This window comes from Aminobacter anthyllidis (assembly GCF_018555685.1).
Taxonomy (GTDB): Bacteria; Pseudomonadota; Alphaproteobacteria; order Rhizobiales; family Rhizobiaceae; genus Aminobacter; species Aminobacter anthyllidis.
In genome coordinates this window covers 441688-499358 of the sequence record NZ_JAFLWW010000001.1, presented here as the reverse complement: position 1 = coordinate 499358, position 57671 = coordinate 441688, and the positions used below count along the sequence as shown (strand labels likewise).

The window sequence follows — 57671 nt, the reverse complement described above, 5'->3', positions numbered from 1 at the left end:
CGGAGGAATTCGCGCAGGACGCGCTCATTGCCGCCCTCAGGCACTGGCCTGACACAGGCGTTCCCGACAAGCCCGGCGCCTGGCTGATCGCCGCCGCCAAGCGGCGCGCTGTCGATCATTTTCGCCGTGCCAAGATGGCAGAGGGCAAGATCGCACTGCTTGGTGTCGAAGCGGAAAGCATGGTCGGGCTTCCGGACCTCGACGACGACATCGGCGACGAAATGCTCGACCTGATGTTCATCGCTTGTCATCCTGTGCTGCCGCCCGAGGCACGCGTGGCGCTGACGCTTCGACTGGTCGGCGGACTGACGACGGAAGAAATCGCACGCGCATTTCTCGTTTCCGAACAGGCCATGGCGCAGCGTATCGTCCGCGCCAAGCGCAGCCTTGCTGAGGCCCAGCTCGCTTTCGAGCGTCCACAAGGCACCGAGCGTACCGAACGCCTGTCGTCGGTGCTCGAAATTCTCTACCTCGTCTTCAACGAAGGCTATTCCGCCACCAAGGGCGAAGACTGGATGCGGCCCCAACTCTGCAATGAGGCGCTACGGCTGGGGCGTATCCTGGCAGGCCTTGCCCCGAGTGAGTCCGAGGTGCACGGCCTCGTTTCGTTGATGGAGCTGCAGGCGTCGCGCCTTGCCGCTCGCATCGACGCGGCCGGCATGCCGGTGCTGTTGCTCGACCAGAACCGCGCGCGCTGGGACCGGCTGCTCATCAAGCGTGGGCTTGCCGCTCTTGCCCGCGCCGAAAAGCTTTCGGCTAGAGCTGGGCCCTACACACTCCAGGCTACAATCGCTGCTTGCCACGCGCGTGCCCGAACCCCTGAAGAGACCGAATGGGTACGCATCGCAGCGCTTTATGCGGCACTGGCGGCGCGGATCCCCTCGCCGGTCGTCGAGCTCAACCGCGCTGTCGCGATTGCCATGGCCTTCGGTCCAGCGGCAGGGCTTGAGCTAGCCGACCAGCTGGCAAGCGATGTGGCGCTGCGCGGCTATCACTTGCTGCCCGCCGTGCGGGCTGACCTGCTGATGAAGCTTGGCCGCCTCATTGAAGCCGGCGCCGAATTCAAGCGCGCCGCGTCGCTCACCCAGAACGATCGCGAGCGGGCCCTTCTGCTCCAGCGGGCGCAATCGTGTGACGAACAGCGCCTGGCCTAGACAAGTTCGACCTCCACCACTCCCGGCACGGCGCGCATGGCCGAGGCGATCGACGGCGTGATGCGATAGCGATTGGGAAGCTCGATCTCGATCTCCCCTTGCGCCTCGCCCTTGAGAACGATGAAGCTGACCTCGCCCTCGCCGCGCACTGTCAGCTGGTTGGACAGCATGTTGAGCGGTGCCGCGTCGCGTACGAAGATGCGCAGCGTCTTTTGCACCCGGCTCGCTTCGTCCTCCAGCGACTGCACCGTCTGGATGCGCAGGTTGACGCCTTCCGGGCGGTCTTCCGCGGCAACGGTGACGACCACCGACTTGCCGGGCTCGCAGAGGTCGCGATACTGCGCCAGCGTTTCGGAGAACATCACCGCTTCATATTGGCCCGAGACATCCGAAAACTGAACAATGCCCATCTTGTTGCCGGTCTTGGTCTTGCGCTCCTGCTTGGTCGTCACGGTGCCCGCCAACCGGCCAGCGGTCGCGCCACGCTTCACGGCAGCGGCGAAATCGGCCCAGTTCTGGACGCGCATCTTTTCAAGCGCTGCCTTGTATTCATCGAGCGGATGCGCCGAGAGGTAGAAACCGACGACCTGGAACTCGCGATGCAGGCGATCCGCTGGAAGCCACGCATCGGCGACAGGCAAATGCAGCGACGGCGCCTGCCCCGAAGCCGCGCTGCCGAAGATGTCGGACTGGCCAAGGGTGGCGTTTTCGTGGGCGCGTGACGCAAGGCCCATCATGCGTTCCATTCCGGCCATCATCGCCGCACGCTCATGACCGAAACAATCGAGCGCGCCAGCCATGATCAGGCTTTCGAAGACACGCTTGCCGACCAGTTTCGGGTCGATGCGCTCGCAGAAGTCGGCAAGGCTGGCAAACGGCTTTTCGGCACGCTTGGCGACGATGTGCTGCACCGCCGCCTCACCCACGCCCTTGATGGCGGCGAGGGAGTAGAAGATCTTCTTTTCGCCAACCTCGAAGTCGCGGAAGCTTGTCATGACCGATGGCGGCACGACATCGATGCCGAGGCGCATGGCGTCCTGGCGGAAGTCGTTGAGCTTGTCGGTGTTGGACATATCGTAGGTCATCGAGGCGGCGAGGAACTCGACCGGGTAATGCGCCTTGAGATAGGCCGTCTGGTAGGAAACGATGGCGTAGGCTGCGGCGTGCGACTTGTTGAAGCCGTAGTCGGCGAACTTGGCCAGAAGGTCGAAGATGAAGTTGGCCTGCGGCTTGGCCACACCGCCATCCACGGCACCGGTGACGAAGCGCTCGCGCTGCTTGTCCATCTCGGCGCGGATCTTCTTGCCCATGGCGCGGCGCAGCAGATCGGCTTCGCCAAGCGAGTAGCCGGACAGCACCTGGGCGATCTGCATGACCTGTTCCTGGTAGACGATGACCCCTTGGGTCTCCTTCACCAGGTAGTCGATCTTGGGATGGATCGACTCGATCTCTTCTTCGCCATGCTTGCGGGCGTTGTAGGTCGGGATGTTCTCCATCGGGCCGGGACGATAGAGCGCCACCAGGGCGATGATGTCTTCGATGCGGTCGGGCTTCATGCCGATCAGCGCCTTGCGCATGCCGGCACTTTCAACCTGGAATATGCCGACGGTCTCGCCGCGCGACAGCATGGCGTAGGTCAGCGGATCATCGAGCGGAATCAGCGCGAGGTCGATGTCGACGCCACGGCGGCTGATGAACTCGAGCGCCTTTTGCAGCACCGTCAGCGTCTTGAGGCCAAGGAAGTCGAACTTCACCAGCCCGGCCTGCTCGACATACTTCATATTGAACTGGGTGACCGGCATGTCCGAGCGCGGGTCCCGGTACATTGGCACGAGTTCGGAAAGCGGACGGTCGCCGATGACGATGCCGGCGGCATGCGTCGAGGCGTGGCGATAAAGCCCTTCGAGCTTCTGCGCCATGTCGAGCAGCGTCTGCACGATCGGCTCGCGCTCGGCCTCTTCGGCAAAGCGCGGTTCGCCTTCGATCGCCTGGCCCAGCGTCACCGGATTGGCCGGGTTCTGCGGCACCATCTTGCACAGCTTGTCGACCTGGCCGTAAGGCATCTGCAAGACGCGGCCGACGTCGCGCAGCACGGCGCGCGCCTGCAGCGTTCCGAAGGTGATGATCTGGCCGACTTGGTCGCGGCCATACTTGCCCTGGACGTAGCGGATCACTTCTTCGCGCCGGTCCTGGCAGAAGTCGATGTCGAAGTCGGGCATCGAGACGCGGTCTGGATTGAGGAAGCGCTCGAACAGCAGCGAGAAGCGCAACGGGTCGACGTCGGTGATGGTCAGGGCATAAGCAACCAGTGAACCTGCACCCGAACCACGGCCAGGGCCAACCGGAATGCCCTGAACCTTCGCCCATTTGATGAAGTCCGCAACGATCAGGAAGTAGCCTGGGAACTTCATGCGCTCGATGATGCCGAGCTCGTACTCCAGCCGTTCCTTGTATTGTTCCGGCGTATAACCTTCAGACAGACCGCGCGATTCAAGCCGCATGGCAAGACCTTCATGGGCCTGGCGTGTCAGCTCCGCCGCTTCGGCTGCGACCGCCGCATCGGCATCGGCAATATCGCCACCGGTAAAGCGCGGCAGGATCGGATTGCGGTTCTTGGGATAGTAGGAACAGCGCCGAGCGATCTCGACCGTATTGTCAATCGCTTCAGGCAGGTCGGCAAAAAGCTCCGCCATCTCCTTCTGCGACTTGAGGAAATTGTCGGGTGTCAGCCTGCGACGATTGTCTTCGGCGACCACCGAGCCCTCGGCAATGGCGATGAGCGCATCATGTGCCTCGAAGTCGGCACGCGCGGCAAAGAACGCCTCGTTGGTGGCGACCAGAGGCAGATAGTGGCGGTAGGCCAGTTCGATCGTCGCGGCCTCGACAACCCGGTCGTAGCCGGCCAGCCGCTCGAGCTCGACGTAAAGCCGGTCGCCGAACAATTGCTTCAACGCCAGCAGGCGGCTTTCGGCAATTGCGTTATGATCACTCTTGATCGCAGCGCCAATCGGCCCGCGCGGACCGCCGGTCAGGCAGATGATGCCCTCGGCTGAAGCGGCAAGCCAATCGAGCGTCGCATGAACCGGGTCGCCGGGTGGCGTTTCCAGATAGAGACGGCTAACCAGGCGAACGAGGTTGGCGTAACCGGTTTCGGTCGCTGCGAGCAAAACAACCGGATAGAGGTCCAGCGCCTGCTTCCAGCCCTGGCCACGTTGTGCATTGTCTCCGCTGTCGGCGAAGTCGACATCGACCTGGCAGCCAATCAGGGGCTGCACGCCATCCTTTGTCGCCTTCTGGGCAAATTCGAGCGCGCCGAACAGGTTGTTGGTGTCGGCGACGGCGATGGCAGGCGCTGCATCCTTGGTGGCATGGCCGACAACCTTGTCGAGCTTCAAGGCACCTTCGAGCAGCGAATAGGGCGAGTGGACGCGCAGATGAATGAACATCCGATCGGAAGCCTCTGGCTTGTCTGCATTTTTCAACGCTTCGCGCTTGAGCGGATCGCGCGGGAGCCTGTCACTCGACATCGAATCGTTAGCCTTGCAAGGGAAAATTCCAAGGTCATGTTCGGTCACGCCCGCCGCCATGTCCATCCCGCAACGGGTCGCGCCAGCAACGGCTTGTGGAGTAGTATCGTGACCGCCGCTTTACGACCGCTGAGTGTCGCCTTCGCGGTTGATCGCCTTGGCAAAACCTGAAACCTTGCCGCCGACATTTGCCCCCGGATTTTGCTTGAAGGAACATTGCCATGAAAACCCGCGCCGCCGTCGCCGTTGGAGCTGGAAAGCCGCTCGAGATCATGGAGGTCGACCTCGAGGGGCCGCGCGAGGGCGAGGTGCTTGTCGAGATCAAGGCGACCGGCATCTGCCACACTGACGAGTTCACGCTGTCGGGTGCCGATCCCGAAGGCATCTTCCCGGCTATCCTCGGCCATGAGGGTGCCGGTGTCGTCGTCGATGTCGGCAAGGGTGTCACCTCGCTCAAGAAGGGCGACCACGTCATCCCGCTCTACACGCCGGAATGCCGCTCGTGCCCGTCCTGCCTCAGCCGCAAGACCAATCTGTGCACCGCGATCCGCGCGACGCAGGGGCAAGGCGTGATGCCTGACGGCTCCAGCCGGTTCTCGATCGGCAAGGACAAGATCTTCCACTACATGGGCTGCTCGACGTTTTCGAACTTCACCGTGCTGCCCGAGATCGCGCTCGCCAAGGTCAACCCGGACGCGCCCTTCGACAAGATCTGCTACATCGGCTGCGGCGTGACGACAGGCATCGGTGCGGTCATCAACACCGCCAAGGTCGAGATCGGTTCGACGGCGATCGTCTTCGGTCTCGGCGGCATCGGCCTCAACGTGCTGCAGGGCCTGCGCCTTGCCGGTGCAGACATGATCATCGGCGTCGACATCAACAATGACCGCAAGGCCTGGGGCGAGAAGTTCGGCATGACGCATTTCGTCAATCCGAAGGAGGTCGAGGGCGACATCGTGCCTTACCTCGTCAACATGACCAAGCGTGGTGCCGACCAGATTGGCGGTGCCGACTACACCTTCGACTGCACCGGCAATGTCAAGGTGATGCGCCAGGCGCTCGAAGCATCGCATCGCGGCTGGGGCGAGAGCATCGTCATCGGTGTCGCCGGTGCCGGCCAGGAGATCGCGACGCGGCCGTTCCAGCTGGTCACCGGCCGGACCTGGAAGGGCACCGCCTTTGGCGGCGCGCGCGGCCGCACCGACGTGCCGAAGATCGTCGACTGGTACATGGACGGCAAGATCCTGATCGACCCGATGATCACGCATACGCTCAAGCTCGAAGACATCAACAAGGGTTTTGACCTGATGCATTCGGGCGAAAGCATCAGAAGCGTCGTGGTGTACTGATGAACGAGGTCGCATATGAGGTCGACGTCAGGAGCCTGGACGATCTTTCTCCCCGCGACCTCTATGCGATGCTGAAAATGCGCATCGACGTCTTCGTCGTCGAGCAGAAATGCGCGTTCCCCGAAATGGACGGCAAGGATCCCGAGGCGTTGCACCTCAGGCTGCTTGCCGGCACGGAATTGCTGGCGAGCACGCGCATCATCGCCCCTTCCGGCACCGACGATCCGGCCTATATCGGCCGGGCCGTCGTGTCGCCAAACCATCGCGGCAAGCGGCTCGGCGACAAGCTGATGGCCGAATCCATCGCGGCATGCGAGCGGTTGTTTCCGGGTCGCCCGATCGCGCTGTCGGCGCAGAGCCATCTGCAAAAGTTCTATGCGTCCTTCGGCTTCGAGACCGTGTCGGAAGAATATCTGGAAGACGATATTCCTCACATCGACATGCTCAGAAAAAACGCCTCACCCTGAAATCCTTGGAGCAGATATTGGATCAGATCACGCCCGAAGAACTTGAACAACGCGGAAGGCATGTAGCCGAAAAATTCGGAGGCATCCTACCCGCTTTTGAAGCTTTCTATGTCGAATCAATATTGTACTCATCAAATATTGCGAATGATGCTTTTAACCGATACGAATATTCAGTCTCCAACTTAGATAACGAAGAAGTTATATTTTCCTATGCGCAAGAAGCGCTTACCCACGTCGGGTCGCTTTCACGCTTCTTCTGGCCCTCAAGGAAGAAAGGCGTTGCCCACGCGCGGGGAGAAAAACTGAGAACAGCTTTTGGTGTCTCCGAGGAATCCGTTCTCAAGACACGGGAGCTTAGAAATTCGCTAGAGCACTTCGACGAACGCTTAGACGAATTTCTGCTCCAGGACCCGACAGGAATGTTCTTCCCTGGGGCAACGGTAGGCGACCACAGCATCGCCGATCAGTCACCTGGCCAAATATTTCGCTTGATTGACCCCGTCGCTGAGGTGTTCGTTATTTTGGGCAAGAAGCATGACTTTGCTGGTGTTCGTAGCGAGGTTGCGCGGGTTCTTGAATTGGCCAAGGCCATGATTGCCAACGGATCGCGACTTAAGGCGCCCAGATGATCTTGGATGCAGATCGGGCTGTCTGCTCTGCGAATGAGACGACGTGGCCGGTCACTCCAGCCACGTCGTTTCAAAGGTTCCTGCAACATGCAGGTCGGTCGTCTCGAGGCGGCCGGGACCGAGATTGGTGAATTTGTGCGGCGTGTTCGCAGGCGCGACCAGGATCTGCCCGGCCTCCGCTTCGACCGTCTCGTCGCCAACGGTGAACAGCGCCCGGCCGACACGAACAATGAAGACTTCCGGATAGGGGTGCGTGTGCAGCTTGGGGCCGCCGCCGACCTTGTCACTGCTGAAGAACACGACAGAGACGTCCGCCCCGTAGGCAGCGCCCTGGAATTCACCGTGCCAGACATCGGGCTTTTCGGCCCATTGTTCGCGATTGATCAGATATGCCATGCTCGGCCTCCGTTCGACGCGCCAGACCATAGCCAAAGATATCCCTTCCCGGAACAGTGCCTGAAATGACCGAAAATGCCCCGATCATCTATGTCGACGCCGACGCCTGCCCGGTGAAGGACGAGGTGGTGAAGGTCGCCGAACGGCTGGACCTAATCGTGACCTTCGTGTCCAACGGCGGCCTGCGCCCGTCGCGCGACCCGATGATCCGCAACGTCGTCGTCTCCAAGGGTGCGGACGCCGCCGACGACTGGATCGTCGAGAATGCGCGCCCCAATGACATCGTTGTCACCGCCGACATTCCTCTGGCCGCCAGAACCGTGGCGCTCGGCGCGCATGTGCTCGGCCCCACAGGCAGGCCGTTCACGCCCGAAAGCATCGGCATGGCGGTGGCCATGCGCGACCTCAAGCAGCACCTCCGCGAGACCGGCGAGAGCAAGGGCTACAACGCGTCCTTCGCGCCCCAGGATCGCTCGCGTTTCCTCGGCGCGCTCGACCAGATCGCGCGCCGGGCCGTAAAGGCGGTACAAGCGTCATGAAGCCTTTTGGCCGCCACTTCATCTTCATCGCCAGCGCTGGTGTCGGGCTGCTAGCGCTGGCCGTGGCAATGCTGCTCCAGCATCCGCTCAGCTACAGCATCGCGGCCAATGCGTTCTTTGCATCCTACATCTTCCTGGTGCTGCGCGAGATGCCGAGACTGACCGCCGACTTCCTGAGCCGGCGCGCCCAGCAAGCGGACGAACCGGTCTGGATCATCTTCCTGGTAACGATCGGCATCGTCGCGGTGGCCGTCGGCTCGCTGTTCGTTCTGATGAACGCAAGGCAGGTCCCGCATCCCTACTGGCTGGCGTTTTCGCTAATATCGCTGCCGCTCGGCTGGCTGACCATTCACGCCATGGCCGCACTTCACTACGCCCGCCTTTACTGGAAAGGCGACAGCAAGTCGGAAACTGCTTCAGCACGCAGCCAAAAGCCGGTCGGCGGGTTGATCTTTCCCGGTATGGAACGTCCCTGCGGTTGGGATTTTCTCTACTTCGCCGTGGTCATCGGCATGACGGCCCAGACCGCCGATACCAACATCTCGTCTACGCATATGCGCAAGGCGGCGCTGGTCCATTCGATCCTGTCGTTCTTCTTCAACACCATCATCGTCGCTGCCGCCGTCAACCTGGTGGTCTCGCTGGCAAGCTGATCGGCTCACGCGAATATCATCGCGGCAGCGAAACAATTCCCTGCGCCCAAGCGTAATCCTTTGCGAAGGGGCGTAACATTGCGCCCCGCAACGGCTGATGCCATGGGAGATCAGGCGCGATGGAAAGCCAGGCACGCATGGTGCAGCAGGCCGATGAAGGGACTGCGCCGGTCACCTGCGGCGAACTCGTCTACCGCCAGACGCGCTGGACGCGTCTCACCCACTGGATCTGGGCACTGTCGCTGTTTTTCCTGCTGCTCACCGGCCTGCAGATATTCAACGCCCATCCGGCACTCTACATCGGCAAGCAGTCCGGCTTCGCTTTCAGCAATGACGTCCTGGTCATTGGTGCGGAAGATAGTGCAACAGGTCCAGTCGGTTACACGACAATTCTCGGACATCGATTCAACACGTCAGGGGTGCTCGGCCTCTCCGGCCCTGCCGCCAATCCAAGCGTCCGCGCTTTCCCGGCATGGGCGACGATCCCCTCCGGCCAGGACCTCGCCACGGGGCGCGTTGTGCACTTCTTCTTCGCCTGGCTTTTATCAGGCACGCTGCTCGTCTGGCTCGTCGCCAGCCTGCTCAACGGCCACCTGCGCCGCGACCTGGCACCCGGTGTCGATGATCTGCGCCGGCTGCCCAGGGACATTGCCGATCACGCCAAGCTAAGATTCCACCACAGCCGCGACTACAATACGCTGCAGAAGCTGGCCTATGGCGGGGTGCTGTTCGTGCTATTGCCACTGATGATCGTCACCGGCCTCGCCATGTCGCCGAGCATGAACGCCGCCGTGCCCTTCCTCGCCGATCTGCTCGGTGGGCGTCAGACCGCGCGCACCATCCATTTCGTCACCATGGTGCTGCTCGTCGGCTTCTTCATCGTCCACATGCTGATGATCCTTGCAGCAGGACCGATCAACGAACTGCGCTCGATCGTCACCGGCTGGTACCGCACCGATCCGCCGGCGGGTGACCGTCACGAAGGGAGCGTCTGAGATGCCCAAATTCCAGCTCAGCCGCCGCCGCTTCCTTACCGCCGCAACGCTTGGGGCATCGACGGTTGCTCTGTCCGGCTGCGACGCCTTCGACTTCCTTGCCGATCTCGATAACGGCGTGCGCAACGTCCTCGAAGGCGCCAACGACCTGACCTATCGCGTCCAGAGGCTGATCGCCGGACGCTCATCCCTCGCCCAGGAATTCACCGAGGCCGATATCCGTCAGCCACAGCGGCCGAACGGCATCACCGCGCCCAATGACAGTGTCTACAAGGGACTGCAGTCCGGCGACTTCGCCGACTGGCGGCTGGAGGTGACCGGGCTTGTCGAAAAGCCGCTGTCGCTGTCGCGGCAGCAGTTGATGGACATGCCCTCGCGCACCCAGATCACCCGCCACGACTGCGTCGAAGGCTGGAGCTGCATCGCCAAATGGACCGGTGTGCCGATGACGCTGGTGCTCGATCAGGCAGTGGTCAAGCCGCAGGCACGTTATGTGGTTTTCCACTGCCTCGACACGATCGAGCAAAGCCTGTCTGGCCAGGTCAAATATTACAGCTCGATCGACCTGATCGACGCGCGGCACCCCCAAACGATCCTTGCCTATGGCATGAATGGAATGCCGCTTCCCGTGGAGAACGGCGCACCGCTGCGCGTACGGGTCGAGCGTCAGCTCGGCTACAAGATGCCGAAATACATCCACAAGATCGAACTCGTCGACAGCTTTGGCGCCATGGGTTTTGGCAAGGGTGGCTATTGGGAAGACCGCGGCTACGACTGGTATGGCGGCATCTGACGGCGTTCACCCCGATGGCAGGGTCCGTGCGCTCACTACCCGGAAGTATTGGATGGGACTATCCTTGCGGTGAATAAGCACTGCGCGTCTAGGTGACAAAGCGTCGTGCGTGGGATATTGACGACTCGTCGAGGGCCTTAACCGGCTCTACCTGTTTGCGGGAGAGAGCAGCGAAAGCTGCCGCCGAAGGGGAAATCGCCCGAAATCTCTCAGGCAAAAGAACCGTAGACGGGAAAGACACTCTGGAAAGTCGGGACTTTGATCCCGCGCCGAAGGTGTAAGCGCTGCCGACAGAGTTCCGGAGCGCGAGTCTCTCAGGCTTCAGACAGAGGGGCACGGAATGGCCGCCGCAGCGGCTGGACACGTGCGACTCTGGAGAAGACATGACGGGCGACCATACAAACCAACTACCCCTTGCAGACCTGCATACAACAGCTGGTGCGCGCTTTGGCGCTTTCGCCGGCTGGAACATGCCGCTGACCTACCCCGCCGGCGTGATGAAGGAGCACCTTCACACCCGCGAGCATGTCGGGCTGTTCGACATCTCCCACATGAAGCTGTTCCTGGTCACGGGATCGGGTGCCGCCGACCTGATCAACCGCGCCTGCCCGCTCGATGCGCGCGCGCTCGATATCAGGCAGTCGAAGTACACCTTCTTGCTGACCGAAACCGCCGGCATCATCGACGACCTGATCATCACCCGCCTCGGCGACCAACGCTTCATGGTGGTAGCCAACGCCGGCAATGCCGCGACCGACGAGGCGCATCTGCGCGCGCTTGCCAAGGATTTCGACGCGACGATCGAGCCGCTCGACCGCGTCTTCATCGCGATCCAGGGTCCGGAAGCTCCGGCGGTACTTGCAAAGGCGGGCATCGCCACCGACGAGCTGTTCTTCATGCAGGGCTTCGAGCCCCGCGCCAACTGGTTCATGAGCCGCTCCGGCTATACCGGCGAAGACGGTTTCGAGGTCGGCCTGCCGGAAGCCGACGCGCGCGAACTGCTGGGCAAGCTGCTCGGCGACGAGCGCGTCATGTGGATCGGCCTTGCCGCCCGCGACAGCCTGCGCCTCGAGGCAGGCCTGTGCCTGCACGGCAACGACATTACCCCCGAGAACGATCCGGCAAGTGCTGGCCTGATGTGGGCAATTCCCAAGGACCTGCGCGCTGATGGCGCCTTCATCGGCCGCGCAGCACTTGCGACGATCCTCGCTGACGGCGCCAAGGAAAAGCGCGTTGGCCTGAAGCCCGAGGGCCGCCAGCCGGTTCGCTCCGGCGCCGAGCTCTTCGACGCCGACGGCAAGCTGATCGGCCGCGTCACGTCGGGCGGCTTCGGCCCTTCAGCCGGCTTCCCGGTGGCGATGGGCTACGTCTCGACACAGCTCGCCAAGGCCGGCACCCGCGTCTTCGCCGACGTCCGCGGCACCAAGGTGCCTGTCGACGTCCATTCTCTTCCCTTCACGCAGCATCGCTATCGCAAAGGATGACTTCCATGACCAAGACCTATTACACCGAAGACCACGAGTGGCTGCGCGTCGAGGGCGACATCGCAACGGTCGGCATCACCGACTACGCCCAGGAACAACTTGGCGACCTCGTCTTCGTCGAACTGCCTGAAGCTGGCCGCAAGGTCGCCAAGGGCGACGTCGCCGTCGTCGTCGAATCCGTCAAGGCAGCTTCGGACGTCTATGCGCCGCTCGACGGCGAGATCATCGACGCAAACGCAACGCTCTCCTCTGATCCGGCCCTCGTCAATTCGGCTGCCACCGGCGACGGCTGGCTGTGGAAGATGAAGATCGCCAATGCAGGCCAGCTCGAGGGCCTGATGGATGAAGCGGGCTACAAAGCCCATATCGGTTGACAGGATCGCCTGAGATGACCACTGCACCTTACCCCTTTTCGGCCCGTCACATCGGGCCCGGCCCGAAACAAACCCGCGCCATGCTGGCCGCCATCGGCGTGCCTTCGGTGGAAACGCTGATTTCGCAAGCTGTTCCGAAGTCCATCCGGCTCGATCGCGCGCTGAACCTGCCGGCACCTGCCAGCGAACATGAAGCGCTTGCCGAGCTCGGCGAGAAGATGGGCCGCAACAAGGTGCTGAAGAGCTTCATTGGCGCCGGCTACCATGGCGTCAACGTGCCTCCGGTCATCCAGCGCAACCTGTTCGAGAACCCGGCCTGGTACACCGCCTACACGCCCTACCAGGCCGAAATCAGCCAGGGCCGCCTGGAGCTGCTGTTCCACTTCCAGACGCTGGTCGCCGAACTGACCGGCCTACCAGTCGCCTCCGCGTCGCTGCTCGACGAAGCGACCGCCGTCGCCGAAGCGGTCGGCATCGCGCTGCGCCATCATCGTGACAAGCGCAGCCGTGTCGCCCTTGCCGGTGCAGCGCATCCGCAGGTCCTCGACGTCGTTCGCACCCGCGCCGAGCCGCTCGGGACCGAGATCGACGGCGAGACCATCGACGACAACACGGCAGCGCTGATCGTCTCCTGGCCCGACACCAACGGCGTCTATGGCGACCACAAGGCGGCGATCGAGAAGGCCAAGGCCGTAGGCGCCATCGTCATCTTCGTCTCGGATCCGCTCAGCCTGACCGTCACCGACACGCCTGCCAGCCTTGGCGCCGACATTGCCACCGGTTCGATGCAGCGCTTTGGCGTGCCGATGGGTTTTGGCGGCCCGCACGCCGCCTATTGCGCCGTCTCCGACAAGCTGACCCGCCTTATGCCGGGCCGCCTGGTCGGCCAGTCGGTCGACAGCAAGGGTCGTCCGGGCTATCGCCTCGCGCTGCAGACGCGCGAACAGCACATCCGCCGCGACAAGGCGACGTCGAACATCTGCACGGCACAGGCACTGCTCGCCAACATGGCGGCATCCTATGCCATCTGGCATGGCTCGGTCGGCCTGCAGGCGATCGCCGAGCGTGTCCACGCGCTGGCGAGCCGCCTTGCCGAAAGCCTGACGGCCGCCGGCCTGTCGGTGCTCGGCGACAAGCGTTTCGACACCATCACCATCGAAGCCAAGGGCAAGGCCGAAGCCTTCGCCACTGAAGCTGAGAAGACCGGCCGCCTGCTGCGTGTCATCGACGCCGACCATGTCTCGGTCGCCTTCGACGAGACCTCGACCGCTGCCGATCTCGAAGCGATCGCCGCCCTGTTTGGCGCAAAGGTCGCAGCCGAAGCCAAGCGCTCGCTTCCCGGCCAGCCGCGCGGCAAGGAATTCCTGACCCAGCCGGTGTTCCACCAGAACCGCTCGGAAACCGACATGATGCGCTTCCTGCGCAGGCTGGCCGACAAGGACCTGGCGCTCGACCGCGCCATGATCCCGCTCGGCTCCTGCACCATGAAGCTCAATGCCGCCGCCGAGATGATGCCGGTCAGCTGGCCATCGGTCGCCAACCTGCATCCGTTCGCACCGACCAGCCATTCGCTCGGTTATCGCGCGATGACCGACGACCTCGAGGCATGGCTGTGCGAGATCACCGGTTTCGACGCCGTCAGCCTGCAGCCGAATGCCGGCAGCCAGGGTGAATATGCCGGCCTTCTGGCGATCCGCCGCTATCACCACTCGCGTGGCGAGACGCAGCGCAACATCTGCCTGATCCCGTCCTCGGCGCATGGCACCAACCCGGCCAGTGCGGCGATGGCCGGCATGGACGTGGTTGTCGTGCATTGCCTCGAAGACGGCGACATCGACGTCACCGATCTCAAGGTGAAGGCCGAGCAGCACGCCGACAAGCTCGCGGCGCTGATGTTCACCTACCCCTCGACGCATGGCGTGTTCGAGGAAGGCGCGCGCGACATCTGCGAGATCGTTCATGCGCATGGCGGTCAGGTCTATTTCGACGGCGCCAACCTGAACGCGATGGTCGCGCTTTCGCGGCCCGCCGACATCGGCGCCGACGTCTGCCACATGAACCTGCACAAGACGTTCTGCATTCCGCATGGCGGCGGCGGCCCCGGCATCGGCCCGATCGGCGTCAAGTCGCACCTGGCCCCGTTCCTGCCCGGGCATGTCGAAATCGGCAGCGCGCATGCGGTCTCGGCAGCCCCCTTCGGCAGCGCCTCGATCCTGCCGATCACCTGGATGTACATCCGGATGATGGGCGCTTCGGGCCTGAAGCAGGCGACGGAAACGGCGATCCTCAATGCCAACTACATCGTCAGCAAGCTCGAGGCGCACTATCCCGTGCTGTTCAAGGGCCGCAACGGCCGTGTCGCGCATGAGTGCATCCTCGACACCCGCGTGCTCAAGGAGCGCGCCGGCATCTCGGTCGAGGACATCGCCAAGCGCCTGATAGACTACGGCTTCCACGCTCCGACCATGTCCTGGCCGGTTGCCGGGACGCTGATGGTCGAGCCGACCGAGTCCGAGCCGAAGCACGAGATCGACCGTTTCTGCGAAGCGATGATCGCCATCGCCAACGAAGCGGCGAAGGTCGAAAAGGGCGAGTGGCCGCAGGATGACAATCCGCTGGTCAACGCGCCGCACACGGCGACGGAGACGCTGGCGGGCGAGTGGAAGCACCCCTACTCGCGCCTCGAAGCGGCCTATCCCGGCGGCGATCCCGACACTGTGGCCAAATACTGGCCGCCAGTGTCGCGCATCGACAACGTAGCCGGTGACCGCAACCTCGTCTGCGCCTGCCCGCCGCTGAGCGAGTATCTCGGCGCCGCCGAGTAATCGAACGGCCAGCTTTAGGATCGGCGGCGCACCTCACGGGCGCCGCCGATTTGATTCAAGCGTCGCGTCGGAGGACGACAGTCGTTCTTCCCAAGTGACCCTATGCGAATAGAAGCTCAGGCTCGGGCGATCTTTCACCGTCCGCGGCAGCCGCTGTGGCGACGCGGTTGCGCCCGGCACGCTTGGCGGCATAAAGCGCGACATCGGCTGCAAGCAACATCTGCTCGAGCGTCGTTGCCTTGTCTTCGCCGAAACAGATGCCGACGCTGACCGTACTACGCAACGGGCCGAGCTTGGTCGCGACGACTTCGGCACCGAAGGATGCGCCGATCGTGCGTAGGATCTGGTGAGCCTCAAGCGCAGGAATGCCGGACATGATCACGGCAAACTCCTCTCCGCCGAGCCTGAAACCTTCGACGCCATCCTGGGCATATTTCCTGACCACGTCAGCAAAGCGCTGCAGCACTCTGTCGCCCACGGCGTGGCCGAAGATGTCATTCGTGCGCTTGAAATGATCCAGATCGAACATCGCAAGTGCGGTCCTGGAATCAAAGCGCGTATCGCCGTGAAGCATGCCCAGCGCACGCCGGTTCATCAGCCCGGTCAGCGGGTCGGTGAGGGTTTCCTCGGTCAGGCGGCTCTGGGTCCGCAAATGATGGAAGGAAATGGTGAGCGCCCCGAGCGCGGTCATGCAGGCAACGACGACCACCGTATTGACGTCCTCGGCCCAGTTCCTGGGCACGCCTCCCAGCGCCCACTGCTTTTGCTGGATGATGACGAAGGCGCACAACGCGAAGGATAGGGCGCTGCTTCCAGTGAGCAGCGAGACCGGGGCCAGCACGCGGCGGTCGACCTCCGTGCTCGTCCAGAACGCGGCAGCGGTCATGATCAGGATGCCGGTGACGGCGGAATAGGCGATGACGAAGCCGAGGCCGTCGAAACCCGCGGCGGTTACAACGGCCGTCAACGCAATGATGGCAGCGACCGGTATGGCGGCCGGTCTCGACCAGCCGCGTTCGATGTACTGGTCGGACGAACTGAAGACGACGAAGAAGCCGGCCACCAGCAAGGCAAGCATGGCTTGACCGAGCCAAGGCGAGGCGTAGCGACCGTAGAGCCAAAAGGCGATGACATGGAGCACGAGAAGTAGTATCCCGACCGCCATCGTAAGCACGAAACGGGACTGACGCGCCGTCAACCAGATCGCGACGAGCGTTCCGCTCAGACACGCGCCGGACAGGGCCGTGGCGAGCAACAAGGAACCGAAGTCAAGCACGGGGGCGCGGCCTTCCTGATGTCCGAATGTTCGGGCAGCAGTTATTGGATATTGCGCGTTAGCCGCAACCTTGCACGACCGCTTCCACGACAGCACTGGCGTGTCGAGTTCGGATAGCGTTTACGAAAGGTTGCGCCAACCCTGCCAATTCGGGCATATCGAACAGGCCGTGTACGAACAGATCAAGAACTGTTGCCGGACAGGCAAAACTGGCAAACTCGACAAACTGATTCGCGAGCATCGGAAAAACCGTATTGAGCATGGACGACAACAGCGACCTTTTCGGCAATCTCGGCGGCCAGCCCGCACGCCCCGTCTCCCGACCTGCGGATCCGTTGGTGCAAGCGGCAGCGGCCAAGCGCCCGGCACCGGCCGTCAAGGATGGCAGCGAAGGTTATGACGCCAGCCACATCGAGGTGCTGGAAGGGCTGGAGCCCGTGCGTCGCCGTCCGGGCATGTATATCGGCGGAACCGACGAAAAGGCGCTGCACCACCTCTTCGCTGAAGTCATCGACAACTCGATGGATGAGGCCGTCGCCGGTCATGCCACCTTCATCGAAGTCGAACTCAGCGCCGACGGCTATCTGACCGTGACCGACAACGGGCGCGGCATCCCGGTCGACCCGCATCCCAAATTCAAGGACAAGTCGGCACTCGAAGTGATCATGACGACGCTGCATGCCGGCGGCAAGTTCGACTCCAAGGTCTACGAGACCTCGGGCGGCCTGCACGGCGTCGGCGTGTCGGTGGTCAATGCGCTTTCGGATGACCTCGAAGTCGAGGTCGCGCGCGGGCGTAAACTCTACCGCCAGCGCTTTTCGCGCGGTGTCCCGCAGGGCGGGCTCGAACTGCTCGGCGACGTACAGAACCGGCGCGGCACGCGGACCCGTTTCCATCCCGATCCCGACATTTTCGGCAAGGGCGCGCATTTCGAGCCGGCCCGCATCTGCAAGATGGCGCGCTCGAAGGCCTATCTGTTCGGCGGCGTCGAAATCCGCTGGAGCTGCGATCCCGCGCTGCTCAAGGAAAAGGAGGAAACGCCAGCCAAGGCGGTGTTCCATTTCCCCGGCGGCCTCGGCGACTATCTCAAGGCCTCGCTCGGCGACGAGATGCAGGTCACCCGCGAAATCTTTTCGGGCAAGAGCGAGAAGCAGAGCGGCCACGGCTCGGTCGAATGGGCCGTCACCTGGTTCGGCGGCGACGGCTTCATCAATTCCTACTGCAACACCATCCCGACCGGTGATGGCGGCACCCACGAGATGGGCTTCCGCAACATTCTGACGCGCGGCCTGCGCGCCTATGCCGACCTCGTCGGCAACAAGCGCGCCTCGATCATGACCAGCGAAGACGTGATGATCTCGGCAGCCGGCATGCTGTCCGTGTTCATCCGCGAGCCGGAATTCGTCGGCCAGACCAAGGACAAGCTGGCGACCGTCGAAGCCATGCGTATCGTCGAGACTGCGATCCGCGATCCGTTCGACCACTGGCTCGCCGACAACCCGCAGGAAGCTTCCAAGCTGCTCGACTGGGTGATCGCGCGCGCCGACGAACGCGTGCGCCGGCGCCAGGAAAAGGAAGTGTCGCGCAAGAGCGCCGTGCGCAAGCTGCGCCTGCCCGGCAAGCTCGCCGACTGCACGCAGAACGCCGCCGCGGGTGCTGAACTGTTCATCGTCGAGGGCGACTCGGCCGGTGGCTCGGCCAAGCAGGCGCGCGACCGCTCGATGCAGGCGATCCTGCCGCTGCGTGGCAAGATCCTCAACGTCGCCAGTGCCGGCCACGACAAGCTGACCGCCAACCAGCAGATCGCCGACCTGATCCAGGCACTCGGATGCGGCACGCGTTCGAAGTATCGCGACGAAGACCTTCGCTATGACCGCGTCATCATCATGACCGACGCCGACGTCGACGGCGCCCATATCGCCTCGCTGCTGATCACCTTCTTCTACCAGGAGATGCCGCAGCTGATCCGCGACGGCCATCTCTACATGGCCGTGCCACCTCTCTACAGCCTGCGCCAGGGTGGCAAGGTCGGCTACGCCCGGGATGACGCCCATAAGGAAGAGCTGTTGCGCACCGAGTTCAACGGCCGCGGCAAGGTCGAGATCGGCCGATTCAAGGGCCTTGGCGAGATGATGGCGAGCCAGCTCAAGGAAACGACGATGGACCCCAGGAAGCGCACGCTTCTCCGGGTCGACGTGATCGACGCTGAAGAGGCCACCAAATCGGCCGTCGATGCGCTGATGGGAACAAAGCCGGAAGCGCGTTTCCGCTTTATCCAGGACCGCGCCGAATTCGCCCGGACGGAAGTGCTGGATATCTGAACGGCGTCGGCTGCTTGCTCAGGCAGCCGCTATCGCCAGCGCATGGCCGCGGGCGTTTTCACGCAGGGCTTCGAGATGGATCGACTTGACCAGCCCGGCCATTTCGCCTTGGGCTGCCTGGCCGCCCAGTTCCTTGAGCATCAGCCAGCTGACTTCCTGGGCGCCGGCGACACGGCGGCCATTGGCCACTTCGCGCCAAATCTTCAAGGCCCGCAGGATGATCGCATGCGTTGCGTCAGCCAGGCCGGCTGAGCGGAACAGCGCGGTGAGCGCGACATCCTGGCCGGCTGACAGCAGCGCCCTCACCCGAGGCTCGTCGCGACCGCTCAGCACGACCAAGGCCGCGCCGAAGAAATCGACCTTGCCGTGGGCAAGAATGCGGATGATGAAACTCGCGGTCAGGTCGCCGCGCAAGCGCAGATGTTCGACCAGCGCCATGTGTTCGTTGGCGCGGGTGCCTTCGATGAGCGTCAGCGAGGCTTTGACGCATGCATCGCGTGTCACCTTTTCAGCGCGCGCGGCGCCCATCAATGCCATGACAAAGGGCGACGCCTTCAAGGCTTCGCCGAGTTTGACCAGCAGCAGGTGCCGGCAGTCGGACGGCAGTCGTGGATCGGCAACCAGCGCTTCGCGCACGCGCGCATCATGGCCAAAGCGCTCGGCCATCCGGCGAAAGCTCAGCGTGGCGATGTCGGCGCCATAATTCTGCAGCAGGACGAGACAGGCCTCCGCCTCACCGACTTCAGCGACCGCGGCTGCAAGCGACATCGAGACGACGGCGCGGTCGGCAACGAGTTTCTGGATGGCGGTCGAGCCCGATGCGACCCGGTCGATGAGATCGGCGTCGGTCAGCAACGGAGAACGCGCGAGCACCATGGCGGCGACGTCGGGCTGGTCGGCGGCAAGTGCCGAGATGACCTGTAGTGGCGCATGGATGCTCATCGAAAGCGCCTCGGCCAGCGCCTGGCGTACCTTCGACGAAGGGTCATCGAGCAGCAGCGTCAACGCCGCTTCTGCGGCGCAACGATCCTCGAACGGCATCTCGCGATTGACGTAAGCGCTTGCCAATGCGGATGCTGCGGCTACCCGCTCGCTCACCTTGGCGGTGTCCATCCATTTCAGGAAATGCGAGACCACCATTCGTTTTTCCGCGCCCCCGGCAACCCGTGCCAAACCCCTGATGCGACCCTAGGAAAAAAAGGTTTACGAACGGTTCACCATATCCGTTAACCCGCTTGCCGGGCGCCGAGGCAGCGCCTATCAAATCGGCACAAACAGGAGGAATTGCCGATGGCCGGACTTTATCTTGAGGAATTCGTCGTCGGCCAGGTGATCCGGCATCAGCTCACCAAGACCGTCACCGAGAGCGACAACATGTTCTTCTCGACGATGACGCTGAACCCGCAGCCGCTCCACATCGACTTCGACTTCGCGGCCAAGAGCGAATGGGGCAAGCCTCTGGTCAATTCGCTGTTCACGCTCGGGCTTATGATCGGCATTTCGGTGCACGACACGACGCTCGGCACCACCATCGGCAACCTCGGCATGACCGAAACCACCTTCCCGCACCCGGTCTTTCATGGCGACACCATCCGTGTCGAAACAGAGGTGCTTTCGGTCCGCGAATCGAAATCGAAGACGGATCGCGGCGTCGTCGAGTTCCTGCATTGCGCCTATAATCAGGATGGCGCCCTCGTTGCCAAATGCCAGCGCCAAGCGATGATGAAGAAGAAGGCGGCCTGATGCGCTCGCTGCTGTTTGTTCCAGGCGATTCCGAAAAGAAGCTCGAACGCGGGTTTTCGTCCGGCGCCGACGTCGTCATCGTCGACCTCGAGGATTCGGTCGCTCCCGACAACAAGGCCCACGCGCGCGGCATGTCGGCCGATTTCATCGCCAAGCGGCGCGCCGAAACGCGGGCCGCGATCTACGTCCGCGTCAACGACCTGTCGACCGGGCTCACCGACGACGACCTCAGGGCAATCATCCCTATCGCGCCTGACGGTATCATGCTGCCCAAGTCCAACTCCGGCGCCGACGTCCAGCATCTGTCGACCAAGCTGCGTGTGCATGAAGCGGAAAACGGCCTGCCAGACGGTGCCATCCGAATCATCCCGATCATCACGGAAACCGCAGCCGGCGTGCTGGCGACCGCAAGCTACGTCGGCGCAAGCGCCCGCGTCGCCGGCCTGACATGGGGAGCGGAAGACCTTTCGGCCGCCATCGGCGCGCACGCAGCGCGTGACAGCGACGGCCGCTACACCGATGTGTTCCGGCTTGCCCGGACGATGACTGTCCTGGGTGCCGCAGCCGCCGATGTCGCGGCCATCGATACTGTGTTCGTCAATTTTCGGGATGGCGAAGGCCTGCGCGCAGAGTGCCTTGAGGCCGAGCGCGACGGCTTCACCGCCAAGATGGCGATCCACCCGGACCAGGTCGCCGTCATCAACGAGGCGTTCACGCCGACCGCGGAGGCGGTGGCGCGCGCGGCCTCCGTCGTCACTGCTTTCGAGGAAGCAGGCAATCCAGGCGTGGTCGGCATCAACGGCAAGATGTATGACCGGCCGCATCTTAGGCTCGCACAGCGCCTTCTTGCCCGGGCGCGTGCCGCCGGTGTCGTTGCCTGAGGCTCAGTCTTCCCAGCGCGGCCGGCGCATCGAGAAAATCGCATCGATCGTCGAGTAATCCATGTAACCGAGGCGCGAGACGTTGCCGGCCTTGACGACGTCGAACAGCCCGTCGGCCAGATAGGCCTCGTCGATATGGATGCCGACAACCTCGCCGATGACGACGATGGCGCCAGTCTCCCGGCCGTCCAACCCCTTGGGCCGGAAGATCTCGGTGACCTTGCATTCCAATGCTGCCGGCGCCTCGGCGACGCGCGGCGGCGCCACCAGCCGCGATGGCACCGGCGTCAGGCCGGCATAATCGAACTCGTTGACACCGCGCGGCGCGTTGACCGAACTCTTGTTCATCCTTTCGGCCAGATCCCGCCCGACTATGTTGGCAACGAACTCGCGGGTCTCGCCGGCGAAGGTCGCGCTGTCCTTCTGGCCCTCGGATGAGAACCAGACCAGCGGTGGCTTGCCGGACAGCGCGTTGAAGAAAGAATAGGGCGCGAGATTGAACGCCCCGTCCTTCCCGACTGTCGAAATCCAGCCGATCGGCCGCGGCGACACCAGCGCCTTGAACGGGTCATGCGGCAGGCCATGGCCATTCGACGGCTCGTAGAACACCTGGCCTAGCCCTCCCACGGCCCGGTGTAGTCGGCATAGAGCTTTGCCACATCAGGACGCGGGCGTTCCTGGCCGGCACCGTCATAGGAGCCGATGTGGATGAAGCCGACGACGCGCTCATGCGGCGCGAGGCCCAGCAACGCGCGGCCTTCCTCGACATCGGAGTACCAGTTGGTGATCATGTTGGTGCCATAGCCCAGTGCATTGGCGGCGGTGATCAGGTTCATCGCCGCCATGCCACCCGACAGGAACATTTCCCACCCGGGGATCTTGGGGTGCTCCTTGGGGCTCGAAACGACTCCGATGACCAGCGGCGCGCGCGAAAAGCGTGCGAGTTCCTGGTTGCGCCGGCCTTCCGGCAGCGGCCCTTCCCGACGCTCGGCCAGTTCGGCCAGCTTCTTGCCGATCTCGTTGCGCACGTCGCCACGATAAAGGATGAAGCGCCAGGGCTCCAGTCGGCCATGGTCGGGTACGCGACTTGCGGCCGCGAGAATCGTCGCAATCTCGCCGTCGGAAGGCGCTGGCGCGCGCAGCTCGGGGATCGGCGCGGAATTACGTGTCAGCAGGAAGTCGATGATCGGCGATGTCACGGCGCAGGCTCCTTGGGTGTTGGGCTGAAGCGCCTGTCCGTAAATGGTGGCTGCTCTGGCATCGGCGCAGTGCGGTTGAGAATCCATCGCGCCGGAATAGCCTTGAAATTGCCACCGCCTTGGGCTTCAAACAAGGCATGTCTAGGGGACGTTTCCGATTTTTCGTGCCGATTCTGGGTGCCGCACTGTTTATGGTGCCGCCTTCGGCCGTTTTCGCGCAGGACGGTGCTGCGGCCATCGACGGCTTGAGCCTTCCCGGCATCTCAAGTTTTGCCTCGCCGCGCGGCGACGAACCGCTGGCAACAGGCACCCTTGGCGAGATCACCTTGACCGCACAGCTGACCGACAAAGGCAGCGATATTGGCCGTGGCCTGGTCTGGCGCGTGTTCCGCCCCGAGGCCGGCCCCGACGGCAAGCTGCCCCTGGTCGCATCAGCGCAAGGCGGCACCAGCATGTTCCAGCTGCCACCCGGCAGCTACCTCGTTCATGCCTCCTACGGCCGCGCCGGCGCAACCAAGCGCATCACCGTCGGCAAGCAGGGCAAGCGCGAAAGCCTTGTGCTCGATGCCGGTGGCCTCAAGCTGGACGCTGTTCTTTCCGGCGGCGTTCGCATCCCGCCGGCCAAGCTTAGATTCTCGATCTTCGAGGCCGACGCCGGCAGCGACGGCGAACGTGCGCTGATCATCCCCAATGTCGCGCCCAACTCGGTGGTGCGTCTCAATTCCGGCACCTATCACGTCGTGTCGACCTACGGCAGCGTCAACGCGGTCATCCGCTCCGACATCCGCGTCGAGGCCGGCAAGCTGACCGAAGCGACTGTCGAGCACCGCGCCGCCGACGTCACCTTCAAGCTGGTGCGCGAAGCCGGCGGCGAGGCCATCGCCGACACGTCGTGGTCGGTGCTGACGGAATCCGGCGACCCGCTGCGCGAAGCCGTCGGGGCCTTCGCCTCGATGGTGCTATCTGAAGGTGACTACACGATCATCGCCAAGAACCGCGACCGCATCTACCAGCGCGACTTCACCGTCGTTGCCGGCCGCAACCAGGACGTCGAAGTCGTAGCCTCCGAAGACGCCGCGATCGACCCCAACGAAGGCGCCGACTAGGCGCCGGTCATCTCTCCGGGATTTTCACCTGCCACAACCGATGGCTGCACGCAGATTGGCTTTTCTGCGTGAGAAGCGTCGCTTGTCCTCTCAGAGATGATGCAAGCGTCGTATTCTGACATCGGGTCGAAAATTGAGTTCGTCGGCGAACGCATGCAAGCGTCATGGCGGAACCATCCTTCCACATGGAGCAATGCAATACGTCGTAGCCTAGGCTTGCCGGCACCGGCCTGCGCGGCCGCGGCGAAGTCGGCTTCTCACTGTCGGGCTGCCAAGTCGGATCATGGTCGGGATCGGCCTTCTACGACGGCGTCGGCGACGATGACTTTGAATCCTGGGGAGGGAGGCTGAGGTTCAGCAAGTCGTTCTGACTTCTGAACCTCAGAGATAAAAGGGCGGCATCGAGCCGCCCTTTTTGCTTGCCTCAGGCCACAGCGCGGCGGCGATCGGGTGCTGTCGCCTCGTCGCGCAGCGAGGCGATCGCTTCGTCGAGCCCCATCGACACCTGGTCGCGCGAACCGAGACGGCGGACATTGACACTCGCCTCTTCCGCTTCGCGCTTGCCGCAGACGAGAATGACCGGAACCTTGGCCAGCGAGTGCTCGCGGACCTTGTAGTTGATCTTCTCGTTGCGCAGATCGACTTCGGCCAGCAGACCCGCCGCCTTCAGCTTCGCCACGACCTCGCGGGCGTAGTCGTCGGCGTCCGAGGTGATGGTCGCCACCACCACTTGCAGCGGCGCAAACCAGAGCGGGAAATGGCCCGAATAGTTCTCGATCAGGATGCCGAGGAAACGCTCCATCGAACCGCAGATGGCGCGGTGGACCATGACCGGCTGCTTCTTCTCGGAGTCCGAGCCGATGTAGAAGGCACCGAACCGTTCGGGCAGGTTGAAATCGACCTGGGTCGTTCCGCACTGCCATTCGCGGCCGATGGCATCGCGCAGGACATACTCGAACTTGGGGCCGTAGAATGCACCCTCGCCCGGATTGATCGAGGTCTTGATGCGATTGCCCGACTGCGCCTGGATGGTCTTGAGCACATTGCTCATGATCTCCTCGGCATGGTCCCACGCCTCGTCGGAACCGACGCGCTTGTCCGGCCGCGTCGACAGCTTGACCGAAATCTCGTCGAAGCCGAAGTCGGCATAGGTCGACAGGATCAGGTCGTTGATGCGCAGGCACTCGGCGGCGAGCTGTTCTTCGGTGCAGAAGATATGCGCGTCGTCCTGGGTAAAGCCGCGGACGCGCATCAGCCCATGCAGCGCGCCCGACGGCTCGTAGCGGTGGACATTGCCGAATTCGGCGAGCTTTACCGGCAGATCGCGGTACGACTTCAGGCCGTGCTTGAATATCTGCACGTGACCCGGGCAGTTCATCGGCTTCAGCGCAAAGACGCGGTCATCGTCGGTGTCGTCGCCGGCGACCGTCACCTTGAACATCGCATCGCGATACCAGCCCCAGTGGCCCGAGGTCTCCCACAGCGACTTGTCGAGCACCTGCGGCGCGTTGACTTCCTGGTAGCCCTGCTGGTCGAGGCGGCGGCGCATGTAGCTGACGAGGTTCTGGAACATCTTCCAGCCCTTGGCATGCCAGAACACCACGCCCGGTCCCTCTTCCTGGAAATGGAACAGGTCCATCTCGCGGCCGAGACGACGATGGTCGCGCTTTTCGGCTTCTTCCAGCATGTGCAGATACTGGTCGAGCTGCGCCTGGTCAGCCCAGGCCGTGCCGTAGATGCGCGTCAGCATCGGGTTGTTGGAATCGCCGCGCCAGTAGGCACCGGCAACCTTCATCAGCTTGAAGGCGCTGCCGATCTGCCCGGTCGAAGCCATGTGCGGCCCCCGGCACAGGTCGAACCACTCGCCCTGCGCGTAGATGTTGAGGTTCTGGTCCTCGGGGATCGCATCGATCAGCTCGAGCTTGTAGGCCTCGCCCTTGTCGCGGAACACCTGCTTGGCCTTGTCGCGCGACCAGACCTGCTTGGTGAACGGCTTGTTCCGGCCGATGATCTCACGCATCTTCTTTTCGATCGCCGGAAAATCCTCGGGCGTGAAAGGCTCGTTGCGGGCGAAATCGTAGTAAAAGCCGTTGTCGATGACGGGGCCGATGGTGACCTGGGTACCGGGCCACAGTTCCTGCACGGCTTCCGCCAGCACGTGAGCTGTATCGTGGCGGATCAGTTCCAGCGCGCGCGGATCGTCGCGGGTGACGATCTCGACCTTGCCGGACTTGCCGAGCGGGTCGGAGAGATCGCGCAGGGTGCCATCGACGACGTAGGCCACCGCCTTCTTGGCCAGCGACTTCGAGATCGACTCGGCCAGGCCAGCACCGGTCAGCGCCGCGTCGTATTCGCGGACGGAACCATCGGGAAATGTCAGGGAAACGCAATTCGACAACGTTCTTCTCCTATCCAGTCCCGCAAACGAGCGCGGGTGGTTAAAAACCGGATGCGTCCGGCAGCGAGGGGTCTTTTAGGGGGAGTTTTCGGGCTCGTAAAGCCAAACAGCGGCGCTTCGAGCGCCGCTGTTGTCATTTCAATGGAGCGTACCGGTTAGTTGGTCGTCTTCATCAGCCCAGGCAGGTCGGAGAGGAAGTTGGCGCGCACCTTTGGCCCGAGCAGCACCGGGCTCCTGCCCTCGTTGACGAAAAGCCTGGCAAAAACGATCTTCCGGCCGTCCTTTTCGGCCCAGCCGACAAACCAGCCGAACGGCCTGTTACGATTTGTGGCGCCAGCCTTGTTGGTCAGCCAACCGGTTCCGGTCTTGCCCTGCACCTTCCAGTCGCCGGCGTCGAACCCAGGCAGGATGGATTCGGTCATTTCGAAAGCCTTGGCCGAAACCGGGAGCTTGCGGTCGAGAATGCGCCTGATGAAACTGGCCTGCTCATCAGGCGAGATCTTCAGCGACGAGCTCAGCCAGGAATGGGTCAGGCCATCCTTCTTGCCTGGATTGCCCGCGATGTCGCCATTGCCGTAGCCGAAGCTGCCGACATAGCCGGCAAAACGATCGTTGCCGAGCTTGCGGGTGATCTGCTGCGAATACCAGACAACCGAATCCTTCTCCCAGATCGTCGGGTCGATGGGCCTGTGGTCGCGCTTCACGGCATTGAACTCTGGCTTGTAGTCCCAGCGCGGGGTGCGCGCGTCGGTGAGGATGCCGGAATCATAACCCATCAGCGCCAACGGCACCTTGAACGTCGATGCCGGGCTTACGCGCCGGTCGCAGGCGCCGTCGCGGCGAAGCGTGGCGCCGCTTTGGGCGTCGACAATCAGCGTGCACTCGAACGCCGGCTTCAGCGCCGGGTCAGCAGCGGCTGTCTGCGCTTGGGCAAGAGGCACTGCGGCAAGGAACGTAAGGATCGCGAAGATCGAAGATCGACGAAATGAAGCAAGCACTGTCGTGACATCCTCTGTCGGTTAGCGCCAAAGGACTATGGACGGCAATTGTCTCGAATATGGCTTAACTTGGACTGAACTGTCTTAGCCTGATCAAATCGTAAACCGGTAAATATAGGCGTTAACTGATATGCTGGCGTTGCGCGGCGCGGACCGCGCTCATTGCCCCGATGTCCGGCGACCGATCAGCCAATAGCGCCACGGCGCGTACCAGGCATAGGCCGCGCCAAGGCTCTCGGGTACCCGGTCGATGCCATGGGTTCCCCATGGGCCGCAGCGCAGGACACGAAACAGCCCCATCCAGCCGCCGGCCCATAAACCATGGCGCGCGATTGCCTCATGCGCATATTCCGAACAGGTCGGCATGTGCCGGCACGAATTGCCGATGAAGCCCGAAAGCGTCAGCTGGTAAAGCCGGACCAGCGAGGTGCCAAGCAGCCGGCCCGGCGTCTTGCGCCAAGGACCGGCCCAATTGCGGCCGAGCGCTACCGGGCTGTGTCTGTGCTGGTGACCGTGGTCCATCGTCTCCGCCAGTCGGAACGTCATTTCGTCTATACATGACCATTCCGACATGCAGGCGCAATGTTCGGCAGATACCACCTCGCCGCTGCGGCGCCGTGTCACGCAAGCCAGCCAAGCTCCGTCCTGCGGTGGGGGCACCGCCGTTGCGGAGCGTCGAGTTGAAGCCGGTCGGCGCCGCAGCGCTTCGTGCCGCGAATGGGGTAGTCGCCCTGGAATGTCGCGATGCGGAACATCTCTGCGTAAGCGTTGAAGAGCGTTGGCATGGTTTTGCCTCCTTGGATGGGAGGATTAGACCGCCTCTAGCCGTCCTCTTCAAACGAGTATAACGTCCATCTTGGATAACTTGAGATTATGCGAATGAACCGCGGGCGGCTTCCGCTGACGGCACTCAGAAGTTTTGAAGCGGCCGGGCGGCACCTGAGTTTCAGCCGCGCGGCGGACGAGCTGTTTGTCACCCAGGCCGCTATCAGCCGCCAGATACGGGAGCTGGAAAGCTTCCTGCGCCAGCCGCTGTTCGTGCGTTACCACCGCCGTGTCGAACTGACCGAGCCTGGCCAGAAGCTGCTGCAGCAACTGGTCAAGAGCTTCGACGACATCGACCGAAGGCTTTCGGAACTGGCGACAAGGCCCTCCGTTTCGGTGGTCAGTGTCAGCGCCGAACCCGCGCTGGCCGCCAGCTGGCTTTTGCCGCGGCTCAACAAGTTCCGCGAGATGCGTCCCGACATCGAAATCGCGCTCGATGTCGACCCGCGGCTGATCGACTTCCGCAGCGACCAGGCGGAGCTCGCCTTGCGCTTCAGCGCGCACAACACCTCGTGGCCGCGCAGCGAGTCGGAGCTGTTGGGGCTTGTCGTCGATTCGCCTGTTTTGTCGCCGGCGCTGCTGGCCTCCGGCCCGCCTTTGGAATCTCCTGCCGACCTGCGCCGCTACACACTGTTGCACGAGGAAAACCGTCAGGGATGGGCGCGCTGGTTTGAAGCCGCAGGTGCGGCCGAAGCGCCTGTCCCGGAGCGTGGGCCGCTGCTGGCCGACGCGGCGTTGTCGAAACAGGCGGCGATGCTAGGCCACGGCGTCGCCCTTGGCGACCTGTTGCTGGTCTACGAGGAACTTCAGGCAGGAACGCTGATCAAGCCATTCGAAACCAACGTCGTGTGTGGCGGCTACTGGCTGGTGGCAAAGAACCTGACCAAGCTGTCCGAGCCGGCACAGTGCTTCGCCGAGTGGATCAAGGCCGAGTTCGCCGAAAGCCTCGATATCCTGGACAACTGCCTGGCTGCGGCCTACCTGCGCTCGATCTGACCGATGGCGTCGACCACGGCATCAAAGGTCAGCATCGTCGAGGCGTGCCGCGCCTTGTAGTCGCGCACCGGCTCGAGATACTTCAGGTCGCCGAAGCGGCCTTCCGGCGGCGTTCCACCTTCCTTGAGCATGCGCAGCATCGTGTCGCGCACCGCGCGCAATTCCTCGGCGCTGGCGCCAATGACATGTTCGGCCATGATCGACGACGACGCCTGGCCCAGCGCACAGGCTTTCACCTCATGGGCGAAGTCAGTGACAATGCCGTCCTTCATCGCCAGATTGATCGTAACCGTCGATCCGCACAATTTCGAATGCGCCGTCGCTGTCGCATCGGGGTGATCGAGCCGGCCCAGCCGGCCAATATTGCCGGCAAAACCGAGAATTTTCGTGTTGTAGATGTCGTCGATCAACTTTTTTCACTCTGAGTACGTGCGATGAACAACTCTTGTCGCGGTTGCATCTTTCATTCGTCATCGTCACCCATATATAATGGTGGCGCTCGCCTCCCGACAAGGCAGCAGAATCTGCATCGGGAGAAGAGCAAGATAAGCAGCTTTGGGTACGGCACTCCTGTTCCGGTGGTCCCTAAAGTGGCTGTGTCCGTTCAACTCGTCCCTGCTCTGACAGGGGCTACTGGAGACGCCTGATATGGATGCCGTTGCAAAGAAGCTGATGCCGCAATCAGCCTATATGGATAGGCCTGCGACCGACCGCCCGACCGAGGCGGAAGTTGAAGCCGCAGTGAAGGTACTCTTGCGCTGGACCGGCGACGATCCGCAGCGCGAAGGCCTTATCGACACGCCCAAGCGCGTGACCAAGGCTTTCCGCGAAATGTTCAATGGCTATGACATGTGCCCGGCCGACGAGCTCGGCCGCACCTTCGAGGAGGTCGCCGGCTATGACGACCTGGTCATCGTTCGCGACATAAAATTCCATTCGCATTGCGAGCACCACATGGTGCCGATCATCGGCAAGGCCCATGTCGGCTATCTGCCGGATGGAAAGGTCGTCGGGCTTTCCAAGATCGCCCGTGTCGTCGACATCTTCGCCCATCGCCTGCAGACGCAGGAAGCGATGACGGCGCAGATTGCCGGTGTCATCCAGGACGTGCTAAATCCGCGCGGCGTCGCCGTGATGATCGAGGCCGAGCACATGTGCATGGCCATGCGCGGCATCCGCAAGCAGGGTTCGACGACCCTGACCTCCACCTTCACCGGCGTTTTCCGGGACACCCCCGAAGAGCAGGTCCGGTTCGTGACCATGGTGCGAGCCGGCGGCGGCGGGATCTGATCCCGCTTCGCCGGTGCCCGAATTAGGACCCGGCGATGACCTTGCAGTTTCACCAAGCTTCCAACGACAAGCGCGCGCTCGAAGAGGGCGAGGCGTTCACGCCGCGTTTCGATGTCAACGGCCTGGTCACCGCCGTCGTGACCGATGCGACCGACGACATGCTGTTGATGGTCGCGCACATGAACGCCGAAGCCCTGGCGCTAACCATCGAAACGGGCATCGCCCACTACTGGTCGCGCTCGCGCGGCTCGTTGTGGAAGAAGGGCGAGACCTCGGGCAACTTCCAGCACGTCGTCGAAATCCGCACCGACTGCGACCAGGATGCCGTGTGGCTGCGCGTAAATGTTACCGGCCACGACGCAACCTGTCACACAGGCAGGCGTTCCTGCTTCTATCGGACGGTGGGGCAAAAGGACGGCGTCGCGATCCTCAGCGCAGACGGCAGCCACCCCTTGTTCGACGCAGATGACATCTACCGCAAGAAGTCGTGAACCGGCTACGTGTCCTGCGACACAAAGATTCACGATTTTAATACGGGTCGGGTGTAGTCTGTTTCAGGGACAAGGGAGATCGTGATGCTCGAGTGGGCGTCATTCCATTCACGCCAGAACGTCCGGGAAGCCAACGGCTTTTCTTCGGGCACGGGTGCGAACGATCTCCAGAAGCCAAAAGACACGGGCATTTCGCTCGCGCTTGGCGGCGGTGCCGCGCGTGGCTGGGCCCATATCGGCGTGCTGCGCGCGCTCGATGAAGCCGGCATTCGTATCAACATGATCGCGGGCACCTCCATCGGAGCGCTGGTCGGCGGCTGTTATCTCGCCGGCAGGCTCGACGAACTCGAAGAATTCGCCCGCAGCCTGACCAAGCGACGCATCTTCGGTCTGTTCGACTTCAAACTCGGCGGCAGCGGCCTTTTCGGCGGCATGAAGCTTGATTCCCGCATGCAGCAGCATATGGGCAGCGTCACCTTTGAAGACTTGCCCAAGCCCTTCGTCTGCGTTGCGACAGAGATCCGCACCGGCCATGAGATCTGGCTGTCGAGCGGCTCGCTGATCAAGGCAATGCGCGCATCCTATGCCCTGCCCGGCGTGTTCGAACCAGTTACCTGCAACGGCCGCGTGCTCGTCGACGGTGCGCTGGTCAATCCGGTTCCAGTATCGGTCTGCCGCGCCAACGAACAGCCCTTGGTGGTGGCAGTCAACCTGCACTACGACCTGTTCGGTCGCGCCGCCGTCATCAAGCACAGTGCCGGCGAACTGGTGGTCGAGCGTCCGGCAAGGCCGGGCGAGAACGCCACGCAGAGCGAGCGCGAAGCACGGCTTGGCATCACCGGCGTGATGGTCGAAGCCTTCAACATCATTCAGGACCGCATTTCACGCGCCCGTCTCGCCGGCGATCCGCCCGACTTGTCGATCCAGCCCAAGCTCGGCCTTATCGGCCTGTCGGAATTCCACCGCGCTGACGAAGCTATCCGCCTCGGCTACGAAGCGACCAAGGCGCAGATGGAAGAGATCCTCAGGCTACAGGCCGTTCTCGGTTAAGGCCCGGCCAGTGCCGCGTCGATGATCCTGAACTGCGCAGTGCGGCTACCATTCCAGTGATTGACTGAAATCGAGCCTGCGACGTGGATCGCGCGATCGCGATTCCTGAACAGGAAGTCGCCCAGTGGCGTCTCCGCTGCCCTGAAGGCCATGGCCTGCACACGGCCGCCACTCTCCGAGCGCAGATCGATGCGGATATGCGCCGTGCCGACAAGCCTGGCATCGGCGATGCGGTGCCGCGGCAGGACGAAGACGGGTGCGACATGCCCTGCCCCGAACGGCCCGGCCTTTTCCAGCGCATCGACAAGGTTCAGCGTCGCGCCTTCCGCGGCCAACGCGCCGTCGATCTTGAGGCTTTCCTCGTCCTGAAGGCGGAATACGTCGGCAGCGGCGCGCTGCTCGAAAAAGGCGCGCAGTTCGCCAAGCCTGGCGCGCTCGACCGTTATGCCGGCTGCCATGGCGTGGCCGCCACCCTTGACCAACAAGCCTGCATCGACCGCCTCACGCACCAGCCGCCCGAGATCGAAACCGGAGACCGAGCGACCCGACCCAGTGCCCGTGCCATTCGGATTGAAGGCGATGGCGAAGGCCGGGCGGCGGGCATGATCCTTGAGCCGCGAGGCCAGCAGACCGACAATGCCCGGGTGCCAGGTGGTGCTCGCGGTGACCAGCACCGCTGGACCTGGCCCAGCACCAATCTCGGCATCGGCTTCGGCGCGTGCCTCGGCCAGCATTTCGGTCTCCATCGCCTGCCGTTCCTGGTTCAGGCGGTCGAGCGTCTCGGCGATCGTTCCGGCTTCCACCGGATCGTCGGTGGCAAGCAGCTTGCTGCCCAAGGCAGCATCGCCGATACGCCCGCCGGCATTGATGCGTGGGCCAAGCAGGAATGCGAGATGAAAATTGTTGATCGGCTCGCCAATGCGGGCGACGCGAGCAAGTGCGGTCAGCCCGACATTGTTCTGCTGGCGCATCGCCTGCAGCCCCTTGACGACGAAGGCGCGATTGACGCCGGTCAGCGGCACGACGTCGCAAACAGTCCCCAGCGCCACAAGGTCGAGCAGCGACAACAGGTCCGGGCGCGGCGCGTCCGGCAATCGCTCGCGCAGCACCTTGGCGGTCTGCACCAAGGCCAGGAAGGTCACGCCGGCTGCGCAGAGATGTCCCTGCCCCGAGAGATCGTCATCGCGGTTCGGGTTGACCACCGCTCGTGCATTCGGCAGCGGCCCGCCAACCTGATGGTGGTCGAGCACGACGACATCGGCACCCGCTTCGTTGGCGGCGTCGATGGAGGCAGCGCTGTTGGTGCCGCAGTCGACAGTGATGATCAGGCGCGCACCGCGGCCGATGAGTTCGCGCATCGCATCGGGGTTGGGGCCGTAGCCTTCGAAGATGCGGTCGGGGATATAGATCTCGGGCTCGATGTCGAAATGCGTGAGGAAGCGGCTCATCAGCGCCGAAGACGACGCGCCGTCGACGTCATAGTCGCCGAAGATGGCCACCTTCTCCTTGCGCAGGACCGCATCGGCGATACGCCCGGCAGCCTTGCTCATGTCGGTCAGCGACGCGGGATCGGGCAGCAGGTCGCGTATGGTGGGGTCGAGAAAACGCTCGGTGTCCTCGGGCAACACGCCGCGCCCGGCGAGCACGCGGGCGACGATGTCGGGCACGCCATGCCCCTGGGCGATGGCGAGCGCCAGCATGTCCTGGCGTTCGGTCAGGCGATGCTCCCAGGAGACACCGGTGGCCGAACGCCTCACGCCTAGAAAGTTCCGCTTTTCAGTCGCCATTCAGTTGAGGTCCACCCGCTGCAGAGCGACCATAGGCGACCGGAACAAGCGCGTAATCAGAATTTTTCCAGATCCTGGTGGCGCGCCTTGATCTCGCGGACAGTCTTTGACGACGAACGCAGCACGATGGTGTGGGTGGTGATCGAATCGCGGCCGAACTTCACGCCGGCAAGCATGTTGCCATCGGTGACGCCGGTTGCTGCAAACAGCACGTCGCCGCGCGCCATTTCCTCGATGCGATAGACCTTCTTGGGGTCGGTGATGCCCATGGTTGCGGCGCGGGCGACCTTCTCAGGCGAGTCGAGTAGCAGACGACCCAACATCTGGCCGCCGGTGCAGCGCAACGCGGCTGCGGCAAGCACGCCCTCGGGCGCACCGCCGGTGCCGAGATAGATGTCGATGCCGGTTTCATCGGGATCGGTGGTGTGGATGACGCCGGCCACATCGCCATCGCCGATCAGGCGAATGGCGGCACCGGTCGCTCGCACGGCTTCGATCAGCTTGGCATGGCGCGGGCGGTCGAGAATGCAGGCAGTGATTTCTTCGACCGGCACGCCCTTGGCCTTGGCGACGCTGGCGATGTTTTCAGCCGGCGAAGCGTCGATGTCGATGACGCCTTCGGGATAGCCCGGGCCGACTGCAATCTTGTCCATGTAGACGTCAGGCGCGAACAGCAGGCTGCCCTTTTCGGCGATGGCGATGACAGCAAGGGCGTTGGGCAGGTTCTTGGCGCAGATGGTGGTGCCTTCGAGCGGGTCGAGCGCGATGTCGACATCAGGGCCGCCAGAACCGACTTCCTCACCGATATAGAGCATCGGCGCTTCGTCGCGTTCGCCTTCACCGATGACGACGGTGCCCTTGATGGCGAGGCGGTTCAGTTCCTGGCGCATGGCATCGACGGCGACCTGGTCGGCGGCCTTCTCGTCGCCGCGTCCGCGCAGCCGGGCAGCAGCCACGGCAGCCCGCTCGGTGACGCGCACGAGTTCCATGGTGAGAATCCGGTCGAGGCCGGCTACAACGCTTTTCGCCATAATTCTGGGTCCTGAAGTCGATGAGTTCGGAGCGCCCAAACCGGGCCGGCTCTTATTGTCAAACCCGCATGACAACGGCAAGACCTGTTGCCCGCTTTATCGAAAGCGAAACAATATCAATCGATTGAAAGGGAATGAGGCTTGACTGCCCGTTCGGGGGCACATTTGTGCCCCCTCTGCGCCGAAGCCGGATCAGCCAGCGCGCTCGATGCGGATGACCTGCGGCTTGTCGGTCAGGTGACCGTCCTTGGTCACACCATCGACAGCCTTGCGCACGGCAGCTTCTGTCGTCTCGTGGGTCACCAGGATGACGGTCTTCTGGGCGATGCCGCCTTCCGTGCCATTGGCGTGCTGGACGATCGACTCCAGCGAAATGTCGTTGTCGGCCATACGCTTGGCGATAGCCGCGAACACGCCGATACGATCATGCACGGTCAGGCGGATGAAATACCCGCCGGCGTGACTGCGCATCTGCGCTTTCTTGTAGGGCTTCAGTTCCTTGGCTGGACGGCCAAACACCGGGCCGTGCTGGAAGCCGGGGCGGCTCTTGGCGATATCGGCGATGTCGCCAACGACGGCCGATGCGGTCGCGTTGCCGCCAGCACCGGGGCCTGACAGCAGCAATTCGCCGAGAATATCGGTCTCGATCGCCACCGCGTTGGTGACGCCATGAACCTGGGCGATGACCGAGGCCGTCGGCACCATGGTCGGGTGAACGCGCTGCTCGATGCCGCTTTCGGTGCGCTGGGCGACGCCGAGCAGCTTGATGCGGTAGCCGAGTTCAGCCGCCGCGCGAATGTCGGCCTGGGTGATGTTGGAGATGCCTTCCATATAGATATCGTCGGCCGCGATCTTCGAGCCGAAGGCCAGGCTGGTCAGGATGGCGAGCTTGTGGGCCGTATCATTGCCCTCGATGTCGAAGGTCGGGTCGGCTTCGGCGTAGCCCAGGCGCTGCGCGTCGGCGAGGCAAGCCTCGAAGGTCAGGCCCTCGGCTTCCATGCGCGTCAGGATGTAGTTGCAGGTACCGTTGAGAATGCCGAACACGCGGGTGACGCTGTTGCCGGCCATCGCCTCGCGCATCGTCTTGATGACAGGAATGCCGCCGGCCACCGCCGCTTCATAGTTGAGCAGCACGCCTTTCTTCTCGGCGACCTCGGCAAGGGCCACGCCATGCTTGGCGAGCAGCGCCTTGTTGGCGGTCACGACATGCCGGCCCGCATCAAGCGCGGCGCGAACGCAGGAACGGGCAGCGCCCTCGTCGCCGCCGATCAGTTCGACGAAGACGTCGATATCAGCCTTCTCGGCCAGTTCGATCGGATCGTCGAACCACTTGGCGCCGCTCAGGTCGACGCCTCGGTCGCGGGTGCGGTCGCGGGCTGAAACGGCAGTGACGACGATTTCGCGGCCGCACTGGCGAGTGAGTTCGGCTGCCTTGTCGCGCAGCACGCGCGCCACCGAAGCACCGACCGTGCCGAGACCGGCAATTCCAACACGCAATGCTTCAGCCATGGTCGACGGCGCCTCTTATTTCGGTAGTTCTGGATTGCTTCTGCGGTGCGCTCAGCGATGGGCTGCGAGCGGGACCACATTGTTGGGATGTTTGCCCGTAGTCGTCAGGAAGCGCTTGATGTTGCGCGCCGCCTGACGGATCCGGTGCTCGTTTTCGACAAGTGCGAGACGCACATAGTCGTCGCCGTGCTCGCCGAAACCAACGCCGGGAGCCACCGCCACGTCGGCATGCTCGATCAAGAGCTTGGAGAATTCGAGCGAACCAAGATGCTTGAACGGCTCGGGGATCGGTGCCCAGGCAAACATCGTCGCCGCCGGCGCCGGGATTTCCCAGCCTGCTCGGGTGAACGAGTCGACCATCACGTCGCGGCGCTTGTGATAGACCTCGCGTACCTCCGAGATGTCGGTGCCGTCGCCATTGAGCGCCGCGGTCGCTGCCACCTGGATCGGCGTGAACGCACCGTAGTCGAGATATGACTTCACGCGCGTCAGCGCGGCGATGAGGCGCTCGTTGCCGACGGCAAATCCCATGCGCCAGCCCGGCATCGAAAAGGTCTTCGACATCGAGGTGAATTCGACAGTGACGTCGATCGCGCCGGGCACCTGCAGCACCGATGGCGGCGGATTGCCGTCGAAATAGATCTCCGAATAGGCAAGATCCGACAAGATGATGATGTCGTGCTTCTTCGCGAAGGCGACGACGTCCTTGTAGAAGTCGAGCGAAGCGACAAATGCCGTCGGGTTCGACGGGTAGTTGAGGATCAGCGCCAGCGGCTTGGGGATCGAGTGGCGAACGCCACGCTCGAGCGCGGGGATGAAGCCGTCATCGGGCTTCGCCTGCAGCGAGCGGATGACACCGCCCGACATGATGAAGCCGAAGGCGTGGATCGGATAGGTCGGATCGGGACACAGCACCACGTCGCCGGGTGCGGTGATCGCCTGCGCCATGTTGGCGAAGCCTTCCTTCGAGCCCAGCGTCGCAACGACCTGGGTGTCGGGATTGAGCTTCACGCCAAAGCGGCGGGCATAATAATTAGCCTGGGCGCGGCGCAGGCCGGGAATGCCGCGCGAGGAGGAATAACGATGGGTGCGCGGGTCGCGAACCACTTCGCACAGCTTGTCGACGATGGCGGTCGGCGTCGGCAGGTCCGGATTGCCCATGCCAAGGTCGATGATGTCGGCGCCGCGCGAACGGGCCGAGGCCTTCAGCCGGTTGACCTGCTCGAAGACATAGGGCGGAAGGCGGCGGACCTTGTGAAATTCTTCCATGTCAGTTCCAGGTAATCGGGGGCTGCGCGATGCGTGCGCGATATACACTCAATTGCAGGCGGGGTCGATAGTCTCGCACTTGCCTTCGATGGCCTTCAGCGTGTCGTCGCCGTGCTTTCTGGCCAACGTGGTCATCGCAGCCGAGTTGCCACCGCCGGCGCCGGCCTTGGCGCCCTGGCGCTGTTGCGCGGCCTGGAGCTGGGCCAGCTTGGCTGCTTTCTGGTCCTCGGTGAACTGGGCGGCGGCTACCTTTGGCGGAATGTTGAGATTGGGGTAGGTTCCGGTGTCCTGCGCGCCACGCCCGGTGGCCGGCGCGGCACTGCTGGCGGTCGTGGTATTCGTGCTGGTGCAGCCGCTGGCGGCAACAGCCAATGCCAGCGCACCGGCTGACAACATCACGCGGGCACAGAAAAAAACATTCCGACCAACACTATATGTCATAAAGTTTCCCCGACAGGCGCGGTAGAGCGCGTTGGACCCGGTAAGACGTCACATGATACTATGTCAACAATGGGCGCTTTGGGAGGACCTGCAAGAACCATGGCGAAGGTAGACGATTCGGACAAGCCGAGTGGCGATTCCCCCTCCTCCGTCGAGCAATACCTCGTCAAAGACCCCGAGCGTTTTGCGCTCAACATGGCCCGCATGATCGAGCAGGCCGGCAAGGCAGCCTCCGCCTGGGCCGAACCGCGCGAAAAAGGTGAGCTTCGCGACACCGTCGCAGAGCCCATGGCCGACATGGTCAAGACCTTCTCCAAGCTCACCGAATACTGGCTGTCCGACCCACAGCGCGCGCTCGAGGCACAGACCCGGCTGTTTTCGGGCTATCTCGACGTGTGGAGCAAGTCGATCCAGCGCATGGGCGGCGACGAGGTCGACGACGCAGTCAAACCCGATCGAACCGACAAGCGCTTCCTCGACCCCGAGTGGGGCCGCAACGCCTTCTTCGATTTCCTCAAGCAGGCCTATCTGGTGACGGCGCGCTGGGCCGGCGATCTTGTCGATCATGCCGACGGTCTCGACGAGCACACCCGCCACAAGGCCGGCTTCTACGTCAAGCAGGTCGCCAACGCGATCTCGCCGTCGAATTTCATCCTGACCAATCCGGAATTGTTTCGCGAAACCGTCGCCAGCAATGGCGAAAACCTGGTGCGCGGCATGAAGATGTTCGCCGAGGACATTTTGGCCGGCAAGGGCGACCTCAAGCTCCGGCAAGCCGACTATTCAGGCTTCGAAATCGGCAAGAACATCGCCACCACGCCCGGCAAGGTCGTCGGCCGCAGCGATGTCGCCGAAATCATCCAGTACACGCCCACCACCGAAAAGGTGCTGAAGCGGCCGCTGCTGATCTGCCCGCCATGGATCAACAAGTTCTACATCCTCGACCTCAACCCGCAGAAGTCCTTCATCCGCTGGGCGGTCGAACAGGGCCACACCGTCTTCGTCATCTCGTGGATCAACCCTGACCAGCGCCACGGCCTCAAGAACTGGGAAGCCTATATCCGCGAGGGCCTGCAATACGGTCTAGACACGATCGAGCAGGCCACCGGCGAACGCGAGGTCAACGCGATCGGCTATTGCGTCGGCGGCACGCTGCTTGCGGCAGCACTGGCGCTACTGGCCCAGGAGGGCGACCACCGCATCCAGTCGGTCACCTTCTTCACCACCCAGGTCGACTTCACCTATGCCGGCGACCTCAAGGTGTTCGTCGACGAGGATCAAATCAAGGCCCTCGAAGGGGCAATGAAGGACAAGGGCTATCTCGACGGCACCAAGATGGCGACGGCCTTCAACATGCTGCGCTCGGGCGACCTGATCTGGCCCTATGTCATCAACAACTACATGCGCGGCAAGGAGCCGACGCCGTTCGACCTGCTTTACTGGAATGCCGATTCGACGCGCATGGCTGCGGCCAATCACTCCTTCTACCTGCGCAACTGCTATCTCGAGAACAACCTGTCGCAAGGCCGGATGGAACTTGCCGGCCGAACCATCTCGCTCGCCGACGTCACCATCCCGGTCTACAATCTGGCGGCGCGCGAGGACCACATCGCCCCTGCCCGCTCGGTCTTCCTCGGCTGCCAGTATTTTGGTGGCGATGTCGACTATGTCGTCGGCGGCTCCGGGCATATCGCCGGCGTTGTCAATCCGCCCGCCGCCGGCAAGTACCAGTTCTGGTCGGGCGGCAAGCCGCTGGGCGACTTCGACGCCTGGCTCCAAGGTGCCGTCGAGACACCCGGCTCGTGGTGGCCGCACTGGCAGCGCTGGATCGAGGCCAAGGACGACACCCGCGTTGCGGCGCGCAAGCCTGGCATAAGCGGGCGGGTGCTAGAGGATGCCCCGGGCAGCTATGTGAAAGTCCGCGTGTAACCAGCTGTCACAGGCAGTGAATTGACGCCCTTTACCAAGAGGGCGAAAACGTGGCGCCTATCATGATCTCGCCTTAATTGGCGCCTAGCCCGCTAAATGGGGGTTCATTGCCTTAAGTTTGAGTACCGCTTCTCGTTCAGGAGCGTGGTTGCGTAAACGTACGATTTCAATCGCCAAGCACAATCGTTGGCCTGCAGTGCATGAGAGGGGACCGGTTTGACGTCAGGACGACTGCGATTCGCAGACCGGCGATGCGGCGTTGCGCTGACCGTGCTGGTTTCGCTGCTTAGTGTGTCCTGTTCCTCGACGGGCGAACCCAATTTCGACCTGACAAATCCCGCGGCCAACGCCGCAACGACCACCGAAACCACCACGACTCAATCTGCAGCCGCCGCCGGCGCCCCCACAGTTGCCCAGGCAACGATGAGCCCGGCAGGCGACACCGCCCTTCCCGACCAGGTCGGCTATGTTCCACTGGTCAAGCCAGGCGCAGAGAATGCGGCTGAAGTTGTCATAGCCAGTGCCGAACAGCCACAGCAGCCCGCGACAGCGGCCGCAGCGGAACAGCCGACGACGGAAGCTGAAGCTGCCCAGACCGCGGAAGCGAAAACGGCCAAGCCGCCTGCGCAGCAGGACACTGGTTTCATATTGACCAACGGCCCGGCAGCCGAGCCCGAGGCGCCCAAGAAGAAGGGGCTGTTTGCCTCGCTGTTCGGCTCCTCATCCGCCAAGGCAGCACCCGCGCCCGCCGAACAAAAGGCAAAGCCGCTGATCGCGATGGGCGACGAAGCCTCCGATGCAAAGCCGAAGGCCGCGGAAGAAAAAGCCAAGCCGATCATCACCCTGGCCTCGGCAAAAGCCGAAACAAAGCCGGTGGAGCTTGCTTCGCTGGGCGGCTCGTCAGGCGGCGATTCGAACTGGGCACTGCCGGGCGTGCGCACCACCGACCTGTTCGAGATCAAGCGCAAGTCAGGCCTCAACGACGACAGCGACGTCGACCTGCACGAAGACGAGGATCCTGGCCTGGAGCTGGCGTCGGCAGCCGGCATGGCACGACTCGCCCCCAACGGCTTGCTCAAGCAGACCGAAAGCGTCGACGTCGCCTGCCTGAAGCCGTCGCTGGTGCGCATCCTCAAGGCGGCCGAGCAGCACTACGGCAAGAAAATGATCGTCACGTCGGGCTATCGCAACCCGGAACGCAACCGCCGCGCCCGCGGCGCCAAGAATTCGCAGCACATGTATTGCGCGGCCGCCGACATCCAGATTCCCGGCGTCGGCAAGTGGGAACTGGCAAGCTACCTGCGCGCCATGCCGGGCCGCGGCGGGGTCGGCACCTACTGCCATACCAATTCCGTCCACATCGACGTCGGTCCGGAACGCGACTGGAACTGGCGTTGCGGCCGCCGCCGTGGATAAGTCGAAAAAATTTCGCGACGCAGCAAAAAGACGGGTTGCCTGTCGCGAACAAGCCAATTATACACCGCCTCACCTGAGCGCGCCCATCGTCTAGCGGTTAGGACACCGCCCTTTCACGGCGGTAACAGGGGTTCGATTCCCCTTGGGCGTACCAGGTTTTTCAAACACTTAGCGACCACAAAACCAAAGCCGTCAAACAACGGTCAAATAAGCGTTCTGTGCACCAGCTAAAATTGCTTTGCTCCAGCCGCCCTCGTATCGCCTTCTAATCCCGACGCGCGTCATGGATTGGATGAACGCCATGCGTGTTAATGGCTGCAATCCCTGAGCAAGGCGCCGAGTTCCTATGACATTTTGATTTCCTTGCCGTCGCGGTCACCTCGAAACCCTATGCGCCGAGACGTATTGCTGCCACGCAAGCTGGCGCTCCAAGCGTTGGCGACATTGGGTGGCGGGACTAAAATGTGGCTCAGCGCTATTGATCATGGATTGCAGTGGTACGATCGACTGCAGATCTTCTCACAAGGCGACCCGTTCGAACGGTTCGTGCCGCAGCGGGTAAAGACGTCCGGCTTGGAGACCGCCGCCGCGATATGCATGGTCGTCTCGATCATCGGCTCTGCCGCCGCAATCTTTGCGAAAATTCTACTTTGAAACGCGCGACGACTGCCGGCAGCCCGGTCGCTGGCCCGATGCACGCTTTCGCGTCGCAGGCGCATTCCTAAGGCTAGCAACAGTTGGCTGGCCCTTTCCCCCGCGATTGCAGCGCGGCACCAAGCACTCCATAGTCGACGCCACCATTGCAGTGCCAGTTCGGAATCGTCATGCGCCGCGTTTTGCCTTCGCTACCATCGCTGACGATCTTTGAAGCCGCAGCGCGCCATTCGAGTTTTACCCGCGCCGCCGAGGAACTGAACCTGTCGCAGAGCGCGGTCAGCAAGCAGGTCCAGTCACTCGAGTCCTTCCTTGGCCTGCGCCTTTTCGAGCGTATCCGGCAGCGCATCGTTTTGACCGAAGCCGGGCAGCTCTATCTCGCCAGGGTGCGCGAGGCCCTCGAAATTCTCGAATCGGCGACGATGGAGGCACTCGCCTTCCAGGGCGGCGGCGGCATGCTCAACATCGCCACGCTGCCGACCTTCGGCTCGCGCTGGCTCGCGTCCCGCATCGGCCGCTTCAGGGCGCGCCATCCCAAGATCGCGCTCAACCTGACGGCACGGACATGGCCCTTCGACCTGGTCGAGGAAAACATCGACGTCGCCATCTATTTTGGTGAAAAACCATGGCCCGGCGGCCTGTCAGACCGGCTGATGGAGGAAGAGGTCATTCCAGTCTGCGCGCCCATGCTGATGGCGCCGAATGGACCGGTAAGCAGCGTCGCCGATCTCGGACGGGTCGCCCTGCTGCATCATCGGGCCAGGCCACGCGCCTGGAAGGACTGGCTGCAAAGAGCTGATGACACCTCAGTCAATCCTTTCCACGGTGTTCGCTTCGAACAGTTCGAGATGATCATCCAGGCAACCATCAGCGGCATGGGCATGGCGATCGTGCCAAAGTTCATGATCGAGGTCGAACTGGCCGACGGCACACTGGTCGCGCCATTCGGCCGGCCGATGAAAAGCCCGGAATCCTATTTCCTCGTCTGTCCAGAACGGAAGAGCCATTTGCCGGCGGTGCAGGCCTTCCGGCAGTGGCTCTTGGACGAGGTGGCTGCGTCCAAATGGCCACGGACCGTTGGTGACCACGCGCCACGTGTGCTCGAAACGACAGTTCATTCCGTAGAGGAATGATTTGACGCGATCTTATCGTTTGAACGACCGTCGCCGGCCACTCTACTCTTCAGCTCACAACGCCGGACATTTTCGATCTCGGTTTTGCCGCCAGGCTGTCCCCTTCCGGGGAGGCAGCTTGACGCTGACCGAAGCTTTGCCTGAACGGCGTCCAATGACAAAGGGGAGTGAGTTAATGGGAATGATCGGAAAACGAGCGGCCGGATGCATGCTTTCGCTCGCATTGGCAACGACGGCTGCCGTGGCACAGGAGCCTGATACCGCCGTGGTCTTGCGCATCAGCGATGCGGACCGCTACGACCCGCAGCGCTCCACCGCGCTCGCCGCGGCTGAAATCCTCTACATGGTCGGCGAAACGCTCGTCACCCTCGACCGCGATCTGAAAACCCTCCGCCCCGGTCTGGCCGAGCGTTGGGAGGTCAGCGCCGACGGCCTCACCTACACCTTTCACCTGCGCCGCGACGTCAGCTTCTGCGATGCCAAGCCTTTCACCGCAAAGGCCGTGGTCGGTACCATGGATCGCTGGCTCAACCCGGATTTCCCAGGCGTTAGCAAATGGAAGGCCGGCAAGGTCGAAAGCGTCAAGGCGATCGACGACTACACCGTCGAATACAAGCTGAAGGAGCCCTATTCGGAACTGCTGTACCAGATGACGCAGTTCAACTTCATCATCATCGATCCGGACCAGGCGACCGAATTGAAGGATGATTTCGGCGTCGCCGCCTTCAACGGAACCGGAGCGTTCTGCTTCCAGTCGTGGACCCCGCGCACACAGACCGTGCTGACCCGTCACGAAGGCTATCGCTGGGGGCCTTCCTTCATGACGAATCCCGGACCGGCAGAGGTCGCGAAAATCGTCTGGAAGATCGTGCCGGAAGAGGCGACCCTTGCCGCCGCATTGCAGACCGGCGAAGGCGACGTGTCCTTCGCGGTGCCCGCTTGGGCTCTCTCCCAGTTGCAGGCGACGCCTTCAATCCAGCTGCTGCGGCCCGAAGCCGGCTTCCGCACCCACTATGTCGGCATGAAGATCACGCGCCCCGATCTGGGCGACAAACGCGTCCGCGAAGCGCTAAGCCTGGCAATCGACCAGAGCGCCATCGCCGACGCGATCTTCTTCGGCGAGGCCGATGCGGCCAAGTCCTACTATTCCGAGGCCGCGCGCGACTTCAATCCCAAGATGAAGCTGGACGCATTCGGCTATGACCCAGAAAAGGCCAAGGCATTGCTCGACGAGGCAGGCTGGGTCTCCAAGGACGGCGGTGTCCGCATGAAGGACGGCAAACCTTTGTCGCTGATCTTCTATGGTTTCACTGGCGATTCAGACAAGCAGATGGCCGAGACCATCCAGGGTGACCTGCGCAAGATCGGTGTCGACCTGAAGGTCGAGCTCTACGATCCGACCATCGTGTGGGGCAAGCTGAAGACCCAGGATTTCGACCTGTACCAGATGAGCTATCCGTATCTGAGCGCGGGCGACGCCATGAACCTGTACTTCCTGTCGTCGAACATGCCGACGCCCAACCGGATGAACTGGAACGATCCCAAGACCGATCAACTGATCGACGCCGGCAACCGCGCGACCTCGGCGGAAGCCCGCTTTGCCGCCTTCGCCGAAGCCGGCGCGATCATCCACGACGCCGTGCTGTGGAAGCCACTGGTCAACGAAAAGCTGGTCGTGGTGGCCGGACCGCGTGTTGCGCCCTTCAAGCCGCACGGCATCAGCGGCGCACCTCTCTACAACGGCCTGGACCTCAAGCTGGCAAAATGACGGCGACGCTCCACCGCGTCCGGCATGGCCGGCGTGGTGGACCGCTCAAACGCCAGGGATTCGGGCCCGCCCGAAATCCCTGAAATGACGCCCGCTTGGGAGAAGACAACGTGACGCGACAGCTCCTTTGGCGCTTGTTGACCTCGATACCTGTGCTGCTGGGTGTGCTTCTGGTCGGTTTCCTGATGCTTCAGGTCATCCCGACAGACCCCGCCACCATTATCGCCGGACCGTCGGGTACGGCTGCCGAAATCGAAGACATCCGGCGCCAGCTCGGCCTCGACGCCCCGATCATGATGCAGTTCTGGTTCTATCTGCTGCGCGTCATGCAAGGCGATCTCGGCCGGTCGATCATCAACAACGCGCCGGTCGCCAGCGAGCTTGTGACAGCGCTTGGGCCGACCATCGAACTGATGGTGGCAAGCCTGATCTGGGCTGTTCCGCTTGGCATCCTGCTCGGCACGCTTGCCGCCATGCGCCGTGGCCAGGTCTTTGACCGCGCCGTCACCGCACTATCGGTAGCAGGTGTTTCCGTCCCTGCTTTCTGGGTCGGACTTCTACTGCTGCAGTTCGCCGCGTTTCGCTGGCAGCTGTTTCCGCTGCAAGGCCGGGGCGGGCCGCTGTGGACGCTCAACGGCTTGCATCACGTCGCACTGCCCGCGCTGACGCTGGGGCTGATCTTCATCGGACCGGTGGCGCGGATGACCCGCACCGCCGTGGTGGAGGTGCTTGGCGCCGATTTCATCCGCACGGCCCGCGCCAAGGGTGCTTCGGAGTTCCGCGTCGTCACCAGGCATGCCTTGCGCACCGCCCTGATACCTGTGGTGACGCTGATCGGCCTGCAGATCGGCTCGCTGCTCGGCGGCGCGGTCATTGCCGAAACCATCTTCGGCTGGCCCGGCATCGGCCGACTGGCGGTCGGCTCCATCGTCTCCAGCGACTTTCCGATGGCCCAGGGCTGCATCCTTGTCCTCGCCTGCGGTTTCATCGTGGTCAATTTCGTCGTCGATGCACTCTACGGCCTGCTCGATCCCCGCATCCGGAGCAAGGTCCGATGAGCACAGACATCACCGCCCCCCAAACCGCCAATCCCGCCGGCATCGCACGGCCGCATCTGCTGCGGCGCCTGTCACGCGATCCGCTGGCGCTCATCGCGCTGATCTTTCTTGTCGCGATTGTCGTTGCAGCTCTGCTCGCACCCGTGCTGGCGCCGTTTGATCCCTACGACACAAATCTCAGGATGCGGCTGCGACCGCCCGGCGGCGACCATCTCCTGGGCACCGACACCCAGGGTCGGGATATGTTGACCCGCCTGCTCTACGGCGCCCGCACGACACTTGCGCTTGGCTTTGCAAGCATCGTCGTCGGCAGCCTGATCGGCACCAGCATCGGCCTGGCCGCCGCCTTCTATCGCCGGCTCGAGGGGCCGCTGATGCGGCTTGTCGACATCCTGCTGTCTTTTCCGTCGATCCTGTTTGGCCTCGCACTGGCAGCCATGCTTGGCGTTGGCATGGACAGCCTGGTGATTGCGCTCGGCCTGTCTGCCGCACCGCCCATCGCCCGCGTTGCCCGCGCCACCGCCGCCTCCGTGATGCAGGCGGAGTACATGGACGCCGGGCGCGTGATCGGCCTTTCAGACGGCGCCCTGATCCGGCGTTATCTGTTGCGCAACTGCGCCGCCCCTATCGTCGTCTACTGCTCGCTGCAATTCGGCGAGACGATCCTTCTCGCCGCAGCCCTTGGCTTCCTCGGCCTTGGATTGCAGCCCCCGACAGCGGAGCTCGGCAGCATCGCCGCCGAGGGGCGCAGTTTCATCTTCCTGGCACCGCATGTCTCGACCGCAGCCAGCCTGCTGATCTTCATGATCGTGCTTTCCTGCAACCTGCTGGGGGATGCGTTCCGCGACCTCACCGACCCGAAGCTGCAGCGATGACCCCAGATGTACCCCTTATCGAGGTCCGCGGCTTGCGGGTCGGCTTCCACACGTCAGGCGGCACGGTGGCTGCCGTCGACGACGTCGATTTCAGCGTCCGTACAGGCGAAACACTGGCGATTGTCGGCGAGTCGGGCTCGGGCAAGAGCGTCATGTCACTGTCGCTGCTGCGGCTGGTCCCCAGCGCCATCACATCAGGCGAGATCCTGTTTCATGGCGAAGACCTGCTGGCCAAGCCAGCCCATGCGATGCGCGACATTCGCGGCGGCCGCATCGGCATGATCTTCCAGGAGCCCAACACCTCGCTCAATCCGGTGCAGACGATCGGCGACCAGATCGTCGAGGCGATCCAGCTGCACGAGGCGGTCGGCAAGGCGGCAGCGCGCGCCCGGGCGGTTGAAGTGCTGGAACTGACCGGCATCCCCTCGCCCAAGGCCCGAATGAGGAGCTATCCGCACGAGCTCAGCGGCGGCATGCGCCAGCGCGCGATGATCGCCATGGCTCTGGCCTGCCGGCCCGAGTTGCTCATCGCCGACGAACCGACGACTGCGCTCGACGTCACCGTTCAGGCCCAGATTCTCGACCTGATGCGCGAGCTCAAGGCGAACAGCGGTGCGGCCATCATCCTGATCACCCATGATCTCGGCGTGGTTGCCGAGATGGCCGACCGCGTCGCTGTGATGTATGCCGGCCGCATCGTCGAGATCGCGCCGGTCACAGATCTCTTCGACGGTCCGGAGCACCCCTACACGATCGGCCTGCTCAGCTCGATGCCTTCAATTGACGGCGACAGCGATACGCTGACGCCGATCGAAGGCAGCATGCCCGACCCGCTGGCTTTGCCTGCCGGCTGCCGGTTTCAGCCGCGCTGCCCCTTCGCCATCAAGCGTTGCGCCGTCGAGGCTCCGCCACTCGAGACCGTCAGGCCGGGTCATTTGTCCGCTTGCTGGCGCGCACCTCTCCTGGAAACCCTGACCCGGGGAGGACAACAATGACGTCGCCCAACAATGCCACGCTTCTGCAAGTCGAAGGGCTGAGCAAGAAATTCAGCGTCGCCGGTAGATGGCCATGGCAAAAGCGAACGTTGAGCGCGGTCAACGACATCAGCTTTAGCATTGCCCCAGGCGAAACCCTGTCGCTGGTTGGCGAAAGCGGCTGCGGCAAGTCGACCGCCGGGCGCATGCTGGTCGGGCTGACCGCGCCGAGCGCAGGCCGCATCCTGTTTGAAGGCCAGGACCTGTCCGGCCAGACCGCCAGCCAACAGCGCGCCATGCGCCGCCGTATCCAGCTGATCTTCCAGGACCCCTACGGCTCACTCAACCCGCGCATGACCGTCGGCGAGCTGATCGCCGAGCCTGCGCTCCTGCATGGGCTGGCCGACCGCCGCAGCGCAAATGACAGGGTCGCCGAACTGCTCGGTCTCGTTGGCCTGGCAAAACGGCATGCCGGGCGCTATCCGCATGAATTCTCCGGCGGGCAGCGCCAGCGCATCGGCATCGCCCGCGCGCTTGCTGTCGAACCCAGGCTGATCGTCTGCGACGAGCCCGTCTCCGCGCTCGACGTCTCGGTTCAGGCACAGATCGTCAACTTGCTGCAAAGCCTTCAGGATCGCCTGGGCCTGAGCTATCTGTTCATTTCCCACGGCCTGTCCGTCGTCCGCCATATCAGCCATCGCGTTGCGGTGATGTATCTCGGCAATATCGTCGAGATCGGGCCGAAGGCGGCGATCTTCGACCAGCCGTCGCACCCCTACACCAGAGCGCTTCTCGCCGCCGCACCCGTGCCGCGGCCGGGTGCGCGCCAGGCCAGCGTTGCGCTGGCCGGCGACATGCCAAGTCCGCTCGATCCACCTTCGGGGTGTCGCTTCCACCCAAGGTGTCCGTTTGCGATCGAGCGCTGCCGACGGGAAATCCCGGCCCTTACACCTGGCGGTGACGGGCGGCTGGTGGCTTGCCACCGCTGGCAGGAGATCCCCGCCTTTCAGGCGAACGCACCTGGCGCACAACACGCGCCGAAAACAACCCGGCTGCTCGCGCTCTATCGCCAGGCCGCCGCCAATTCCAACTCCCGCATGAGCAGCAACTGAAGATGTCGACGCAAATCTGGACACGGCTGGACTATGAACGATCGGGCAAGCAGATCGGCAACCTGCATTTCCCACACTCGGTTCATCGCTCCGCTTATGGCACGATCACCATCCCGGTCGGGGTCGTCGCGGGCGGCAAGGGCCCGACGATGCTGCTCACCGCCGGCACCCATGGCGATGAATATGAAGGCCAGATCGCGCTGACAAAGCTTTTGCGGAGCATAGATCCCGCCTCGATCAACGGACGGTTGATCGTCCTGCCGATGCTCAATGCGCCGGCAGCCCTTGCCGGCAGCCGTGTGTCCCCGCTCGACGGCGGCAATCTCAACCGCGCCTATCCGGGCGATCCCCTGGGCGGACCGACAGCGGCCATCGCCGATTATGTCAGCTCCGTGCTGCTGCCTCTTGCCGATTTCTATCAGGATTTCCATGCCGGCGGCTCGTCGCTGAACTATCTTCCGTTCGTTTCCACCCGCCGCAGCGGCGATCCGGACCTCGACAGCCGCGCTTTGGCAGCCGCGCGGGCCTTCGGCGCCCCGCACCTGCAGGTCTGGGGCTACAGTCCCGATCCCCGGCTCTCGACCTCGGAGTCGAATCGTCAGGGCATCATCTCGCTTGGCGGTGAGTTCGGCGGCGGCGGTACGGTGTCGCGGCAGGGCCTGGCACTGATCGAAAACGGCATCCAGCGCCTGCTCGTCCACTTTGGCATGGTCGAGCAGACATCGGTCGAACCCTCGCCTCCGGCCATCGAGTTCGAGGTGCTTGGTCGCGATTATTATGTCTATGCAACCGAGGACGGCGTGTTCGAGCCCCTGACCGATCTCGGAGACCGCATCGAGGCAGGCGCGCTCTGCGGCATGATCCATGCGGTGGACGATCCGGCGCGCCCTGCCACACCTCAGCATTTCGATATTTCCGGCATCGTCGTGTGCCAGCGGCACCCCTCGCTGGTCGTGCGCGGCGATTGCCTGGCCCATCTCGCAACACCAAGGATCTGACATGGCCGAGCCCATCAACGTCACGCAACTTCTCGATGGCCACGAAGCACCGCTTGGGCTGCCGGCTGCCATGGCGGAGCACCTTGCGGCAATCCAGTCGGCGCGCGGCCGCATCGTTTTCATTGCGCGCCGGGGTGATGCCATCGTCGGACTGTTGATCGGGCGCCGGCGGCGCACGGCACTGATGCTGCGGATCTCGCATTTCTGGGTCGACGCCAATGATATCGACCGCAACGCCGTCGGCATCGAACTGGTATCGGCATTGGAGCAGTTGTCCCTCGACAGCGATATCCTGAGCTGGCGCATCGCGGCAGACACACGAGAAAACGACGTCCCCACAAGCTTGAGAGCGCTTGCAGGCATCGCTGCGGCGTGGCCTGGCTCGACATATACGGAGCGCCGACTGCGGAACGACGGGCCAACGGCAAACTCCACGACGCCGATCTACACCCAGACAACCGGATTCACCTGTGGCTCCGCCTCGCTGATGATGGCTTTTGCCGGCCTCGATCCTTCGTCCGCCATGGACCGCCTTCTGGAACTAACGATGTGGCGCGAGGCGACAACCGTGGTGTCGATGGACGGCCCCGGCGGCTGCGACCCCTACGGCCTGGCTCTTGCCGCGACATCGCGAGGTTATGCGGTGAAGGTGTTCATGAGCACGTCCGAGGCGATCCTCATCGATCGCGGCAACACGGAAGCCAAGCGCGACCTGATGAAGTTCGTCCAGGCCGACTTCAAGACCCGCGTGCTCGACGCCGGCATCGAGGTCGAGTCGCGCGCTTTCACCATCGCCGAACTGCGCGACGCCGTGGCCGCCGGCTCGATCGCCGTGGTCCTGATCGACCAAAGGGAGACGCATGGCCGCACCGCCCCGCATTGGGTTGTCGCCCATGCCGTGAGCGAGGACCATTTCCTCGTCAACGACCCATGGTTCGAGGTCGATGCGCTCGAAAACGCCACCGATGTCGTCGACCTGCCAATCCGCGATGCCATGTTCGATCGCATGGCCTGGTACGGAGAACCGGCCTATCGCGCGGCGCTGATCATCGGGCCGCAGGCAGCTTGACGCCTTGCCGCCGGAAACGGCGGCTCTGGCCGTGAATCGTTCACAGGCGACGCACGCGTATCGAAGCCTCAGCTTGCGGGCCGGGCGTTGCCGCCACCCGGGAAAGACTGGCGGTCAAGTGCCAGTTCCAAGACGTTCCGAACGATGTCGACCAACGGATCGGGCTTCGAAGGACGCTTGTCGGGGCCGAATGCAAGTCCAATGACGGCACTTTGGCCTCTCACCGTTACCATGGGAGAGCAAACGCAGCGGAACGTCGGTATACAAACGACTGAACGGGGCTATCCCTGCCATTGCCCTTTCATGGCGGTAGTTCGATTCCCCTTGGGCGTCCAGGTTTTCCAATCACTTACAGTTCAGTTGCAAGCCTGCCTCGTGGTGGCAGCATGGGCTTTGCCGTAACTTGCCAGCGGTCGGCCGCGACATGCGATTCGTCAAAGCCACCCAACCAGATGTGACACGATGCAAGCCACGAGAATCACGATCGCTCTTCTCGCCTGCCTGACCGTATCGGCCTGCGGCATGGCGAAAGCGGCGCGAACCACCGGACAGACATTCGACAAATACGGCTGCCTGGCACGGGACTTCAAAGGCCAAGCACCTTGCGATCCCGCTGACACTGCCGCGCCCAAGCCGTGAACATGATACGGCTCCCCTTTACGGCGCCGCTTTGACAACCTACTCCGGCTGGAAACATCGACGCGACAGCGGAAGGAAGCTCCATGTAAGCGCGGCACGCTGGTCAAGAACATCCGCTTGACCGGCAACGCCGGCGAGATCGAATGCAACACCAAACAGGTCAAAGGGCTGGTGCTGAAAACCGAATTTCTGAAGAAGGCGTAAGCCGCCAGCCAAGCTGTGCGGACATGCCTGCGTCAACGCGGTTTTAAGCTCTGGAGTCCAGACTCAGGCCATGTCTGGATTCGCCCTTCCCAAATTGAGATGGCTGGTGCTCGGCGCACTTGCTGCCGGCGGCTGGGCCATGACGCAGGACTTGCCCAGCAAGGCACGTTTCGACGATCGTCCGGCCAGGACGGCAAACAAGCCCAAGACAGAAACTGCCGCCCGCAAGGACGCGGCCGTCACGCGGCCGAAGGTCAATGTCGCGCCGCGCCCGCAAGTCGATGTGGCGCGCCCCAAGGCGGATATCGAGCCGCGCAAGCTGGCGACCGCTGCCAAACCCAAAACCGACGTTTCGCCCCCGAAGGTTGCAGTTGCAACACCTGCGGCCAGAGAACGGGCTCCGCGCAAGCCAGCGGCGGAGATCGAAACGGCCTCGATTGCGCGACCCCCGACGCCGTTGCCGCGCCCGAAGTCAATCATCGGGGAAGCGGCAACGAAATCCGGGAACTCCAGCGCTGCTTCCCTCAACGTGCTCTACACAAGCACGTCAGTCTATCTGCGCCAGCGTCCGAGCGTTTCCGCGCCCGTTACCTCGAGCCTCAAGCAGGGCGAGAGCGTCAGGGTGTTCGCACGCGACGGCAAATGGACGCTGGTTTCGGCCTCGGGGCGCAAGGGCTGGGTGCATGGCGACCTGCTGCGGCCGGCCGACCCTGCCGCCCCTCGCCCCAAACAGACGCTCGGCCACGCCGTCAATGGTGCCACGCCGGGCTGAGCTGCTCAAATTCGCCACTGAAACGGCTGATATCGCGCTCGATTGGGCTTTGCGGGTTGAAACCGGACGCATCCGGTGCCAAATCTGCGGCTCGTCCCGTACGTCGTTGCGGGCACTCCAGACATATCCGGCAGAGGTCAATGGTCAGCTATCTCGACGCCGCCACGGCGCCACTCAGGAACACCGGCCAGATCCGTCTTTACGGCACGGAGGCTTTTGAAGGCATGCGCAAGGCGTGCCAGCTCACCGCCAGCTGTCTCGACGAACTGGTCGACCGCGTCGCGCCAGGGGTTACAACCGACGCCATCGACCGTTTTGTCTTCGAGTTCGGCATGGATCACGGCGCTCTGCCGGCGACGCTGAACTACCGCGGCTACACCAAGTCGTCCTGTACCTCGATCAACCATGTCGTCTGCCACGGCATTCCCGACAACAAGCCGCTCAAGGACGGCGACGTCGTCAACATCGACGTCACCTACATCCTTGACGGTTGGCACGGCGATTCAAGCCGCATGTACCCGGTGGGCACCATCAAGCGCGCCGCCGAGCGCCTGCTGGAAGTCACCCATGAGTGCCTGATGCGCGGCATCGCCGCCGTCCGCCCGGGCGCACGCACAGGGGCTATCGGCGCCGCCATCCAGACTTATGCCGAAGCCGAGCGCTGCTCGGTTGTTCGCGATTTCTGCGGCCATGGCGTCGGCGCGCTGTTCCACGATGCACCAAACATCCTGCACTACGGCAACGTCAACGAAGGCGTGGAGATGCGCCAGGGCATGATCTTCACCATCGAGCCGATGATCAATCTCGGCCGCCCGCATGTGAAGGTGTTGTCCGACGGCTGGACGGCGGTCACCCGCGACCGCTCGCTCTCGGCCCAGTACGAACACACTGTCGGCGTGACGGCGACCGGCTGCGAAATCTTCACGCTGTCGCCCAAGGGCCTCGACCGGCCGGGCCTGCCCGCATAATATCGCTTCGCCGGCTCTAATGCCGGCGGGGGCGACATACTGGGCATGGCGAGCGACGAGCACGACGAGCGCGGTTTCTTTGGCGAGCGGCCACCGTCGCCGATCAAGCGCGAAGCCGCGCAGGAAAAACCCCATTATCTCGGCCATCGCGAGCGACTGCGCGAGCGATTTTCGGCGGCCGGCGGCGACAATCTTGCCGACTACGAACTGCTCGAGCTTCTGCTATTTAGGCTTATCCCGCGTTCCGACACCAAGCCGGCGGCCAAGGCCCTGCTTGCCCGCTTCGGCACGCTGGCCGAAGTGCTTGGCGCACCCGTCAACCTGCTGCAGGAAGTCAAAGGCGTCGGGCCGGCCGTCGCACTCGACCTCAAGGTCATCACAGCAGCGGCGAGACGCATGGCGCGTGGCGAAATCAGCGGCCGCGAAGTTCTGTCGTCATGGAACCAGGTGCTCGATTATTGCCGGGCGGCTATGGCCTTCGAAGAACGCGAGCACTTCCGCATCCTGTTCCTCGACAAGAAGAACGTCCTGATTGCCGACGAGGTACAGCAGACCGGCACCGTCGACCACACGCCAGTCTACCCACGCGAAGTCATCAAGCGCGCGCTGGAGCTATCGGCGACCGCCATTATCCTGGTGCACAATCACCCATCCGGCGACCCTACGCCCTCGCGCGCCGATATTGACATGACCAAAACGATCATCGACATCGCCAAGCCGCTCGGCATCTCGGTGCACGACCACATCATCATCGGCAAGAATGGCTTTGCCAGCATGAAGGGCCTGCTGCTGATCTAGCGGCGGCCGGAGGCAGCTGCCATCCAGAATCAAAAAGGCCGCCGGATCAACCAGCGGCCTTTTCGTTTCATCTCGGCAGAGCCTGCTTATTCAGCGTCGGCTTCCTTGGCCTTCTTCTTCGGAGCGGCCTTCTTCTTGGGCTCTTCGCCCTCGGCCTTGTCAGCCTTGTCGGCCTTCTTGGCCGAAGCCTTCTTGGCCGGCTTTTCCGAAGCCTCGTCCTCGTCGTCGGCGAGCAGCTCTTCCTTGGTCACCTTCTTGTCGGTGACGGTGATCTGCGACAGCAGGTGATCGACGACCTTTTCTTCGAACAGCGGCGCGCGCAGGTTGACCAGCGCCGACGGGTTGTTGCGGTAGAAGTCGAACACTTCCTGCTGCTGGTTGCCCGGGTAGCGGCGAACCGTGTCGAACAGGCCGCGCTGCAACTCTTCGTCGGAAACCGTCACGCCGGCCTTTTCGCCGATCTCGGCGAGAACCAGACCGAGGCGCACGCGACGCTCGGCCAGGCGCTGGTATTCGGCGCGGGCTTCTTCCTCGGTCGTCTCTTCGTCGGCGAAGGTGCGGCCGGCGATCTCGAGATCGCGGGTCACCTGGCTCCAGATGTTGCCGAATTCGGCTTCGACGAGCTTGGAAGGCGCTTCGAACTGATACGAACCGTCGAGCTGGTCGAGTAGCTGGCGCTTGACCTTCTGGCGCGTCATGGCGCCGAACTGGTTCTCGATCTGGCCGCGAACGATGTCACGCAGCTTCTCGAGCGACTCGAGGCCGAGGTTCTTCGCGGTCTCGTCGTTGACCTCGAGCTTGCCGGGGGCAGCAACTTCCTTGACGGTGACGTCGAAGGTGGCTTCCTTGCCGGCCAGATGTCCGGCCTGGTAATTCTCCGGGAAGGTCACGGTGACGAGCTTCTCGTCGCCGGCCTTGGCACCAATCAGCTGGTCCTCGAAGCCGGGGATGAACTCCTTCGAGCCGAGCACCAGCGGCTGGTCGCCGCCCGTACCGCCGTCGAAGGCAACGCCGTCGATCTTGCCGACATAGTCGATGGTGACGCGGTCACCTTCAGCGGCCTTGCCGGTCTTCGGCTCATAGGTACGCGCCGATTCGGCAACGCGGTTAACCTGCTCGTCGATCTCGCTTTCCGGAACGTCGTAGACCGGGCGCAACACCTTGATGTCGGTGAAGTCCTTGATCTCGATTGCCGGAATGACTTCGTAGCTCAGCGAGAACTCGAAATCGGCGCCGCCGGCGAGAATCTTCTCGGCTTCCTTCTCGTCCTCGGTCATCACCACGTCGGGCTGCATGGCAGCCTTTTCGCCGCGCTCGGCGATGATCGTACGGGTCGAGTCGGTAAGGATCTCGTTGACGACTTCGGCCATGAACGACTTGCCGTACATCTTGCGCATGTGCTGCATCGGCACCTTGCCAGGACGGAAGCCGTTGATGCGGACCTTGTCCTTGGCAGCCGAAAGCCGCTTCTCGAGACGGGCTTCCATGTCGCCGGCAGGAACCGAGACCTTGATCTCGCGCTTGAGGCCGGAGTTGAGCGTTTCGGTGACCTGCATCATCAAACCTTTGTTTTCACGTATGGCGCGGCGTAGACGGCGTCCTGCCGTTCAGCCTGCCGGAATTCGTTTGCCGGGGGTGGCTTCAAGTTCGCAAATCGGTGCCAGGTCCGCCATTTGCGGTCCGTTTGGTTCCGCCGTCTTCCGAAAGCTCGATAAGTTATTGTTTTTCCGACTTCTTATCGCGTCCTTCAGAGACGGTCCTTTGCGTCCCATCCTATTTGACAGGCCTTTTGTCACAGGCGGGGCCAATTTTCAACTATCTTCGCGGTTTCTCCCGGCTGGGGTCGTTTCGGCTCCGAGATTGACAGAATGATGGCGGCATGGGATTGGCGTTCGCATGCGGATGTGGCGGAACTGGTAGACGCCCTGGATTTAGGTTCCTCCCGCGAGAGACCCCGATAACGTAGCGAATAATCTCAGGCACTTAGCGTTGCTTGGGATTTTTTATGTGCCAAATCTCCACGGAAACGGAGACACTGCGCTTTCGTTGTGCCATGTCACAGCGTGGCGAATACGGAGAACCCCATGGATTACAAGGAAGAAATGCGGCTGCACTATTACCGGGAGGCTGTCACGGCCTTCCCCGAGGCCGGACCCTGGGGCGTCAAGGTGACGCTGCGCTGGGGACCTATGGACCTGTGGGAGCCTGACGACGATAGCCGACTAGAGGCCGTGTTCTACGAGTTCACCGTCCACGGGAAGCGCCTTCGCATCTCCCGGCGATACAACATGCGACTAGTCGACGCTGTGAAGCAGGGCCTGATGGGTCTCCTATACCCCCGGCCCGTTTAGCCCTGCTCAAATCTCTCCGATACCGCAGATTTCCTGCTGTCGAAGAGTTTGGTCCTACTACAGCACATCGAAAGCCCAACCGAAGCGAGACCTGATGAACGACCATCTCTATCTCGAACAACTCAAGCTGGAGGAGGAGGCCCGAGGGCTGACCATCCAGAGGTTCCATAAGGATCACCTTAAGGGAACCCTAGAGGAAACCTTTAGTGAGACCTTCCTTGGTTCTCACCTAGTGAAGAATTACCTGATGCCCTTCACCAAGGGTATCCAAGGGTGGCTTGAGGAAGCCAACAGCGGACGAGCCGGTCGCAAGAACATCGCGGCCAAGCACCTCTCCTCTGTCGATCCGGCCCTCGCCGCCTTCCTGATGCTCAAAGCGATCATCAACAAGGTCCCGATCTTCCACCAGGGTCAGCCCTGCAGTTTCACCAGCCTCGCCCTTTACGGTGCTGGCCTGATCCACGACGAGCTTCGGCTCCGTGAGTTCGATGCCGAGCATCCCAAGTGGTCCCAGCGTGTCCACGGCGACTTCAACAAGCGTGAACTGACCCGCGAGAAGCGGGAGGAGTACATGCAGCAGGTGTTCGCCAAGGCCGAGATGGACTGGTCCGTCTGGACAAAGACCGAACTGGTCCACATCGGTACGGCCCTCCTGGATATCTTCAGGGCAACCACGGGTGACATTGAGGTCACCACGACCGGCTCGGGCAAGGCCATGCGAACCGTGGTCCTCCCGAGCGAGGCCCTAACGCAGATCGTCGAGCAGAACGCTTCGCACTGCGAGGCCCTGTTCACGACCTACTTCCCGACCGTCATCGAGCCTCTCGACTGGACCCCGGAGAACCTGAGCAAGGGCGGCTACCACAGCCACCACGTCTCACCGTATCCGCTCGTCAAGGGCTCCAAGAAGAATTACCGCCTGACCCTCAAGCGCCTAGCGCAAGAAGGCCGCATCGACCGTGTCCTCCAGTCCGTCAATGCACTTCAGCGCTCCCGTTGGTCCGTGAACGTCCGTGTCCTCGACGCAATCGAGTACGTGTACGCCATGAACGTCCCCTGCGGGAAACTCCCCAGGGCCGACAACAAGAAGCCGGACCCCGCACCGGCAGCGCTTGAGGGTCTCGAACCAGACCACCCCAAGGTGAAGGAGTACCGCA

52 protein-coding genes, 1 tRNA gene, 1 pseudogene and 1 riboswitch (2 of these 55 only partly in view) are annotated in these 57671 nt (G+C 63.0%); of the genes and pseudogenes, 37 read left to right on the top strand and 17 right to left on the bottom strand.

Annotated features, from left to right (window positions below):
* Positions 1-1154 carry the 3' portion of an RNA polymerase sigma factor gene (locus J1C56_RS02745; protein ID WP_214385774.1) on the top strand. The gene continues 178 nt to the left of window position 1, outside the view, so 1154 of the gene's 1332 nt are visible here — the last part of the coding sequence; the start codon falls outside the window, past its left edge; its stop codon occupies positions 1152-1154.
* Here the strand turns inward: J1C56_RS02745 and dnaE are convergent.
* On the bottom strand, positions 1151-4600 hold the full coding sequence (gene dnaE / locus J1C56_RS02740; RefSeq protein WP_214386646.1) for a DNA polymerase III subunit alpha: 3450 nt from the start codon (positions 4598-4600) through the stop codon (positions 1151-1153). The two genes, J1C56_RS02745 and dnaE, sit on opposite strands and share 4 nt — an antisense overlap.
* A gap of 302 nt (positions 4601-4902) precedes the next feature.
* On the opposite strand from dnaE, the gene J1C56_RS02735 reads away from it, so the two are divergent.
* Genes J1C56_RS02735 through J1C56_RS02725 form a run of 3 tightly spaced genes read left to right on the top strand, consistent with a single transcriptional unit; the run spans position 4903 to position 7126 of the window.
* On the top strand, positions 4903-6030 hold the full coding sequence (locus J1C56_RS02735; RefSeq protein WP_214385772.1) for an S-(hydroxymethyl)glutathione dehydrogenase/class III alcohol dehydrogenase: 1128 nt from the start codon (positions 4903-4905) through the stop codon (positions 6028-6030).
* Complete coding sequence (locus J1C56_RS02730) at positions 6030-6497, top strand: GNAT family N-acetyltransferase (RefSeq protein WP_214385770.1); 468 nt, start codon at positions 6030-6032, stop codon at positions 6495-6497. Before J1C56_RS02735 ends, J1C56_RS02730 begins: the two co-directional genes overlap by 1 nt.
* A gap of 17 nt (positions 6498-6514) precedes the next feature.
* Positions 6515-7126 carry a hypothetical protein gene (locus J1C56_RS02725; protein ID WP_214385768.1) on the top strand — a complete coding sequence of 204 codons (612 nt, stop codon included), beginning with the start codon at positions 6515-6517 and terminating at the stop codon, positions 7124-7126.
* 51 nt (positions 7127-7177) lie between these two features.
* On the opposite strand, the gene J1C56_RS02720 is transcribed toward J1C56_RS02725, so the two are convergent.
* On the bottom strand, positions 7178-7522 hold the full coding sequence (locus J1C56_RS02720; protein WP_214385766.1) for a cupin domain-containing protein: 345 nt from the start codon (positions 7520-7522) through the stop codon (positions 7178-7180).
* 65 nt (positions 7523-7587) lie between these two features.
* Between J1C56_RS02720 and J1C56_RS02715 the strand changes: the two genes are divergently transcribed.
* From J1C56_RS02715 to gcvP, 7 genes are all read left to right on the top strand, one after another.
* Entirely contained in the window at positions 7588-8061 is a 474-nt protein-coding gene (locus J1C56_RS02715; RefSeq protein ID WP_214385764.1) for a YaiI/YqxD family protein, read from the top strand.
* Positions 8058-8714 carry a DUF1345 domain-containing protein gene (locus J1C56_RS02710; protein WP_214385762.1) on the top strand — a complete coding sequence of 219 codons (657 nt, stop codon included), beginning with the start codon at positions 8058-8060 and terminating at the stop codon, positions 8712-8714. Before J1C56_RS02715 ends, J1C56_RS02710 begins: the two co-directional genes overlap by 4 nt.
* 119 nt (positions 8715-8833) lie before the next feature.
* Positions 8834-9709 (top strand): cytochrome b/b6 domain-containing protein, encoded by an 876-nt coding sequence (locus J1C56_RS02705; RefSeq protein ID WP_420797355.1) that lies wholly within the window; start codon positions 8834-8836, stop codon positions 9707-9709.
* A gap of 1 nt (position 9710) precedes the next feature.
* Positions 9711-10502 (top strand): molybdopterin-binding protein, encoded by a 792-nt coding sequence (locus J1C56_RS02700; protein ID WP_214385760.1) that lies wholly within the window; start codon positions 9711-9713, stop codon positions 10500-10502.
* Positions 10503-10650: 148 nt separating this feature from the next.
* Positions 10651-10737: riboswitch (glycine riboswitch) on the top strand.
* Between the two features lie 148 nt (positions 10738-10885).
* Entirely contained in the window at positions 10886-11986 is a 1101-nt protein-coding gene (gene gcvT / locus J1C56_RS02695; RefSeq protein ID WP_214385758.1) for a glycine cleavage system aminomethyltransferase GcvT, read from the top strand.
* Between the two features lie 5 nt (positions 11987-11991).
* Positions 11992-12360, top strand: a complete 369-nt coding sequence (gcvH, locus tag J1C56_RS02690; RefSeq protein ID WP_214385756.1) for a glycine cleavage system protein GcvH — start codon at positions 11992-11994, stop codon at positions 12358-12360.
* A gap of 14 nt (positions 12361-12374) precedes the next feature.
* Positions 12375-15185, top strand: a complete 2811-nt coding sequence (gcvP, locus tag J1C56_RS02685) for an aminomethyl-transferring glycine dehydrogenase (protein WP_214385754.1) — start codon at positions 12375-12377, stop codon at positions 15183-15185.
* A 100-nt stretch (positions 15186-15285) separates the two neighbouring features.
* Here the strand turns inward: gcvP and J1C56_RS02680 are convergent, their stop codons facing one another.
* Positions 15286-16461 (bottom strand): GGDEF domain-containing protein, encoded by a 1176-nt coding sequence (locus J1C56_RS02680; protein ID WP_214385752.1) that lies wholly within the window; start codon positions 16459-16461, stop codon positions 15286-15288.
* Positions 16462-16721: 260 nt separating this feature from the next.
* On the opposite strand from J1C56_RS02680, the gene parE reads away from it, so the two are divergent.
* Positions 16722-18782, top strand: a complete 2061-nt coding sequence (gene parE / locus J1C56_RS02675) for a DNA topoisomerase IV subunit B (RefSeq protein ID WP_214386642.1) — start codon at positions 16722-16724, stop codon at positions 18780-18782.
* Between the two features lie 18 nt (positions 18783-18800).
* Here parE and J1C56_RS02670 read toward each other — a convergent pair whose 3' ends face one another.
* Positions 18801-19922 (bottom strand): DUF2336 domain-containing protein, encoded by a 1122-nt coding sequence (locus tag J1C56_RS02670; protein ID WP_214385750.1) that lies wholly within the window; start codon positions 19920-19922, stop codon positions 18801-18803.
* 150 nt (positions 19923-20072) lie between these two features.
* Between J1C56_RS02670 and J1C56_RS02665 the strand changes: the two genes are divergently transcribed.
* Together J1C56_RS02665 and J1C56_RS02660 are read left to right on the top strand one after the other, a co-directional pair.
* A complete protein-coding gene (locus J1C56_RS02665) occupies positions 20073-20525 on the top strand; it encodes a MaoC family dehydratase (protein ID WP_214385749.1) in 453 nt (150 codons plus the stop codon).
* Positions 20525-21406 (top strand): HpcH/HpaI aldolase/citrate lyase family protein, encoded by an 882-nt coding sequence (locus J1C56_RS02660; protein ID WP_214385747.1) that lies wholly within the window; start codon positions 20525-20527, stop codon positions 21404-21406. The genes J1C56_RS02665 and J1C56_RS02660 overlap by 1 nt, the downstream gene beginning before the upstream one ends.
* Before the next feature lie 3 nt (positions 21407-21409).
* On the opposite strand, the gene J1C56_RS02655 is transcribed toward J1C56_RS02660, so the two are convergent.
* Positions 21410-22015 (bottom strand): flavin reductase family protein, encoded by a 606-nt coding sequence (locus J1C56_RS02655; protein ID WP_214385745.1) that lies wholly within the window; start codon positions 22013-22015, stop codon positions 21410-21412.
* 5 nt (positions 22016-22020) lie between these two features.
* Complete coding sequence (locus J1C56_RS02650; protein WP_214385743.1) at positions 22021-22605, bottom strand: nitroreductase family protein; 585 nt, start codon at positions 22603-22605, stop codon at positions 22021-22023.
* A gap of 137 nt (positions 22606-22742) precedes the next feature.
* Between J1C56_RS02650 and J1C56_RS02645 the strand changes: the two genes are divergently transcribed.
* Positions 22743-23711 (top strand): hypothetical protein, encoded by a 969-nt coding sequence (locus J1C56_RS02645; RefSeq protein ID WP_214385741.1) that lies wholly within the window; start codon positions 22743-22745, stop codon positions 23709-23711.
* Positions 23712-24135: 424 nt separating this feature from the next.
* Here the strand turns inward: J1C56_RS02645 and thrS are convergent, their stop codons facing one another.
* From thrS to J1C56_RS02625, 4 genes are all read right to left on the bottom strand, one after another.
* A complete protein-coding gene (thrS, locus tag J1C56_RS02640) occupies positions 24136-26109 on the bottom strand; it encodes a threonine--tRNA ligase (RefSeq protein WP_214385740.1) in 1974 nt (657 codons plus the stop codon).
* Between the two features lie 155 nt (positions 26110-26264).
* Positions 26265-27050, bottom strand: coding sequence for a class D beta-lactamase (gene blaOXA, locus J1C56_RS02635; protein ID WP_420797364.1), 786 nt, complete (start codon positions 27048-27050; stop codon positions 26265-26267).
* A gap of 216 nt (positions 27051-27266) precedes the next feature.
* Positions 27267-27629, bottom strand: a complete 363-nt coding sequence (gene yidD / locus J1C56_RS02630) for a membrane protein insertion efficiency factor YidD (RefSeq protein WP_214385738.1) — start codon at positions 27627-27629, stop codon at positions 27267-27269.
* Between the two features lie 98 nt (positions 27630-27727).
* Positions 27728-27892, bottom strand: a complete 165-nt coding sequence (locus J1C56_RS02625) for a hypothetical protein (RefSeq protein ID WP_214385736.1) — start codon at positions 27890-27892, stop codon at positions 27728-27730.
* Between the two features lie 94 nt (positions 27893-27986).
* Here J1C56_RS02625 and J1C56_RS02620 point away from each other — a divergent pair, with 94 nt between their 5' ends.
* Entirely contained in the window at positions 27987-28928 is a 942-nt protein-coding gene (locus J1C56_RS02620) for a LysR substrate-binding domain-containing protein (protein ID WP_214385734.1), read from the top strand.
* Here the strand turns inward: J1C56_RS02620 and J1C56_RS02615 are convergent.
* Positions 28910-29338, bottom strand: coding sequence for an iron-sulfur cluster assembly scaffold protein (locus J1C56_RS02615; protein ID WP_214385732.1), 429 nt, complete (start codon positions 29336-29338; stop codon positions 28910-28912). The genes J1C56_RS02620 and J1C56_RS02615 overlap by 19 nt on opposite strands.
* A 238-nt stretch (positions 29339-29576) precedes the next feature.
* Here J1C56_RS02615 and folE point away from each other — a divergent pair, with 238 nt between their 5' ends.
* From folE to J1C56_RS02600, 3 genes are all read left to right on the top strand, one after another.
* Positions 29577-30218: a GTP cyclohydrolase I FolE gene (gene folE / locus J1C56_RS02610; protein ID WP_214385730.1), complete on the top strand. Its 642-nt coding sequence runs from the start codon at positions 29577-29579 to the stop codon at positions 30216-30218.
* Positions 30219-30253: 35 nt separating this feature from the next.
* Positions 30254-30709, top strand: a complete 456-nt coding sequence (hisI, locus tag J1C56_RS02605) for a phosphoribosyl-AMP cyclohydrolase (protein WP_214385728.1) — start codon at positions 30254-30256, stop codon at positions 30707-30709.
* Between the two features lie 84 nt (positions 30710-30793).
* Complete coding sequence (locus J1C56_RS02600; RefSeq protein ID WP_214385726.1) at positions 30794-31759, top strand: patatin family protein; 966 nt, start codon at positions 30794-30796, stop codon at positions 31757-31759.
* On the opposite strand, the gene recJ is transcribed toward J1C56_RS02600, so the two are convergent.
* The 5 genes from recJ to J1C56_RS02575 form a co-directional block, all read right to left on the bottom strand.
* The gene (recJ, locus tag J1C56_RS02595; RefSeq protein ID WP_214385724.1) at positions 31756-33546 is read right to left on the bottom strand and encodes a single-stranded-DNA-specific exonuclease RecJ; all 1791 of its coding nucleotides are present in this window, start codon (positions 33544-33546) and stop codon (positions 31756-31758) included. The genes J1C56_RS02600 and recJ overlap by 4 nt on opposite strands.
* A gap of 56 nt (positions 33547-33602) precedes the next feature.
* Positions 33603-34577, bottom strand: coding sequence for a class II fructose-bisphosphatase (gene glpX, locus J1C56_RS02590; RefSeq protein WP_214385722.1), 975 nt, complete (start codon positions 34575-34577; stop codon positions 33603-33605).
* Between the two features lie 192 nt (positions 34578-34769).
* Positions 34770-36086, bottom strand: coding sequence for a homoserine dehydrogenase (locus tag J1C56_RS02585; RefSeq protein WP_214385720.1), 1317 nt, complete (start codon positions 36084-36086; stop codon positions 34770-34772).
* 51 nt (positions 36087-36137) lie between these two features.
* On the bottom strand, positions 36138-37355 hold the full coding sequence (locus tag J1C56_RS02580; RefSeq protein ID WP_214385718.1) for an LL-diaminopimelate aminotransferase: 1218 nt from the start codon (positions 37353-37355) through the stop codon (positions 36138-36140).
* 48 nt (positions 37356-37403) lie between these two features.
* The gene (locus J1C56_RS02575) at positions 37404-37751 is read right to left on the bottom strand and encodes a hypothetical protein (protein ID WP_246591075.1); all 348 of its coding nucleotides are present in this window, start codon (positions 37749-37751) and stop codon (positions 37404-37406) included.
* 144 nt (positions 37752-37895) lie between these two features.
* Here J1C56_RS02575 and J1C56_RS02570 point away from each other — a divergent pair, with 144 nt between their 5' ends.
* The 16 genes and pseudogenes from J1C56_RS02570 to radC all read left to right on the top strand — a co-directional run bounded on the left by J1C56_RS02570 (position 37896) and on the right by radC (position 54163).
* A complete protein-coding gene (locus J1C56_RS02570) occupies positions 37896-39725 on the top strand; it encodes a PHA/PHB synthase family protein (RefSeq protein ID WP_214385713.1) in 1830 nt (609 codons plus the stop codon).
* A 216-nt stretch (positions 39726-39941) separates the two neighbouring features.
* A complete protein-coding gene (locus J1C56_RS02565) occupies positions 39942-41141 on the top strand; it encodes a YcbK family protein (protein WP_246591073.1) in 1200 nt (399 codons plus the stop codon).
* Positions 41142-41220: 79 nt separating this feature from the next.
* Positions 41221-41295 (top strand) — tRNA-Glu (locus tag J1C56_RS02560).
* A 251-nt stretch (positions 41296-41546) separates the two neighbouring features.
* Positions 41547-41795, top strand: a complete 249-nt coding sequence (locus J1C56_RS02555; protein ID WP_214385711.1) for a hypothetical protein — start codon at positions 41547-41549, stop codon at positions 41793-41795.
* A 170-nt stretch (positions 41796-41965) separates the two neighbouring features.
* Positions 41966-42928: a transcriptional regulator GcvA gene (gcvA, locus tag J1C56_RS02550; protein ID WP_214385709.1), complete on the top strand. Its 963-nt coding sequence runs from the start codon at positions 41966-41968 to the stop codon at positions 42926-42928.
* A 208-nt stretch (positions 42929-43136) separates the two neighbouring features.
* On the top strand, positions 43137-44696 hold the full coding sequence (locus J1C56_RS02545; RefSeq protein ID WP_214385707.1) for an ABC transporter substrate-binding protein: 1560 nt from the start codon (positions 43137-43139) through the stop codon (positions 44694-44696).
* Between the two features lie 110 nt (positions 44697-44806).
* A complete protein-coding gene (locus J1C56_RS02540; protein WP_214385705.1) occupies positions 44807-45754 on the top strand; it encodes an ABC transporter permease in 948 nt (315 codons plus the stop codon).
* Positions 45751-46629: an ABC transporter permease gene (locus tag J1C56_RS02535; RefSeq protein WP_214385703.1), complete on the top strand. Its 879-nt coding sequence runs from the start codon at positions 45751-45753 to the stop codon at positions 46627-46629. The genes J1C56_RS02540 and J1C56_RS02535 overlap by 4 nt, the downstream gene beginning before the upstream one ends.
* Positions 46626-47624, top strand: coding sequence for an ABC transporter ATP-binding protein (locus tag J1C56_RS02530; RefSeq protein ID WP_214385701.1), 999 nt, complete (start codon positions 46626-46628; stop codon positions 47622-47624). Before J1C56_RS02535 ends, J1C56_RS02530 begins: the two co-directional genes overlap by 4 nt.
* Positions 47621-48715, top strand: coding sequence for an ABC transporter ATP-binding protein (locus J1C56_RS02525; protein WP_214385694.1), 1095 nt, complete (start codon positions 47621-47623; stop codon positions 48713-48715). Before J1C56_RS02530 ends, J1C56_RS02525 begins: the two co-directional genes overlap by 4 nt.
* A 2-nt stretch (positions 48716-48717) precedes the next feature.
* A complete protein-coding gene (locus J1C56_RS02520; protein WP_214385692.1) occupies positions 48718-49713 on the top strand; it encodes a succinylglutamate desuccinylase/aspartoacylase family protein in 996 nt (331 codons plus the stop codon).
* A 1-nt stretch (position 49714) separates the two neighbouring features.
* Positions 49715-50782 carry a peptidase C39 family protein gene (locus J1C56_RS02515; RefSeq protein WP_214385690.1) on the top strand — a complete coding sequence of 356 codons (1068 nt, stop codon included), beginning with the start codon at positions 49715-49717 and terminating at the stop codon, positions 50780-50782.
* 726 nt (positions 50783-51508) lie between these two features.
* Positions 51509-51625: pseudogene (locus J1C56_RS02510) on the top strand (PhnA domain-containing protein); the annotation flags it as partial.
* Between the two features lie 70 nt (positions 51626-51695).
* Entirely contained in the window at positions 51696-52397 is a 702-nt protein-coding gene (locus tag J1C56_RS02505) for an SH3 domain-containing protein (RefSeq protein WP_214385688.1), read from the top strand.
* A 140-nt stretch (positions 52398-52537) separates the two neighbouring features.
* Entirely contained in the window at positions 52538-53365 is an 828-nt protein-coding gene (map, locus tag J1C56_RS02500) for a type I methionyl aminopeptidase (RefSeq protein WP_214385686.1), read from the top strand.
* A gap of 45 nt (positions 53366-53410) precedes the next feature.
* The gene (radC, locus tag J1C56_RS02495; RefSeq protein ID WP_214385684.1) at positions 53411-54163 is read left to right on the top strand and encodes a RadC family protein; all 753 of its coding nucleotides are present in this window, start codon (positions 53411-53413) and stop codon (positions 54161-54163) included.
* Positions 54164-54249: 86 nt separating this feature from the next.
* On the opposite strand, the gene tig is transcribed toward radC, so the two are convergent.
* Complete coding sequence (tig, locus tag J1C56_RS02490; RefSeq protein ID WP_214386638.1) at positions 54250-55719, bottom strand: trigger factor; 1470 nt, start codon at positions 55717-55719, stop codon at positions 54250-54252.
* A 528-nt stretch (positions 55720-56247) separates the two neighbouring features.
* Here tig and J1C56_RS02485 point away from each other — a divergent pair.
* Both J1C56_RS02485 and J1C56_RS02480 read left to right on the top strand, forming a co-directional pair.
* A complete protein-coding gene (locus tag J1C56_RS02485) occupies positions 56248-56514 on the top strand; it encodes a hypothetical protein (RefSeq protein WP_214385682.1) in 267 nt (88 codons plus the stop codon).
* A 94-nt stretch (positions 56515-56608) separates the two neighbouring features.
* Positions 56609-57671, top strand: partial view of a DNA-directed RNA polymerase gene (locus J1C56_RS02480; protein WP_214385680.1) — the beginning only. 1475 nt of this gene lie beyond the right edge of the window; the window shows 1063 of its 2538 coding nt (coding positions 1-1063); its start codon is at positions 56609-56611; its stop codon lies off the right edge, out of view.

Coding starts and splice junctions, on each gene's coding strand:
- dnaE (WP_214386646.1), bottom strand. CDS start 4,600: ATGTTCATTCATCTGCGCGTCCACTCGCCCTATTCGCTGCTCGAAGGT.
- J1C56_RS02735 (WP_214385772.1), top strand. CDS start 4,903: ATGAAAACCCGCGCCGCCGTCGCCGTTGGAGCTGGAAAGCCGCTCGAG.
- J1C56_RS02730 (WP_214385770.1), top strand. CDS start 6,030: ATGAACGAGGTCGCATATGAGGTCGACGTCAGGAGCCTGGACGATCTT.
- J1C56_RS02720 (WP_214385766.1), bottom strand. CDS start 7,522: ATGGCATATCTGATCAATCGCGAACAATGGGCCGAAAAGCCCGATGTC.
- J1C56_RS02715 (WP_214385764.1), top strand. CDS start 7,588: ATGACCGAAAATGCCCCGATCATCTATGTCGACGCCGACGCCTGCCCG.
- J1C56_RS02710 (WP_214385762.1), top strand. CDS start 8,058: ATGAAGCCTTTTGGCCGCCACTTCATCTTCATCGCCAGCGCTGGTGTC.
- J1C56_RS02705 (WP_420797355.1), top strand. CDS start 8,834: ATGGAAAGCCAGGCACGCATGGTGCAGCAGGCCGATGAAGGGACTGCG.
- J1C56_RS02700 (WP_214385760.1), top strand. CDS start 9,711: ATGCCCAAATTCCAGCTCAGCCGCCGCCGCTTCCTTACCGCCGCAACG.
- gcvT (WP_214385758.1), top strand. CDS start 10,886: ATGACGGGCGACCATACAAACCAACTACCCCTTGCAGACCTGCATACA.
- gcvH (WP_214385756.1), top strand. CDS start 11,992: ATGACCAAGACCTATTACACCGAAGACCACGAGTGGCTGCGCGTCGAG.
- gcvP (WP_214385754.1), top strand. CDS start 12,375: ATGACCACTGCACCTTACCCCTTTTCGGCCCGTCACATCGGGCCCGGC.
- parE (WP_214386642.1), top strand. CDS start 16,722: ATGGACGACAACAGCGACCTTTTCGGCAATCTCGGCGGCCAGCCCGCA.
- J1C56_RS02670 (WP_214385750.1), bottom strand. CDS start 19,922: ATGGTGGTCTCGCATTTCCTGAAATGGATGGACACCGCCAAGGTGAGC.
- J1C56_RS02665 (WP_214385749.1), top strand. CDS start 20,073: ATGGCCGGACTTTATCTTGAGGAATTCGTCGTCGGCCAGGTGATCCGG.
- J1C56_RS02660 (WP_214385747.1), top strand. CDS start 20,525: ATGCGCTCGCTGCTGTTTGTTCCAGGCGATTCCGAAAAGAAGCTCGAA.
- J1C56_RS02645 (WP_214385741.1), top strand. CDS start 22,743: ATGTCTAGGGGACGTTTCCGATTTTTCGTGCCGATTCTGGGTGCCGCA.
- yidD (WP_214385738.1), bottom strand. CDS start 27,629: ATGGACCACGGTCACCAGCACAGACACAGCCCGGTAGCGCTCGGCCGC.
- J1C56_RS02625 (WP_214385736.1), bottom strand. CDS start 27,892: ATGCCAACGCTCTTCAACGCTTACGCAGAGATGTTCCGCATCGCGACA.
- J1C56_RS02620 (WP_214385734.1), top strand. CDS start 27,987: ATGAACCGCGGGCGGCTTCCGCTGACGGCACTCAGAAGTTTTGAAGCG.
- folE (WP_214385730.1), top strand. CDS start 29,577: ATGGATGCCGTTGCAAAGAAGCTGATGCCGCAATCAGCCTATATGGAT.
- hisI (WP_214385728.1), top strand. CDS start 30,254: ATGACCTTGCAGTTTCACCAAGCTTCCAACGACAAGCGCGCGCTCGAA.
- J1C56_RS02600 (WP_214385726.1), top strand. CDS start 30,794: ATGCTCGAGTGGGCGTCATTCCATTCACGCCAGAACGTCCGGGAAGCC.
- recJ (WP_214385724.1), bottom strand. CDS start 33,546: ATGGCGACTGAAAAGCGGAACTTTCTAGGCGTGAGGCGTTCGGCCACC.
- glpX (WP_214385722.1), bottom strand. CDS start 34,577: ATGGCGAAAAGCGTTGTAGCCGGCCTCGACCGGATTCTCACCATGGAA.
- J1C56_RS02585 (WP_214385720.1), bottom strand. CDS start 36,086: ATGGCTGAAGCATTGCGTGTTGGAATTGCCGGTCTCGGCACGGTCGGT.
- J1C56_RS02580 (WP_214385718.1), bottom strand. CDS start 37,355: ATGGAAGAATTTCACAAGGTCCGCCGCCTTCCGCCCTATGTCTTCGAG.
- J1C56_RS02575 (WP_246591075.1), bottom strand. CDS start 37,751: ATGTTGTCAGCCGGTGCGCTGGCATTGGCTGTTGCCGCCAGCGGCTGC.
- J1C56_RS02570 (WP_214385713.1), top strand. CDS start 37,896: ATGGCGAAGGTAGACGATTCGGACAAGCCGAGTGGCGATTCCCCCTCC.
- gcvA (WP_214385709.1), top strand. CDS start 41,966: ATGCGCCGCGTTTTGCCTTCGCTACCATCGCTGACGATCTTTGAAGCC.
- J1C56_RS02545 (WP_214385707.1), top strand. CDS start 43,137: ATGCTTTCGCTCGCATTGGCAACGACGGCTGCCGTGGCACAGGAGCCT.
- J1C56_RS02535 (WP_214385703.1), top strand. CDS start 45,751: ATGAGCACAGACATCACCGCCCCCCAAACCGCCAATCCCGCCGGCATC.
- J1C56_RS02530 (WP_214385701.1), top strand. CDS start 46,626: ATGACCCCAGATGTACCCCTTATCGAGGTCCGCGGCTTGCGGGTCGGC.
- J1C56_RS02525 (WP_214385694.1), top strand. CDS start 47,621: ATGACGTCGCCCAACAATGCCACGCTTCTGCAAGTCGAAGGGCTGAGC.
- J1C56_RS02520 (WP_214385692.1), top strand. CDS start 48,718: ATGTCGACGCAAATCTGGACACGGCTGGACTATGAACGATCGGGCAAG.
- J1C56_RS02515 (WP_214385690.1), top strand. CDS start 49,715: ATGGCCGAGCCCATCAACGTCACGCAACTTCTCGATGGCCACGAAGCA.
- J1C56_RS02505 (WP_214385688.1), top strand. CDS start 51,696: ATGTCTGGATTCGCCCTTCCCAAATTGAGATGGCTGGTGCTCGGCGCA.
- map (WP_214385686.1), top strand. CDS start 52,538: ATGGTCAGCTATCTCGACGCCGCCACGGCGCCACTCAGGAACACCGGC.
- radC (WP_214385684.1), top strand. CDS start 53,411: ATGGCGAGCGACGAGCACGACGAGCGCGGTTTCTTTGGCGAGCGGCCA.
- tig (WP_214386638.1), bottom strand. CDS start 55,719: ATGCAGGTCACCGAAACGCTCAACTCCGGCCTCAAGCGCGAGATCAAG.
- J1C56_RS02485 (WP_214385682.1), top strand. CDS start 56,248: ATGGATTACAAGGAAGAAATGCGGCTGCACTATTACCGGGAGGCTGTC.